The following is a 57,671-nucleotide window of genomic DNA, read 5'->3' as shown; positions in this document are numbered from 1 at the left end:
CAGGGGGTGTACGACGTGGCCGCGACCAGTCAGGACACGGCGGACAACCCGCCCGGGTCCGGCCGCAGTCCCCGGGCCTCCGGCGACGTGGTCCCCGATTCCAGCGTGCCCGCCGAACTGCGCCGCGAGGTCGGGCTCAAGCGCGGCGTGGCACTGCTCCAGTACACCCAGATCGTGCGCGAGGGCCAGCACGGCGACGGCTCGGCCGAGACCACCCGCGAGGCGGGCCTGGTGGTCGGCGCGCAACTGGAGGACCCGGACGGCGGGTCCTACCAGCTCTACTACTTCTTCTCCTTCGCCCCGGAGGAGAAGACCCTGGGCCTGGTGCGCAGCACCCTGGCCACCGCCGGGGTCTTCCTGGTGCTGCTCCTGGTGGCGATCGCGGCGCTGGTGACCCGATGGGTGGTCACCCCGGTCCGGATGGCGGCGCGGATCGCCGAGCGGCTGGCCGCCGGTCGCCTGGAGGAGCGCATGCGTGTGGTCGGCGCGGACGACCTGGCCCGATTGGGCTCCTCGTTCAACAAGATGGCCTCCAACCTGCAGAACCAGATCCGGCAACTGGAGGAGCTCTCGCGGGTGCAGCGCCGGTTCGTCTCGGACGTCTCGCACGAGCTGCGCACCCCGCTGACCACCGTGCGGATGGCCGCCGACGTGCTGCACGAGGCCCGCGAGGACTTCGACCCGGCCACCCGGCGCTCGGCCGAGCTGCTGCAGAACCAGCTGGACCGGTTCGAGGCGTTGTTGTCTGACCTGTTGGAGATCAGCCGCTTCGACGCGGGCGCGGCCGTGCTGGACGCCGAGCCGGTGGACCTGCGCGACCTGGTGCGCCGGGTGGTCGAGGGCGCGGAGCCGCTGGCCGAGCGGCGCGGCAGCCGGCTGGTGGTGCGCGCGCCGGACAAGCCGTGCGTGGCCGAGGTGGACCCGCGCCGGATCGACCGGGTGCTGCGCAACCTGGTGGTCAACGCGGTCGAGCACGGTGAGGGCCTCGACGTGGTGGTCACCGTGGCGGGCGGCGAGGACTCGGTCGCGGTGGCCGTGCGGGACTACGGCGTGGGCCTCAAGCCCGGCGAGTCCTCGCTGGTGTTCGCCCGCTTCTGGCGGGCCGACCCGGCCCGGGCCCGGACCACCGGCGGCACCGGGCTGGGCCTGTCGATCGCGTTGGAGGACGCGCACCTGCACGGCGGCTGGCTCCAGGCGTGGGGCGAGCCGGGCGGCGGCTCGCAGTTCCGGCTGAGCCTGCCCAAGACCGCGGGCGGCGAGCTGGTGCGCTCGCCGCTGCCGTTGGAACCCGAGGACTCGCGGGCCAATCGGGGCCTGGGCCCGGCGGGCTCGCCGTATCGGCGCACCGTGCGCGCGGCCGGCCCCGCGGGAGGCAATCGATGAGGCGGATCGGCTCGTTCCTGGCCCTGGTGTGCGTGTTGTGCACGCTCGGCGCGTGCGCGTCCATGCCGCACAGCGGCAGCGTGCGCGAGGCCACCAAGGGCGGCAGCAAGGACCAGGGGCCCGAGCAACAGGTGCGGGTCTTCGCCGTGCCGCCCAAGCCCGGCGAGCAGCCGCACGGGATGGTCGCCGGCTTCCTGGAGGCGGTCACCAGCGACGAGCCGGACTACGTGACGGCGCGCGCCTACCTGACCCCGGAGGCCGGGTCCAAGTGGGCGCCCGACCGCGAGATCGTGGTGCTCGAGAGGATCGCCCGGATCGAACTGGTCCCCGGCGCCGACGAGCGGACCTACCAGGCGGAGGTGTCCGGCACCCGGGTGGGCACGGTCGACAACCGCCACGCCTACCAGCCCGAGCAGCAGCCGAACGCGCAGTACCGGGCGACCCTGGAATTGCGCCTGGGCACCGACAACCAGTGGCGGATCGCCGACCTGCCGGACGGGCTGATCCTGTCCCGGGCCGAGTTCCACCGGATCTACCGGTCGGTGAACACCTACTGGTTCGCCACCGCGATGCCGGTGGGCAAGGAAATCCTCGTGCCCGACCCGGTCTACCTGCGCAGCCGCGTCGGGCTGACCTCGGCACTGGTGCGCCAACTGGTGGGGGGCCCGACCGACTGGCTGCGGCCCGTGGTGGAGAGCGCGTTCCCGGCAGGCACCGAACCCGCCGACCGGGTCGTCTCGATCGAGGACAACCGGACCGCCCGGGTGCAACTGAACCGGCAGGCCAGGCTCGCCCAGACCAAGGGCTGCGAGCGGATGGCCGCCCAGCTGCTCTACACGCTGCGCCAGGTCTCCGGCGTGGACTCCGTCTCGATCACCGGTGGCGGCGAGCCGATGTGCTCGCTCTCCGACGACGACGCCGCCCAGTACGATCCCGGGCGGGCCGCCAGGACGTCCGCGCCCACCGGCTACTTCATCGCCAAGGGCAACGTGGTCAACGTGGTGCCCGGCCCCAACGGCAATCCGCCGGTGTTGCCCGGACCGTTCGGCGACGGCACCTACAAGGTCGACCAGATCGCCGTCTCGCGGGACCCGTTCCGCCGGCGGATCGCGGGCATCGACACCAACGGTCGCCGATTGATGGTCGGCGACGTGGACGGCCACGGCGAGGTCCAGGAGTGGCTGACCACCGGCCCGGCGTCGCTGTTCAGCCCGACCTGGGACGGTCGCGGCGTGCTGTGGGTGCTGGATCGCAGCAAGGACGCCGAACGGGTACTCGCGCTGTACGAGGACGAGCGCAAGCAGATCACCCGGGTCTCGGTCGACGTGCAGGGCATCACCGCCGCGCGGATCACCGGCCTGCGCCTGTCCCCGGACGGCACCCGGGCCGCGCTGATCGTGGACAACGGCAAGGTGCTGATCGGCCGGGTGGAGCGGCGGGTGAGCAACGGCACGGTGGCCATGACCATCGCCGCACCGCGCTCGGTGATCCCCTCGCTGGTCGAGGTCAAGGCGATCTCCTGGAACGGCCCGGACCGGCTCGTGGTGCTGGGCAAGGAGGGCCAGGGCGCGCTGGCGCCGCAGATCGTCGACATCGACGGCGGCCTGTCGGTGTCGGTGGCCTCGGTCAACGGCATGCTGCACATCGCGGCACCGGACGGCTCGGACCAGCCCCTGCTCGCGGACTCCGGCGAGGACAACATCTACCAGTTGTCCCAGGGCAACAACTGGACCAAGGTGCACAGCGGCATGTACCCGGTCTATCCCGGTTAGGACGTGTCCGCCGGAGTCCGAGGGCTCCCGGCGGCCTCTGCGAGGTCCGGCGGGCCGACTCGGGCGGCCCGGGTCCGCCGCGGGCGGCCCGGCCGCGGGTGCCGCCGGCCGATCCGTTCCGGTCGGATCGGGTCGGGTCGGGACCGGTTCGATCGTCCGCCACGGCGCGCCATGACCGGATCGGGTGGTTCCGGGTGCCGCGGATCCGTTTTCGGGCCGGGCGTGCGAGCTTGGGGGCATGGAACGGCGTCGGGTGCTCGCGGCATGGGCCGACCTGGTGCTGCCCGTGTCCTGCACGGGCTGCGCCGAGCCCGGTGCGCTGCTGTGCGGGCGATGCCGCGCGGTGTTCGCTCCGGAGCCCGTGCCCGTGCGACCGACGTCCGCGCCGGAGGGCCTGCCGCCGGTGCACGCGATCACCGCGTACGCGGGACCGGTGCGCTCGGTGCTGGCCGCGTACAAGGAGCACGGCGCACGCCGGTTGGCGCGCCCCCTCGGCGACGCGCTCGCGCGGGCCGCGGCGGCCGGGCTGCCCGAACCGGCCGGGCCCACCCTGCTGGTCCCGGTGCCCTCGACCCGGGCCGCGGTACGCCGCCGGGGGCGGGACGCCACCCGCGAACTGGCCCTGCGGGCGGCCGGTCGACTGCGGGCCGCCGGGGTGCCCACCCGGGTGCTGCCGGCGCTGCGACATACCCGTCGTGTACGGGACCAATCCGGCCTTTCCGCGCATGAACGACGGATGAACGTCCGCCGAGCAATGATCGTTTCGGACAGGTTGGCGCCCTTGTTTACGGGCATTAGTGTGGTGATCGTCGTCGATGATGTTTGCACCACCGGCGCAACTCTCGCGGAGGCGACCCGTGCGGTCCGAGCCGCGGGAGGGCGAGTCGAGGCGGCGGCTGTGGTGGCCGCGACCGCCCGGCGGCGCACGACGGAGCAGGACCATCGACGGCTTGGTCGGCCGGATGGGTGCCCACCCCTCCGGCATGGCGCAATGGATGGAGTTCTGCGTGGACATTGTCGTCAAGGGCCGCAAGACCGAGGTACCCGAGCGTTTTCGCAGGCACTGTGTCGAGAAGCTGGAGAAGATCCGCAAGCTCGACGACAAGGTGATCAGCGTTGACGTGGAGGTCTCCAAGGAGCGGAACCCGCGGCTGGCGGAGCGTTCGGACCGGGTGGAGATCACGTTGAACACGCGTGGTCCCGTCATCCGGGGCGAAGCCGCCGCGTCCGACCCATACGCCGCACTCGACATGGCGTGCGCGAGACTCGAAGCGCAGTTGCGCAAGGCCGCCGACCGGCGGCGCGTGCACCATGGTCACCGCTCCCCCGTATCGGTGGGCGCGGCCACTGCGGAGATCAATCACGCCGATCGGCTCAATGGGGCCGTGGTGGCGTCCGCGGAAGACATCGAGGCTGTGAAGAACGGCGAATTGAGGCCCCAGCCGCACATGGCGGGCCCGATCGAGGTAGACGGCGAAGGCCCCCTCGTGGTTCGCGAGAAGGTACACGCCGGGCGTCCGATGGCGCTCGACCAGGCGCTGTACGAGATGGAGTTGGTAGGCCACGACTTCTATCTGTTCATCGATTCGAGCACCAAGTGGCCGAGCGTGGTGTACCGCCGGCACGGCTACGACTACGGTGTGATCCACCTCAAGCCCGAGGACCGCGAGGACGGCGGACCGCAGTAGCAGCGGTCGGGCCGTCCCGTCGCGCCCTCCGGCGGTCATCCGACGCCGAAACCCTTCGGGGTTTCGGCGTCGGTTGCGTCCTCGACCCTGGCGTTCCCTGGCGAAAGTTCCGCTTCGCAAGTACGTTCCGCACATAACACCCATCAGGGCCTGGCGTCGTGGCGATCACGTGGGATCATGTCCTGGACACGGATCGTGCCGACCCAGGGGGGAAACACGGTGGGTGAACAGTCTGTTCCGACCCGCGTGGACCACGGCTCAGCGGGCGAACCGATTCGCGTGCTGGTGGTCGACGACCACGATCTGTTTCGCCGGGGTCTGGACATCGTGCTCGCGCCCGAACCGGACATCACGGTGGTGGGCGAGGCGGGGGACGGCGCCGAGGCGCTGGAAGCCGCGCAGGATCTGCTGCCCGACATCATCCTGATGGACGTCCGGATGCCCAGACGCGGCGGCATCGAGGCGTGTACGGCGATCAAGGAAGTCGCGCCCAGCACGCAGATCATCATGCTGACGATGAGTGAGGAAGAGGCCGACCTCTACGACGCGATCAAGGCCGGCGCGACCGGCTACCTGCTCAAGGAGATCTCGCACGGCGAAGTGGCCTCGGCGATTCGCGCGGTGGCCGACGGGCAGTCGCAGATCAGCCCGTCGATGGCGGTCAAGCTGCTGACCGAGTTCAAGTCGATGAGCCGGCGCGACGACGAACGGCGCCTGGTGCCGGCGCCCCGGCTGACCGATCGCGAGATCGAGGTGCTGCGTCTGGTGGCCACCGGGCGCAACAACCGCGACATCGCCAAGCAGTTGTTCATCAGCGAGAACACGGTCAAGAACCACGTGCGCAACATCCTGGAGAAGCTCCAGCTGCACTCGCGCATGGAGGCCGTGGTCTACGCGATGCGGGAGAAGATCCTGGAGATCGGCGACTGATCCCGCGCCCGGGCCACCCGGTCGGCCTCGGGCGCCGGCCGGGCCGTCGGACGGCCCGGCCGGCCGGTGGGATCGGGGCGGTGTCGAGTCAGCCGGCGAGCAGGGCGTTCAGGGGTGCGCGGGTGGTTTCGTGGTCGAGGTGCTCGATTCGGACGTCCTCGCAGCCCACCCAGCGTGCGGCCTCGCGCAGCGCGTCGGCCGCGGCCGCCAGCGTGCGCTCGCCGACCCCGGCGCCGGCCTCGAAGGACAACCGCCGGGCCACCAGGGTGCGTCCCTCGCGCGCCGGGTCCACCCGGCCGACCAGGCGTCCGCCCGCGAGCAGCGGCATCACGAAGTAGCCGTGCACCCGCTTGGCGGCCGGCACGTACGCCTCCAGGCGGTGCTCGAAGCCGCCGAACACCCTTGCCGTGCGCGGCCGATCCCACACCAGCGCGTCGAACGGCGACAGCAGCGTGGTGCGGTGGCGACCGCGTACGGGAGCGGCCAGCGCGTCGGGATCGGCCCAGGTGCCCTCGCGCGCGGCCCGCTCGCCCCAGCCCGCGACGGTGACCGGGACCAGGCCGCTGTCCGGGAGCGCGGCGTCGACCTGGGCCCGGGTCAGTCGGTACTGGTCCATCAGGTCGGCCCGGGTGGCCACGCCCAGTTGCCGGCCGGCCAGGGCGACCAGGCGGCGCACACACTCGGCGTCGTCGGGCTCCTCGGTGAGCAGGGCCGGCGGGATCACCCGCTCCGGCAGGTCGTACACCCGCTTCCAGCTCTCCCGGCGCACGCAGACCACGTCACCGAAGGCGAGCGCGCGTTCGGCCGCGATCTTGGTCTCGCTCCAGTCCCACCACTCGCCCTTGTTCTTGGCGCCGCCCAGGCCGGTGGCGGTCAGCGGGCCCTCGGCGCGCAGCCGTTCCAGGATGGTCTTGTAGGCGTCCTCGGTGACCTGATGGCCCCACAGCCCACCGCGCCCGCGGTAGTGCCGACGGCGGAAGGCGAAGTCCGGCCAGGTGGACATCGGCAGCACACAGGCCGCGTGCGACCAGTACTCGAACGCCGTCGTGCCGTTCCAGTAGGCGCTCTCGACGGCCGGTCGGCCGACCGGGCCCAGGCGGGCGTACGGCACCAGTTCGTGCGAGCGGGCCAGGGTCGAGATGGTGTCGAGCTGCACCGCGCCGAGCGAGTGCAGCACGCCGAGTACGCCCGCGCGGCGGTCGGGCGCGCCCAGGAGACCCTGGGCGGCCAGCACGATCCGGCGGGCCTCGTCGGCGGTCAACTCGATGCTCGGTGCGATGGTCGGCGAAGAGGTCATGCCCGCCACCTTAGAACGTGTGTTCGCATCAGGTGTCCGTGGTGAGCCGGGCGTGCAGGTGCACGTCGGTGAAGGGCTCGGCGGCGCCGATGACGCAGTCCCGGAGTACTCCTTCGAGTGCATATCCGGCCGTGTTCGCGACCGCGCACGAGGCGGCGTTGCCCACCGCGTGCCGCAGTTCCACCCGGTGCAGGTCCAGCGCGCCGAACGCCCACCGGGTCACCGCGCCCACCCCGTGCCGGGCCACGCCACGACCGCGTGCGCTCTCGAGCGTCCAGTAGCCGATCTCGCCCGTGCGCCACCTCGGGACGATGTTCTTGAGTGCCACATGGCCGTGGACCTCGCCCGTCACGGCGTCCATCACCGCGAACGAGGCGCTCTCCCCGGTTGCCCACCGCTTTGTGCGGGCGGCCAGCCACGCGTGTGGATCACCGTCCGTCGGCGTCGCCATCCAGCGGGTGATCCCGGGATCGGCGAGGGCCTTGCCGACCACCTCGACGTCGTGTTCGTTCCAGGGCCGGAGCTGAAAGCGCCCCGCCGCGATCTCCACAGGTTCCATGCCGGTCACTGTGCCGGCCCGCGAGGCTCGATCCCGGCTTGCCTCCTCGCATACGATGGCCGTATCGGCGGGACGGGCCCCGCCGTGCCGTCACGTCCGAAAGGCGGGCGGGCGCCGTCGGGCAAGGAGCTCATCCAGCGTGTCTATCTTCGACAAGGTCCTGCGCGCCGGCGAGGGCAAAATCCTGCGCAAGCTCAACCGCATCGCAGATCAGATCGAGTCGATCGAAGATGACTTCAAGGACCTCTCCGATGCCGAGCTTCGGGCACTGACGGACGAGTACAAGCAGCGCTACGCCGACGGGGAGACCCTCGACGACCTGCTTCCGGAAGCCTTCGCCACCGTTCGCGAGGCCGCCCGCCGCACCCTGGGCCAGCGGCACTACAAGGTGCAGCTGATGGGTGGTGCCGCACTGCACCTGGGCAACATCGCCGAGATGCGCACCGGCGAGGGCAAGACCCTCGTCTCCACGCTGCCCGCCTACCTGAACGCGATCGCCGGCGAGGGCGTGCACGTGGTCACGGTCAACGACTACCTCGCCGAGCGCGACTCGGAGTGGATGGGACGCGTCCACCGCTTCCTGGGCCTGACCGTCGGTTGCATCCTGGCCAACATGCCGCCGCACGAGCGCCGCAAGGCCTACGGCTACGACATCACCTACGGCACCAACAACGAGTTCGGCTTCGACTACCTGCGCGACAACATGGCGTGGTCGTCCGAAGAGCTGGTGCAGCGCGGCCACTTCTTCGCCGTGGTCGACGAGGTCGACTCGATCCTGGTCGACGAGGCCCGCACGCCGCTGATCATCTCCGGCCCGGCCGACCAGGCCACGAAGTGGTACGCCGACTTCGCCAAGATGGTCAAGCGGCTCAAGCGCGGCGAGGCGGCGAACCCGCTCAAGGGCATCGAGGAGACCGGCGACTACGACGTCGACGAGAAGAAGCGCACCGTCGCGATCCACGAGTCCGGCGTCAGTCGGGTCGAGGACTACCTGGGCATCGACAACCTCTACGAGGCGGTCAACACCCCGCTGGTCGGCTACCTGAACAACGCCATCAAGGCGAAGGAGCTGTACAAGCGGGACAAGGAATACGTGGTCGTGGACGGCGAGGTGCTCATCGTCGACGAGCACACCGGCCGCATCCTGGCCGGTCGCCGCTACAACGAGGGCATGCACCAGGCGATCGAGGCCAAGGAGGGGGTGGACATCAAGGACGAGAACCAGACCCTGGCCACCGTCACCCTCCAGAACTTCTTCCGCCTGTACAAGAAGCTCGGCGGCATGACCGGTACGGCGATGACCGAGGCCGCCGAGTTCCACCAGATCTACAAGCTCGGCGTGGTGCCCATCCCCACCCACCGCTCGGTGCAGCGCGTGGACCAGTCCGACCTCGTGTACAAGACCGAGGAGGCCAAGTTCAACGCGGTCGTGGACGACATCACGCAAAAGCACGAGAAGGGCCAGCCGGTCCTGGTCGGCACCACCAGCGTGGAGAAGTCCGAATACCTCTCCGCCCAGTTGCGCAAGCGCGGCGTGCCGCACGAGGTGCTCAACGCCAAGCACCACGAGCGCGAGGCGCAGATCGTCGCGCAGGCGGGCCGCAAGGGCGCGGTCACGGTGGCCACCAACATGGCCGGCCGAGGCACCGACATCATGCTCGGCGGCAACCCCGACCACCTCGCCGCGGCCGAGCTCGCCCAGCGCGGGCTCACCCCGACCGAGACGCCGGAGGAGTACGAGGCCGCCTGGCCGGACGCGCTGGAGAAGGCCAAGAAGGCGGTCAAGGCCGAGCACGAGGAGGTCTCCGACCTCGGTGGCCTGTACGTGCTGGGCACCGAGCGGCACGAGTCCCGCCGGATCGACAACCAGCTGCGCGGTCGTTCCGGCCGTCAGGGCGACCCCGGCGAGTCGCGCTTCTATCTCTCCCTCGGCGACGACCTGATGCGCCTGTTCAAGGCCAACATCGTCGAGCGCGTGCTGACCCTGGCCAACGTGCCGGAGGACCAGCCGATCGAATCGAAGATGGTCTCCAACGCGATCAAGTCCGCGCAGACCCAGGTCGAGCAGCAGAACTTCGAGATCCGCAAGAACGTGCTCAAGTACGACGAGGTGCTGAACCGCCAGCGCGAGGTGATCTACGGCGAGCGCCGCCGCGTGCTCGCGGGCGAGAACCTGCAGGAGCAGATCGGCCACTTCATCGACGACACCGTCGAGGCGTACGTGCACGGCGCGACCGAGGGTTTCGCCGAGGAGTGGGACCTGGAGAAGTTGTGGGCCAACCTCAAGCGCCTCTACCCGGTCAGCATCACGATCGAGGAGGTCGAGGAGGAGTTCGGCGACCGCTCCGACCTGGACACCGAGCAGCTCGTCGAACTGCTTCGGGCGGACGCCCAGGCCGCCTACGCACTGCGTGAGGAGAAGCTCGGCGAGGAGGTCATGCGCGAGCTGGAGCGCCGGGTCATCCTCTCGGTGCTCGACCGCCGCTGGCGTGAGCACCTCTACGAGATGGACTACCTCCAGGAGGGCATCGGCCTGCGGGCGATGGCGCAGCGCGACCCGCTGGTGGAGTACCAGCGCGAGGGCTTCGACATGTTCAACGCCATGATGGAGGGCATCAAGGAGGAGTCGGTCGGCTACCTCTTCAACGTCGAGGTCGAGATCGAGCAGGTGCCCGAGGCGCCGAGCATCTCGATCGACAAGGCCGCGCCGCTGCCGGAGATCCACGCGAAGGGCCTGGACGCCCCGCAGCGGCCGGCGCACCTGCAGTACAGCGCGCCGACGATCGACGGCGAGGGTGGTGTGATCACCTCCGAGGAGAACTTCGACGAGGACGACGTCGAGGTCGACGAGGGTGCGACCCGCGCGGAGCGCAGGCGCGCGCAGCGCGCGAAGCGCAAGAAGAAGTAGGCGCTCCCGGTTCGACCGGCGAGGTGGGTCGACGACGGGCAGGCCTGCGGCCCGCCTGTCGTCGAACACCGGACTCGCCGGTGTGAGGGGCAGGCCGGTGGTCGGCGGCTTGCCCGATGGGATGGCCGACCCGAGGGTCCGGATCGCGGTTGCGGTCCGGACCCTCGGGCGTTCGGGGTCGGGTCGGGGTCAGGTCAGGTTGTCGTGTTCCAGGGCCGTGCACAGCCAGGTGTCGGTGGGGTGGCGGGTGGGCGCGTCGCGTTCGAGGCGGAAGGCCAGGGTGAGGACCCAGGAGGCGGCCCGCAGGCGGGCGTAGCCCTCGGCGACGCCGTCGGCCGGGGTGCGACCGCCGCATGATTCCACGCTCAGCCGGCCGACCCGGCGGGCGGCGAGTCGGCGGACCAGGTGTTGCGTGGTGGCATAGACGGCGGTGGAGGCGTACGGGCGCAACTGGCCCACCGCGCGCAGGCCGGAGCCGATCTCGGCCAGCGCGTGGGCCAGCCGTCGGGCGCGCAGGCGGGCCTCGGTCGGGTCCGGCTCGGCCGGCGTGTGGATGAGCCGCAACGCGGGCCGCGACACCGGTCGGGCGACGAAGCCGGGGTCGGGCGCGAGCGCGAGTGAGCCGTACACCCGTGCGGACCGGTGCGCGGGCGCGGCCGGCGGGAGCGGGTCGCGCCCGGGCCGGCCGGCAGGCGCCGGGTCGAAGGGGCTTTCGCCGGCGGGCGCGCGCACCACGTACAGGTGCGGTGGCGAAGTGGTGCGGGCGGTGTTCGTGTGGACCATGGGTCCTCCCCGAGAAGTGCCGAACATGAGGTACCCGACGCCGACGTGCCGGGTATGGGTGTGCCGCACTCGTTCCGCTCGTTCCCCCGACCGGGACGTGTGCAGGCACTTCCTAGCCGGCCCGCGACGCACGGTCAACCATTCGTTCGGCCGGCCCGGGGATTACGCTGACGCGTCGACTCACGCAATGTGGCGGTAGGTCGACCGTCGCCCCGGCTCCCGACGAACACGAAGGGATGTCGGGATTTCACTCGATTGGAGTCGCCCGATGCGTGTGTTCATCCCCACCACCCCCGCGGGTCTGGCCTCGGTGCACGCCGACGGCGGGATCGTCTCGGCGCCGTCGGTCGCGTACGCGGTCACCGACGCGTTTCGCGCCTGGTACGACAGCGGGGACGAGGAGGAGCTGGAGTACGGCGCGCTGACCCGGGCCGCCGAGGCCTCGTTGCGGCTGCTCGCGGCCGAGCCGGGGGCGTCGCGTCGGGTCGTGCTGGCGGCGGATGTGCCGGACGCGCTGGTGAGCGTGCGGGAGCAGGACGGGCCGGGCGCCGTCCTGGTGGACGCGACGGTGCCGCGCAAGCGGATCGCGGCGGTGCACATGGACACCGCCGACGCCGAGGGCGCGATCGCCGCGGCGCTGGCCGGCGGGCTCACCGACGAGCTGATCGAGGCGACCGAGGAGCACGAGCTGTTGTGGTTCGCGACACAGGAGCTTGCCGATCTGCTGTGAGCGCACCCACGGCACAATGAAGGTCCATGAAGAGTCGACCTCCGCACCTGGTCTGGGACTGGAACAGCACGCTGTTCCACGACATGGATGCGATCATCGCGGCCACCAACGCCTCGTTCGCACTGCTCGGGCTGCCGCCGATGACGCTGGAGCGCTATCGCGAGCTCTATTGCGTGCCCGTACCGAAGTTCTACGAGAAGGTCACCGGCCGGGTCCCCGATCCGGCCGAGTGGGACCTGCTCGACGACGCCTTCCAGGAGGTCTACGCCGCGCACAGCGCGCTGTGCGAGCTCGCCCGAGGTGCGGACGAGCTGCTGCACACCTGGCAGCGCGAGGGCGGTACGCAGTCGTTGTTGTCGTTGACCGCGCACGAGGCGCTGATGCCGTTCGTGCGCCGGTTCGGGATCGAGGAACGCTTCGTCCGGGTGGACGGGCGGGTGGGTCCGCCCGGTGGGGGCAAGGCCGAGCACCTGGTGCGGCACCTGGCCGCGCTGCGCCGGGATCCGGCCGAGGTGGTGCTCATCGGCGACGCCGCGGACGACGCGGCGGCCGCGCTGCACGTGGGCGCGCGGGCGGTGCTGTACGCGGGCGGTTCGCACGCGCGGGCCAGTCTGGAGCAGGTCGGCGTGCCGGTGGTGGACTCGCTCGCGGACGCGGTGGAGCTGGCGCGCACGTACTCGGGTTGACTCGCGCGGGCGGGGTGGGGCGCATCGATTGTCCGGTTCGTGGGCACTGCGCATCCATGGATGCTGTGACCCGGGTGCCCCGGCCGAGCAACGAACCCGTCCACGGCTACGCGCCGGGCTCTCCCGAACGGGAGCGCCTGACCGCGGCGCTGGCCGAGATGTCCGCCGAGCCGGTGGACCTGCCGCACACGATCGGCGGCGAGCATCGCATGGGTGCGGGCAAGCGCGTGCAGATCGTGCAGCCGCATCGGCGGGCGGGCGAACTCGGCACGCTGGCCAACGCGACCCACGACGACGCGCGGGCGGCGCTGGTCGCGGCGCGCGAGGCCGCGCCCGGTTGGCGTGCGCTGGACTTCGACGACCGCGCGGCGATCCTGCTCAAGGCCGCCGACCTGCTGGCCGGGCCGTGGCGCGAGACGATCGCCGCCGCGACCATGCTGGGTCAGGGCAAGACGGTGCAGCAGGCGGAGATCGACGCGCCGTGCGAACTGATCGACTTCTGGCGGTTCAACGTGCACTTCGCCCGGCGGATCATGGCCGAGCAGCCGATCAACTCGCCCGGGGTGTGGAATCGGCTGGATCACCGGCCGCTGGAAGGCTTCGTGTACGCGGTCACGCCGTTCAACTTCACCGCCATCGCGGGCAACCTGCCCACCGCGCCCGCGCTGATGGGCAACGTGGTGCTGTGGAAGCCCTCACCCACCCAGGCCTTGGCCGCGCATCACCTGATGCGGCTCCTGGAGGCCGCCGGGCTGCCGCCGGGAGTGATCAACCTGCTGCACGGCGACGGCATCGCGGTCTCCGACGTCGCGCTGGCCGACCCGGACTTCGCCGGGCTGCACTTCACCGGGTCGGCCGCGACGTTCAAGCACCTGTGGCGCACCGTGGGCACGAACCTGGACACCTACCGCGGCTATCCGCGGATCGTCGGCGAGACCGGCGGCAAGGATTTCGTGGTCGCGCACCCCAGCGCCGACCACGACGTGCTGCGGACGGCGCTGGTGCGCGGCGCGTTCGAGTACCAGGGGCAGAAGTGCTCGGCCGCCTCGCGCGCCTACATCCCGCGCTCGATCTGGGAGAGCGGCTTCCGGGACGCGTTCCTGGCCGAGGTGGACGGCCTGTCGATGGGCGACGTGACCGATCTGCGGCACTTCATGGGTGCGGTGATCGACGAGCGCGCGTTCGCCAGGCTCAAGACGGCCATCGACCGGGCACACGCCGACGACGGCCTGCTGGTCCTGGCGGGCGGGACCTACGACGACTCGGTCGGCTGGTTCGTCCGGCCCACCGTGGTGCTTGCCGAGGACCCGTGGGACGAGGTGTTCACCACCGAGTACTTCGGGCCGCTCCTGGGCGTGCACGTGTACGAGGATCGCGACTGGGACGCGATGTTGCGGCAGATGGAGTCGGCCGCCCCGTACGCGCTCACCGGTTCGGTGATCGCCCGCGATCGGCGCGCGTTGGCCGAGGCCTCGGGCCTCCTGCGGTTCGCGGCCGGCAACTTCTACCTCAACGACAAGCCCACCGGCGCGGTGGTGGGCCAACAGCCGTTCGGCGGTGCCCGGGCGTCCGGAACCAACGACAAGGCGGGCGCGATGCAGAACCTGATGCGGTGGACCAGCACCCGCACGATCAAGGAGACCTTCGACCCGCCGACCGACTACCGCTACCCGCACATGGACTGAGCGCTGCGCGTCCGGGCCGACCTCAGGCCGGCGCCTTGGCCCGCAGAACCTGGACGAACTCGCGCATCCAGGCCGGGTGGTCGACCCAGCTGCGGGCGGAGACCAGGGTGCCGTCGACGACCGCCTCGCCGTCCACCCAGGTGCCGCCCGCGGCTCTGACGTCCGGTGCGATCGCCGGGTAGGCGGCGGTCCGGCGCCCGGCCAACATGCCCGCGGCGGCGGCGATCAGCGGGCCGTGACAGATCTGCGCGATCGGCTTGTCCGCCTCGAAGAAGTGCCGCACCAGGCGCTGCACGACCGGGTTGTTGCGCAGGTACTCCGGAGCCCGACCACCCGGCAGCACCAGGGCGACGTAGTTCTCCGGCCGCACCTCCACGAACGCGAAGTCGGCCGGCCAGGTGTAGCCGGGCCGCTCGGTGAAGGTGTCGAAGCCCTCGACGAAGTCGTGCACGACGAAGCCGAGCTTCTTGCGCGAGGGTCCGGCCACGTGCACGTCGTACCCCTCCTCGCGCAGGCGCTGGTACGGATAGAGCACCTCCAGCGACTCCGCCGCGTCGCCGGTGATCAGCAGCACCTTCTTGGCCATGACGATCGTCTCCCCACCGAGTTCGTCCCGCCGTGCGTCGCGTCCGCGCCAGGGCCGGAGCCCAGCCTCCACGGTGCCCCGGGTGCCGCCTCGGGGGCAATGGGTACGAGGTGTCCGGAGCGACCCGGAAATTGCTTACAGCCTGATCCAAGGTCCCCTCTCGGCGCTCGGGAGGCACGCGAGTAGCCTGACGATGCGGCGACGCCGCGCGACCTCGGGCCGGGACGACGGAGTCCCGGAACCACCGCGGGTCGGACGACGTCGCCTGAAACAGGTACTCGCGACAAAGCGGGTACCGGCAGTACACAGCCGGGCACGCCCGGGGACGGCAATGGTCACGCAACGGCGCGCGACAGGAGCGGCAGCATCATGCAGAGCAAGCTGGACGAGGCGAAGGCGGAGCTTCTCGCCCGAGCGGCGGAAGCGGCACGAGCGGCATCGTCACAGCACGGAGGCGGCGGGCCCGAGGGCCCGAACCGGGTGGACCTCGATGTCCTCCTGTCCCGCTATTACCGGCACACCGCACCCGACGACCTGATCGATCGCGATCCGGTCGACGTGTACGGGGCGGCGATCTCGCACTGTCGACTCGCGGCGGAGCGCCCCCAGGGCACCGCGCGGGTCCGGGCGTACACGCCCACGGTGGAGGAGAACGGCTGGGCCTCGGGGCACACCGTGGTCGAGGTGGTCACCGACGACATGCCCTTCCTGGTGGACTCGGTCACCAACGAACTCTCCCGCCAGGAACGCAGCATCCACGTGGTGATCCATCCGCAGCTCATCGTGCGGCGCACGATCGCCGGCGAGCTGCTGGAGATCGTGGACACCACGGACGCGCACGGTGTGCCCGAGGATGCGGTCCTCGAGTCCTGGATGCACATCGAAATCGACCGGGAGAGCGACCGCGAGGACCTGCGCTCGGTCGAGCTGGGTCTGCAGCGCATCATCAGCGACGTGCGCGAGGTGGTCGAGGACTGGGCCAAGATGCGCGACACCTCGCTGCGGTTGGCCGACGAGCTCGCCAACGACCCGCCGGCGACGCTGCCGGAGGAGGAGATCGGCGAGGCGTGGGAGCTGCTGCGCTGGCTCTCCGAGGACCACTTCACCTTCCTCGGGTACCGCGAGTACGACCTGGTGTGCGAGGACGACGAGGACGTGCTGCGGGCGGTGCCCGGTACCGGTCTCGGTATCCTGCGCGCCGACCAGGACCTGTCCGCGTCCTTCAGCCGGCTCTCCACCCGGGCGCGCGCGAAGGCCCGGGAAAAACAGCTGCTGATCCTGACCAAGGCCAACTCGCGGGCGACCGTGCACCGCTCGGCCTACCTCGACTACATCGGCGTGAAGAAGTTCGACGCGGCCGGCAACGTGATCGGCGAGCGTCGTTTCCTGGGGCTGTTCAGCTCCGCCGCGTACACCGACAGCGTCCAGCGCATCCCGGTGGTGCGCCGCAAGGTGCACGCGGTGCTGGACAAGGCCGGCTTCCCCCCGGTCAGCCACGACGGCCGGGACCTGCTGCAGATCCTGGAGACGTACCCGCGCGACGACCTGTTCCAGATCGCCGTGGACGAGCTGCACGACATCGTGATCAGTGTGCTCTACCTCCAGGAGCGCCGCCGGTTGCGGCTGTTCCTGCGCAAGGACGAGTACGGCCGGTTCTACTCGGCCCTGGTCTACCTGCCGCGCGACCGGTACACCACCGAGGTCCGGCTCAAGATGCAGGACATCCTGCTCGCCGAGCTGGCCGGTTCGGTGGTCGACTACACCGCGCGCAACACCGAGTCCGTGCTCGCGCGCCTGCACTTCACCGTGCGCGTGCCCACCGGCGCCGAACTCGGCGACCCGGACGTGGACTACATCGAACGACTGCTGTCCGAGGCCACCCGCTCGTGGATCGACGACTTCGGCGAGGCCCTCGTCGCCGAATGCGGCGAGGAGAGCGCGGCCGAACTGTCCCGCCGCTACGCGCACGCGTTCAGCGAGGGCTACAAGTCCGACTTCCCGCCCCGGACCGCGGTGGCCGACCTCAAGCGGATCGAGGAACTGACCCCCGAGGCGGACTTCAAGCTGCACCTGTACGAGCCGATAGGAGCACTGCCGGGCGAGCGGCGGTTCAAGATCTACCGCTCCGGTGGGCACGTGTCGCTCTCCGAGGTGTTGCCGATCCTGCAGCGCATGGGCCTGGAGGTGGTCGACGAGCGGCCCTACGAGCTGCGCCGCGCCGACGGGACCGTGGCGTGGGTGTACGACTTCGGCCTGCGCTACGACGCGTCGGCGATGTACGGGCAGCCCGAGGACGTCAAGGAGCTGTTCCAGGACGCGTTCTCGGCGACCTGGACCGGGCGCGCGGAGAACGACGGGTTCAACGCACTGGTCTTCCGAGCCGGGCTGACCTGGCGCCAGGCGATGGTGCTGCGCGCGTACGCCAAGTACCAGCGGCAGGCCGGGACCACCTTCGGGCAGGAGTACATCGAGGGCGTCCTGGTCTCCAACCCGCACACCACACGGCTGCTGGTGAACCTGTTCGAGGCCCGCTTCTCGCCGGGCCACCAGCAGGCCGGCACCGAGCTGGTGGACGGCATCGTCGAGGCCATCGAGGGCGCGCTCGACCAGGTGGCCAGCCTGGACGAGGACCGCATCCTGCGCTCGTTCCTGGCGATGGTCAAGGCGACCCTGCGGACCAACTTCTTCCAACACCGCGAGGACGGCGAGGCGCACGACTACCTCTCGCTCAAGTTCGACCCGCAGGAGATCCCCGACCTGCCCGCGCCGCGGCCCAGGTTCGAGATCTTCGTCTACTCGCCCCGGGTCGAGGGCGTGCACCTGCGCTTCGGCGCGGTCGCGCGCGGCGGGCTGCGCTGGTCGGATCGGCGCGAGGACTTCCGCACCGAGATCCTTGGCTTGGTCAAGGCACAGATGGTGAAGAACACCGTGATCGTGCCGGTCGGTGCCAAGGGCGGCTTCTTCTGCAAGCAGCTGCCCGACCCCACGGACCGCGAGGCCTGGCTGGCCGAGGGCATCGCCTGCTACCGCACCTTCATCGGCGCGCTGCTCGACATCACCGACAACCTCGTCGACGGCGCGGTCGTGCCGCCGGCGGACGTGGTGCGCCACGACGCGGACGACACCTACCTGGTGGTGGCCGCGGACAAGGGCACCGCGACGTTCTCCGACATCGCCAACGAGGTGGCGCAGGCGTACGGCTTCTGGCTCGGCGACGCGTTCGCCTCCGGCGGCTCGGCGGGCTACGACCACAAGGGCATGGGCATCACCGCGCGCGGTGCGTGGGAGTCGGTCAAGCGGCACTTCCGCGAACTGGGTCACGACACCCAGACCGAGGACTTCACCGTGGTCGGCATCGGGGACATGTCCGGTGACGTGTTCGGCAACGGCATGCTGCTGTCCGAGCACATCCGGCTGCTCGCCGCCTTCGACCACCGGCACATCTTCCTGGACCCGAACCCGGACGCGGCGACCTCCTTCGCCGAGCGGCGCCGGTTGTTCGACCTGCCGCGCAGCTCCTGGGCGGACTACGACAAGGAGCTGATCTCGGCGGGCGGCGGCGTGTACCCGCGCACCGCCAAGTCGGTGCCGATCAACGCCCAGGTGCGCCAGGCGCTGGGACTGCCGGACGGGCTGATCCGGCTCACTCCGGCCGAGCTGATGAAGGCGATCCTGCAGAGCCCCGCGGACCTGTTCTGGAACGGCGGGATCGGCACCTACATCAAGTCGAGCGGCGAATCGCACGCCGACGTCGGCGACAAGGCCAACGACGCGATCCGGGTCAACGGCGCCGACCTGCGGGTCAAGGTCGTCGGCGAAGGCGGCAACCTGGGCTGCACCCAGCTGGGCCGGGTCGAGTTCGCGCTCGCGGGCGGGCGGATCAACACCGACGCGATCGACAACTCGGCGGGCGTGGACACCTCGGACCACGAGGTGAACATCAAGATCCTGCTCAACCAGGTCACCGCCGCCGGCGACATGACGCTCAAGCAGCGCAACGAGCTGCTCGCCGCCATGACGGACGAGGTCGGGCACCTGGTGCTGGCCGCCAACTACGGCCAGAACTGCGCGCTGGCCAACGCGGTCTCCCAGGCCGGCAGCCTGCTGCACGTGCACATGCGGTACATGCGCCGGCTGGTGCGGGACGGACACCTCAACCGGGAGATCGAGTTCCTGCCGACCGATCGGCAACTGCGCGAGCGGCAGCAGAACGGGCAGGCGCTGACCCAGCCCGAGCTGGCCGTGCTGCTGGCATACACCAAGATCGTGATGGCGCAGGACCTGGTCGCCTCGGACCTGCCGGACGACCCGTTCCTGGCCCGGCAGTTGTACCGGTACTTCCCCAGCGCGCTGCGGGCGAGGTTCGTCGAGCAGATGGACCGGCACCCGCTGCGCCGGGACATCATCACCACCGTGGTGGTGAACGAGGTGGTCAACCTGGCCGGCCTCTCGTTCATGTTCCGCATGCGCGAGGAGACCGGCGCGTCGGCGGAGGAGGTCGCGCGGGCGCACATCACCGCGCGGGAGATCTTCGGCATCGACCGGATCATGGGCGCGATCGCGGCGCTGGACAACCAGGTCCCGGCCGAGACGCAGACCACGCTGCGGTTGCACAGCCGGCGGCTGATCGAGCGGGCCACCCGTTGGTTCCTGGGCAGCCGGCGCGAGATCGACATCGCCGCGCAGGTGGAGTTCTTCCGCGACGGTGTGGCCGAGGTGATCGCCCGCCTGCCCAAGCTGCTCCGCGGCTCGGACCTGGCCTGGATGGACGGGCTGTACGACCAGTTCACCGAGGCCGGCGTGCCGACCGAACTGGCCACCGCGGTGGCCGGGATGTCCTCGGCGTACGCGGCACTGGACATCGTCGAGGTGGCGGGCGAGTCCGAGCGTGCGGTGCTCGACGTCGCGCAGGTGTACTTCGACATCGCCGACCGGTTGCCGATCGCGCACCTGCTCGACCGGATCATCGAACTGCCGCGCAGCGACCGGTGGAAGTCGATGGCGCGGGCCTCGCTGCGGGAGGATCTGTACGCCGCGCAGGCCGGGCTCACCGCGGAGGTGCTCGGCTCCGGCGAGCCGGAGGACACCCCCGAGCTGCGGTTCAAGGCGTGGGAGCACAAGAACGCGCCGGTGCTCACCCGGGCGCGGTCCACGTTGGACGAGTTGCAGGAGGCGGAGAACTACGACCTCGCGACGCTCTCGGTCGCGATGCGAACGATCCGTACGCTGCTGCGGACCGGCAGCAAGAGCTGATCGCTGCACCGTGCCGTGCCCGGCAACCCGGCCGGGCACGGCACGTGTGCCGCCGGCCCGGAACCCGAGTGGGTTCCGGGCCGGCGGCCTGTGCGGCGGCAACTACGGTTCGAGCATCAGCAGTTCGTGGTGGCTGCGTTCGCGCACGGCCCACCAGCACGGCAGGTAGATCAGCGCCGGCAGGCCGGCCACCAGGATCGACCAGGTCGGGCAGGCCATCAGTGCCGCCACCAGCGCGACGAACACGTGGATCAGGCCCACCGCGGCCGCACGCGCCAGTGCCCCGGTGCCGCGCCGCATCGCGTCGCGCACACCGGCGACGCCCATGCCGCAGACCACCGCGATGCCCGCGCACAACACCGATGCGATCAGCAGCAGGTCGCCGAGCCCTTCCAGGCTCTTGCGGTCGTCGCGAACCGCGAACGACATGATCGCGAGCGTGATCGCGGTCGCGCTCATCAGCACCGTTTCGATGACCAGTGCGATCAGCAGGGTTCGCAGAAAACCGATTCGACGATTTCCCCTCATTGTTCCCCCGAAATGACGTTTGCCCCCCGTTCGGTGCACCCCCGAGCCGGTTCCGAAGCGGCGGGGAGCACCCTACGCCTTCGGACGATGTCACACGGAATCCCGTTCCCGAAGTCGGATCCGTAACGATGGCGGTACGAAACGCGGTACGAAACGCGGCACGAAACACAAAGGCCGCGGGGCGTCGTCCGGATGTTGCCGGACGGCCACGCGGCCGTTGCCCACGACGCCACTTCGGCGTCGATCGTGTGCTCGATCGGCTCGACTACTTCACGGCGCCCGCCATCACGCCCTGGACGAAGTAGCGCTGGAAGCTGAAGAAGACGATCACTGGGACGATCAGCGACAGGAAGGCGCCGGGCGCCAGCACGTCGATGTTGGCGCCGAACGCCCGGGATTGGGACTGCAACGCGACGGTCAGCGGCGCCGATTCGGTGTCCGCGTAGATCAACGCGATCAGCATGTCATTCCACACCCACAGGAACTGGAAGATGCCCAGCGACGCGATCGCCGGCAGACCCAGCGGCAGGATGACCCGGAAGAAGATGGTCAGGTCGGTGCCGCCGTCCATCCGGGCGGCCTCCAGCAGGTCGCGGGGGATGCCTGCGAAGTAGTTGCGCAGCAGGAACACCGCGAACGGTAGGCCGAAGGCGACGTGGAACAACACCACGCCCAGGATGGTGCCGAACAGGCCGGTGTTGCCGTACAGCTTCGAGATCGGGATCAGCGCGACCTGTACCGGCACCACCAGCAGACCGACCACGATCAGGAACAGCCAGTCCCGACCGGGGAATTCCAGCCACGCGAAGGCGTAGGCCGCGAGCGAGCCGATCAGGATCACCAACAGCGTGCTGGGCACGGTGATCCAGATCGTGTTGAAGAACGCCCGGGTCATGTCCTTGTTGTCGAGCAGTTTGTCGTAGTTCGAGAAGGTCAGGTCGCTCGGCTTGCCCAGCACCTTCCACCAGCCGGACTTGCTCATCTCCTGCGGGTCGCGCAGCGAGGAGACCAGCAGGCCGAACGTGGGCATCAGCCAGAACAGCGCGATCAGCACGAGCGCGATCGCCGCCAGGCCGCCGCCGGTGCGGCCCACGATCCGCGAGGCGAGACCGCGCTTGATGCCTCCCTCCCGGCCCGCCGGCGGTTGTCCGGGCTTCGTCAGGTCGGGGGCTGCGGACGCGCTCACCGGTTCTCCCTTCGGAAGCGGCGGATGTTGAACAACATCGCCGGCAGCACCAGCAGGAAGAGCAGGATGCCGATGGCACTGCCCAGCCCCTGGTTGTTGCCGCCGCCGAAGGAGGCGATGTACATCTGCAGGGCCAGGACGTTGGCCTCCTTCTGCGACGAGCCCAGCGAGATGATGAACACCAGGTCGAAGATCTTGAGCACGTTGATCACCAGGGTGACCATCACCACCACCAGCACCGGGGCCAGCAGCGGGATGGTGACCCGGCGGAAGACCTGCCACTCGGTCGCACCGTCCACCCGCGCGGCCTCCAGCGCGTCCCGCGGGATCGCGGCCAGGCCCGCCGCGATCAGCACCATCGCGAAGCCCGCCCACATCCAGATGTAGGCGCCGATGATCGCGGCGGTGATCAGGTTCGGCCCGAGCCAGTCGTAGCCGCCGAAGGACTTGGCGAAGTTGGCCTCGGTCAGCCGCATCTGCACCGGCCCCCCGCGGGCGGCGGAGGCGGGCATCGTGAACGAGCCGTCCTTGCCGGTGGTCGCGCTCGCGACGGTCCTCCCGCCGCGGACCGCCTCCACCTTTACCCCGGGCAGCCCCTTCTCGCCGGGATCGACCACGCCGGGCTTGCCCGCGTTGCCCTTGGTGAAGTCGACCCACACCACGCCGCCGAGTCCGCCGGCGGGCGGCACGCCGGGCTTGGCTTCCCGCGCGTCGCCGGGAATCTTCTCCGGGGGCAGCGAGACCAGCGGCAGCAGCGCCGTACCGCCGGGCTCGGTGCCGGCCCTGGTGACGAAGCCGCCCGCCTGCGGCGTGAGCACGGTGTCGTTGCGCGGACGGGCCCCCGGATACGGCGCGCCCTCGCTGAAGATGTCGTGCACGCTCGTGACCACCGCGTTGGCCACGCCCTGGTCGGGCTCGCGGTCGTAGACGAGCCGGAAGGTGATGCCCGCGGCCAACATGGACACGGCCATCGGCATGAAGACGATCAGTTTGAACGCCGTGGCGAACCTGACCCGCTCGGTCAGCACCGCGAAGATCAGACCGAGCGAGGTGACCGCGGCCGGCACCACCAGGACCCAGATCAGGTTGTTCTTGAGCGCGGTGAAGGTGTCGTCGTCGGTGAACAGTTCCTTGTAGTTGTCGATCCCCACGAAGTCCGACCAGCCGTCCGCGCCGAACAGGCTGCGCAGCAGCGACCACACGATCGGATAGGCGACCAGGACGGCGAGCATGACGATGGCCGGCAGCAGGAACAGCCAGCCCAACAGGGCGCCCGAACCGAGCCCGCGCGACTCGCGCGCGGGCATCGGCTTCGTCTTCTCGGGCACCGCGACCGGTACGGGTGCCTTGTCACTCATGGCAGCGGATCACCCGCCCGCGTATGCCTTGGCGGCGTCCGCTTCGAGCTTGCTCTGCGCCCCGGCCACGTCCGAGGGGTTGCGCAGGAAGTCCTGGAGATCGCGCCACTCGCCCTCGCCCTTGGTGCCGCCGAAGGCGGCGGGTGCCTGGTCGGAGAGGTCGAAGCGGAAGTCGTCGCCCGCGGTGATCAGGTTCTCGGCGATCCTGCGCGTGGCGTTGTCGCGGTAGTACGCCATGCCCAGGTTCTTGTTCGGCGAGAGGTAACCACCCTGCTCCGCCCACACCTTGGCCGCCTCCGGCGAGGCCAGGTACTTCAGCAGCGCCTGTGCGCCGGGGGAGTCCTTCATCGCCACGGCCACGTCGCCGCCGGTGACCACCGGCGCCTTGCCGGTGCCGACCGCGGGGAACCCGAAGAACTTCGCCTCGGTGCCGATCTTGGCCTTGGTGTCCTTGAGGATGTTGGTGCCGATGAAGTCGCCGCCCGCGATCATCCCGGCCTTCGGCGGGTCGCCGAACACCTGCGGTACGGACGCGGGGAACTCGGTCTGGAGCACGCCGCCGCTGCCGCCGGGGAACCAGTCGCTCTTGCCGAAGACCTGGGCCAGGGTCTCCAGGGCGGTCTTGACCGAGGGATCGGTCCACGGGATCTGGTGCTTGGCCAACTGGTCGTACTTCTCCGGGCCGGCCTGGCTCAGGTAGATGTTCTCGAACCAGTCGGTGAGCACCCACCCGTCGGCGCCGCCGATGGCGAACGGCGCGGTGCCCGAGTCGGAGATCAGGCCCGCGTTCTTGAGCAGGTCGTCCCAGCTCTTGGCCTCGGTCGCGCCCGCGTTCTCGTAGACCTTGGCGTTGTACCAGACCAGCGACTTGTTGGCGCCCTTGTAGTAGACGCCGTAGAGCTTGTCCTGGTACGAGCCGAGCTTTTGCCACTGGGACGAGAAGTTGGCCTGCACGGCCTGCTGCACGTCGGCCGCGAGTGGCTTGATCCAGCCCTTCTGGGCGAACTGCTGGAGTACGCCCGGCTGGGCCAGGAACGCGACGTCCGGCGGCGCGTTGCCCTCGACCCGCTGGCCCAGGAACGTGGAGGCGCTGTCGCCGGTGGGAATGAACTCGGTCTTGGCCCCGGTGCGCTTCTCGAAATCGGCGAGCACCTTCTTGAACGCCGCCTGCTCGTCGCCGGTCCACACCGCGGCGACGCTCACCGTGGTGCCGTCGAGCCGGGGTACGGCCGGCGCGCCGCTCCCGCCGGGCGTCGGGTCGTTCTTCTTGCCCTTGTCGTCACCGTCGTCGCTACAGGCCGCGAGACCCATGGCGAGCATCGAGGCGACCGCCAAGGCGCCCACGAACCGCTTCACGCATCCTCCGTTATGGACAGACCCGTCTCCGGGTCGAAGAAGTGCAGCCGGTCGGTTGCCACCCGCATCACCACGTCGGTGCCCTCGCGGGCCCGGGTACGCGGCCCGAAGCGGGCCACGAGCTCGGAATGCGCCGCGTCGGCGTCCGGCACCGTGTCCTCCGCGCCCACGTCGCGCGCCAGTTCCTGGACGTCCTCGGTGACCGCCGGGGGCGCGTCCACGCGCACGTGTACGAGCACCTCCGAGCCCATCGCCTCGACCAGGTCGGCCTCGGCGCGCAGGACCGTGCCCTCGGCGGGCTCGGTGCCCTCAAGGGCGGTGTCGTACAGGTCCTCCGGGCGGATGCCGACGATCAGCGGGCGGGCGTGGTAGCCGGCCAGTGCCGGGCGCGCGGCGAGCACGTCGGGGTGCACGGTCAACCGTTGGCTGCCGATGTGCACCGTGGTGCCGCCCGCGTCGTCGCGCTTCAGGGTGCCGGTCATCAGGTTCATCGCGGGCGAGCCGATGAAACCGGCCACGAACAGATTGACCGGGTGGTCGTACAACTCCTGCGGCGGGGCGACCTGTTGAAGGACCCCCTTCTTCATCACCGCGACCCGATCGCCGAGGGTCATCGCCTCGGTCTGATCGTGTGTCACATACAGCGTGGTGACCCCCAGTTCGCGGGTCAGTCGGGCGATCTGGGCGCGCATCTGCACGCGTAGCTTCGCGTCGAGATTGGACAGCGGTTCGTCCATCAGGAACGCCTGCGGCTCACGCACGATCGCCCGGCCCATCGCCACCCGTTGCCGCTGGCCGCCGGAGAGTTGCCGCGGTTTTCGGCCGAGGTGCTCCTCCAGGCCCAGGGTCCGGGCCGCCCTGTCGACGCGTTCGCGAATCTCGTTCTTGGGCAACTTCCGCAATCGAAGCCCGAATCCGATGTTGTCCCGCACGTTCAGATGCGGATAGAGCGCGTAGCTCTGGAACACCATCGCCACGTCCCGATCGCGCGAGGGAATGCGATTGACGACCCGGTCGCCGATGCTGATCGTGCCCTCGCTGATCTCCTCCAGGCCGGCGACCATCCGTAACGCGGTGGTCTTGCCGCATCCCGACGGGCCTACCAGAACCAGGAACTCACCATCCTCGACGGCCAGATCGAGCGAGGTGACCGCTCGAGTGCCGTCCGTATACAGCTTTCCGACTCCATCCAGAACCACTTCCGCCACGAAATCCCCCGAGGATGGACAGATGCCGCCTTGTGATGTCCTGTGGTACGCCTGGTGTGGCGCTCGCCACAAGCCTTGCCCCGTGCAACGAGCTCTATTCGTGACTTTTGATCATCACTGCGTGATGAGCCGGCGGGTGCCGGTCGCGCTCCGTATGCTGAGCGGGCCGCGACTGGCGTAAGCGTGGGATCGACCACGAGGAAGCGGCGGTTCCACCGACGAGGTGTCGTCCGCCTGGGCACCCGGATCACATTCCCTGTGAACCGAGCCGGAGAACTCATGGACACGCACGGGCACATGACCGACCGCCACCACGAACTGGGGCGCACCGACCCGGAGATCGCCTCGCTGGTGCACGCCGAGGAACGACTCCAGCAGGACACGCTGCGGCTGATCCCGAGCGAGAACTACGTCTCCGCCGCGGTATTGGCGGCGACCGGGACGGTGCTCACCAACAAGTACTCGGAAGGCTATCCGGGCCGTCGGTACTACGAGGGCCAGCAGAACATCGACCCGATCGAGATCATCGCCCGCGAACGGGCGCAGGCGTTGTTCGGCGTGGATCACGCCAACGTGCAGCCGTATTCGGGCTCGCCGGCCAATCTCGCGGTCTACCTCGCCTTCGCCCGGCCCGGCGACACGGTGCTGGGCATGGCGCTGCCGATGGGCGGCCACCTCACCCACGGGTGGGGCGTGTCCGCGACCGGGACCTGGTTCCGCGGGGTTCGCTACGGCGTGCGTGCCGACACCGGGCGCACCGACCTGGACGAGGTGCGCGATCTCGCGCTGCGCGAGCGGCCGCGGATCATCTTCTGCGGCGGTACGGCGGTGCCGCGCACGGTGGACTTCGCCGGGTTCGCGGCGATCGCCCGCGAGGTGGACGCGATCCTGGTCGCGGATGTGGCGCACATCGCCGGGCTGATCGTGGGTGGGGTGCACCCCTCGCCGGTCGAGCACGTGGACGTGGTCTCCACGACCACGCACAAGACGCTGCGGGGGCCGCGCGGGGCGATGCTGATGTGCCGCGCCGAACATGCCAAGGCGATCGACAAGGCGGTCTTCCCGGGCCTTCAGGGCGGGCCGCACAACAACACCACGGCGGCCATCGCGGTGGCGCTGCGCGAGGCCGGTACGGACGAATTCCGGGCCTATGCGCGGCAGGTGGTCGCGAACGCGAAGCGGTTGGGCGAAGAACTCGCGGCGCGCGGCTTCGAGTTGGTGTCGGGCGGGACGGACAACCATCTGCTCCTGGTGGATCTGACCCGGCGAGGGGTGGCCGGGAAGGTCGCGGCGAAGGCGCTGGATCGGGCGGGGATCGTGGTGAACCACAACACGGTGCCGTTCGACACCCGCTCGCCGTTCGACCCCTCCGGGATTCGGATCGGGACACCCGCGCTCACGTCGCGAGGGCTCTCCGAGGAGCACATGCCGTTGATCGCGCGATGGATGGATCGGATCGTGACGAGGGCGGCGGTGGGGTCGGAGGACGAGATCGCCGCGGTGCGGTCCGAAGTGCGGGAGCTCCTGGGTGGGTTTCCGGCGCCGGGGTTGCCTGTGTAGTCGGTTGCGTCGGGAGGGATTTGCCCGCCCGCCCACCCGTTGCCCCGGGTGTACCGGACCGCGGATTGTTCGGCGGCGGCGCGCCCGACGGCGGCCGGCGGTCCGGGTGGGGTCCCGGGCGGCTTCGGGGTGGGTGGGGTCATCGGGCCTTGCGGGCCAGGTGTTCCAGCGGGGCAGCGGGCCACAGCGGGGCCTGGAGCGGGGTGCCGAGTTGTTCGGCCGCCCGGCGGACCGCGCCGGTGAGCAGAGCCAGGTCGGTGGGGCCCTTGCCGCCGCCCACGGGCGTGGGGCGGCGGGCCAGGCGGTTGCCCATCTCCTGCCACTCCTGGCGCACCACGGTGGGGCGCAGGGTGGCCGTGCGCGGCATCCGGCCGGTCACCCGTCCGCCCTGGAACGGGACGACGGCGCCGTCCCGCCCGCGCACGAAGCCGCGGCCGGGATAGTCCTCGTCCACACCCGCCGCGTCCTCGACGTCGATCAGCACCCGCGAGGCCTGCGGGTCGTCCACCCGCAGGGCGATCCGCAGTTCGGCGCCCGCGGCGGCCTCGATCTCCGGCGTCCGGGCGGGCCGGCCGGTGGTCACCAGCAGGTGCACGCCGTGCGCGCCGCCGCGATGGGCCACGTCGGCGAGGCCCTTGACGAAGCCGGGGTACGCCTCGGCCAGCAGGTCTATGTCGTCCACCGCCACCACGAGCCGGGGCAGCGGCCGACCCGGGCCCGGTCGGTACGTCTCGAACGAGGCGCCCCGCAGCAGCCCCTCGCGGCGGTCCAGTTCATCCCGCACGGCCGCGATCGCATCACCGGTGGCCGGGATCTCCGCGTCGGCGAGATAGCCCACCACGTGGGGCAGTTCGGAGAGCCCCTGGGGCCCCCGGACCAGCGCGATGGCGAGTTCGTCCGGCCGATTGGCCACCGCGAGCGAGCACAATACGGACGCCAGCAACTCGGAGCGGCCGGAGCCCGCGGCCCCGCCGATCACCACGTGCGGCCCCTCGGTGGACAGGTCCACGGTGACCGCGCCGCGGGCGTCCGAGCCGAGCACCGCGCGCGGCGAGCGGCCCGCCTCGCGCCAGCCGGCGAGCAGTTTGGCGGGGGTGAGCAGGTCCAGGTTGAGCAGGTCGAGCAGCCGGACCGACTCCGGCAGCGGCGAGGTGACCCGGCGGGTGGCCTCGCGCAACGGCGCCAGGGCACGGGCGAAGCGGTCCGCCCACGCGGACGACACCGCGTCCGCGACCACGTCCTCCACCCGTCGGGTGCCCGGCCCGATCACGTCGATCCGGGTGCCCACCTCGCCGGTGACGTGCGCGACCGCCGAGCACTGCACGGGCAACTCCTCGGCCCGCTCGTCCAGACACAGCGCATGTACGCCGGCCGCCGGTCCCTCGACCAGGAGTCGGACGATCTCCGGGCGGGCGGCCAGCCGGCCCGCGCCGTCCAGGACCACCACCGTGCGCCGGACCGGGACCCGCTCGGCGGTGTCGATGCGATCGAGCAACTCGCCCGCGCGCGCCTGCACCTGATCCGGTCCCAGGCCGACCAGGAGTCGGCAGTCCTGGCCCTCGCCCGGCCGCAGATGCGGCAGCCAGCGGGCCCAGGACCAGTCGGCGGCGGTGCCGGGGTCCGCGCACAGCACCACCAGCTCCACGTCCTGCGGTCCGTGCAGTCCGGCGATCTGGGCCACCACCGAGCGGGCCAGGCCCAGCAGCCGGGGCCGGTGTCCGGCCAGGCCGAGCACGGTGTCCTTGAGCGAGACGGTGACCGGGACCGAGAACGCGGTCAGCCTGCGCTCCTCGCCGTCGGTGCCCGCGACGGTCGAGGGCTCCACCAGGGTCACCCGCGAGGGCAGGTCGCCCACCCCCAGGCGCACGCCGAGCGCCTCCGGGTGGCCGGCCCCACGTTCCCACAACCGACCCGCCGGACCCGGCTCGCCGGTGGACAGCGCGTCCAGCAACAGCGTCGCCGGGTCGGGCGACTGGTCGCGGCGCCAACGGACCTCGTCCAGCAGCGCCGAGCGGGCCGCCGCCTCGATCGTCTCGCGCTCGGTCCCGGCGGCCCGGCGGCGCAGCGCGAACGGGCGGCGCCGGCCCGCGCTCTCCTCGGGCAGTTCGAAGCGGGCCCGGGCGGGCACCGGCAGTTGGGCGCGGGCGGTGCGGCGCACCTCGATGTGTCCGGTGCCGTCGGCCCGGGCGCAGGCGCCGGAGGAGTCCTCGGGGGAGCCGTACGGCAGGGGCAGGAAGGTCTGCAGGGTGGATTCGCCGACCCGCAGCAGCGAGCCCGGCGGCAGGTCGACCGGTTCGCGGCCGATCGGCATCCCGTCGACGGTGGTGCCGTTGGTCGAGCCGAGGTCGGCGATCCGGATCCGGCCGGGCTCTATCCACAATTCGGCGTGCAGCCGGGACAGGTCGGGGTCGCCCAGGCGCACCTCGGCCTCGGGCGCGCGGCCGATCCGCACCCCGCCCTGGTGCAGCAGGTGCACGCCGCCCGCGTCCGGGCCGCCGACCACGCGCAACTGTGGGGAGCCGGCCGAGGGGGAGGGCGAGCCGAGCGCGTCGACGGTGATCAGCGCGCCGTCCACCAGCGGCGGCCGACCCACGGGGGTGTCGTCGCGCAGCCGGATGTCGCCCACCCAAAAGCGTTGGCCGTCGGTCCCGGAGGCGGTCCGCAGCGCGCCCGCGATCCCCGCGAACGTCGTCCCGGACGGCGCGGTGACGAGCACGTCGGCGCCCGGTCCGGTCCGCTGCGGGCCGTGCACGGTGAGCCGGATCTGCATGCGCGCCTCCCTCCTCCGAGCAGAAAACAAGAGGCATCCTCGCACCCGCGACCGTCATGTCGCCTACGGCCGGACAGACGACGGATCTTGTCCGAATTTCGACCGTAAGCGACCGAGTCGCCGGCGAATCGCCCGAACGTGATGCGGACACCCCGGACAGGCCCCGCCGCCCGTATCGCCGAGTATCGGTCCGACAACATCTAAGGGCAGGACCCGAACCGTACCTGGGGTCGATGCGTCCTCGGCCGTGTAGCACCTAGGGTGGAAGGCAACCCGGCACCACCGCCCAGGTGGCGGACAGGACAGTGGGGAGCGTCGTGGACCGGCCGGTCGGCAGCAAATATCTGCTTCAGGAAACCCTGGGGCGCGGAGCCAGTGGCACCGTCTGGCGCGCGAGCGTGCGCGATTCCGGCGAGATCGTCGCGGTCAAGGTGTTGCGCGAGGAGTTGAGCACCGACCCGGACGTGGTCACCCGCTTCCTGCGCGAACGCTCGCTGCTGCTGAATCTGCGCCACCCCAACCTCGTGCACGTGCGCGACCTGGTCGTCGAGGGCGAGACGCTCGCCCTGGTGATGGACCTGATCGACGGGCCCGACCTGCGCACCTACCTCCGCGAGAACGGCCCGCTGCCGCCGGCCCCGGCCGCCTTGACGATGGCTCAGATCTGCGACGCGCTCAGTGTGACGCACGCGGACGGGGTGATCCACCGGGATCTGAAGCCCGCCAACATCATGCTCGCCCGCAACGGCGACTCGCTCTACCCGATGCTGACCGACTTCGGCATCGCCCGCCTGGCCGACTCGCCCGCGCTCACCCGCACCCACGAACTCGTCGGCACACCCAGCTACGTGGCGCCCGAGACCGCCGAGGGCCGCCCGCTGACCCCGGCCGTGGACGTCTACGCCGCGGGCGTGGTGCTCTACGAACTGGTGGCCGGGCACCCGCCGTTCCGGGACACCAACCCGATTGCGCTGCTGCACCACCACCTGACCGAGGTGCCCACCCGCCCGGCCGGCATGCCCGACGCCTACTGGCTGATCACCGAGCGCTGCCTGGCCAAGCGGCCCGAGAGCCGCCCGGACGCGGCCGGCCTGGGCCGGGCACTGCGGCTGGCCGCCGACATCGTCGCCGGCGCCCGGCCCGACGACGGTTCGCTCGCGCAGGTGCTGGCCGCGAGCGCGTTCGGCGCGCAGGCCGCCGCCGACCCCACCCGCGCCCTTCCGCAGACGCAGGTCGGGTATCCGACACCGCCGACCACACCGCCGCCCGTGTCGCCGAGCCCACCCAATGCGACCCGGGTGATGAGCACCCAGCCGCCGGGCTACCCGCAACCGCCGCAGCACTACCCGCCGCAGCCGGCCTACGCCGAGCCGGTGCAGCAGCATGCCCGGCCGGCCGGCACACCGCCGCCCGCCGACCCCGGACCTCCTCCGCCACCGCCGCCGCGCTACCGCCGCGAGGAGGCACCCGAGCGCGAGCCGCGGCGCCGCGAACGCGTCGTCCGCGAACCGCGCGAACCCAGGGAGCGCGAGCCCCGCGAACGCGAGCCACGCCGGCGGCGCGGCTTCCGGCTCACCAGCATCCCGGGCGTGGGCTGCACCATCGGCTGCCTGCTGCGGCTGGTGATCATGGCCGCGATCCTGTTCGCCGTCTACTGGTTCAGCCCGCTGCGCGACTGGGTGAACTCCGCTATCGACGGGTTCGATACCGTTCGAGGCTGGTACGACACCGTCAAGGACTTCGTCACCGGCGGCGACAGCGGCGGCGACAAGAAGAATTGACGCATAGTCATCCCCCATCGCCCGTGTCGAGGACGACCTCGTACACGCCGTCCTACCCGACGGTCCCCGTTTCCGGGAGCCGGCCGCGTAGGGTGCGGTCGGGGAAGTCCGCTGTGAGCACCACGCTCGCTGGGTCCACGGAGCTGCTTTGGCACGCAAGATCGGTAGCCGATACGTCGCCCTGAAGGTGCTCGGGCGCGGCGCCAGCGGGACCGTCTGGCAGGGCGAGGGCCCCGAGGGACCCGTCGCGATCAAGCTGCTGCGCGAAGACCTGGCGTCCGACCAGGTGTTGGTCGCCCGCTTCGTCCAGGAGCGCACCGCGCTGACCAGCCTGGACCACCCCAACATCGTGGGTGTGCACGACCTGGTCGTCGACGGCACCGACCTCGCGCTGGTGATGGACCTGGTGATCGGTCCCGATCTGCGCGCCCGGCTGGAGCGCGAACGCGTGCTCACGCCCCGGCTGGCCGCCGCGATCGTGGCCGACGTCGCGGACGGCCTGTCCGCCGCGCACGCCGAGGGCGTGATCCACCGCGACGTCAAACCCGAGAACATCCTGATCGACAACTCGGGCGGGGTCTCCCGGGCCCGACTCACCGACTTCGGCATCGCCCGTCTGGTCGACGCGCCGCGCCGGACCCGGGCCACCCGGATCATCGGCACGCCCGACTACCTGGCCCCCGAGATCATCGAGGGCCTGCAGCCGACCGCCGCCGTGGACGTGTACGCGCTGGCCACCGTGCTGTACGAACTGCTCACCGGATGGACCCCGTTCGGCGGCGGACACCCCGGCGCGGTGCTGCGCCGGCACGTGACCGAACCGGTGCCGGGCATTCCCGGGCTGCCCGACCCGCTCGCCGCCGTGCTCGCGTCCTGCCTGTCCAAGGCACCCGCGGCCCGGCTGACCGCCCGCGAGTTCGGCGAACGGCTGCGCTCCGCACTGCCCGCGCTGATCGGCCTGCCCGCGTTCGACGTGCCCGACCCCAACGGGAACGTCGGCCGCCAGGACACCCCCGTGCCACGGCCGGCCGGCGTGGTCCCCCTGGTCTCGGGCACCTCGGAGGCCGCCGACGGCAGCCGGGACACGCACACCAACCTGACCCGTCCGGTGTTCGACGGAGCTGCGCCGGTGCAGTCGCACCGGCGCAGTAAACCGGCCCGACGTCAGGGCGGTGCGCGCCGGCGGCTGATCCCGGTGATCTGCGGTGTGCTCGCCATCGCGGCGGTCGGTGCGGGCGCGGTGTGGTTCACCCGGGACGAGGGCACCCCGACCCGACCCGCCGGACAGACCTCCGGCGCCCCGCGGCCGATCCCGCCCGCGCCCGCCGGCTCCGCGGGGCCGGGCACGGGGCACGCGACGGGCGGTTACACGTGGGCCGCGTTCGCGCCGCTGCCCGCCGCGCCGGTGCTGCTCCAGGGCGGCCCGGCGGTGACCCGTGCCGACGCCGAGCACAGCTACGTGGTGCAACGCGACGGCGAGGGCGCCCTGTGGTACCTCGGCAGCGACGGGCCCCGCTGGGGCGAGTGGCGCCGACTGCCCGCCTTCCGCACCACCGACGATCCCGCCGTGGTCAGTGCCGCGCCCGGCCGGGTGGACGTGTTCGCGGTCGGGTCGACCGACAAGCTGCTCTACCGCACGACGCTGGCCGACGGCCGATTCGGCGACTGGACCAGGACGGACGCCAAGACCAAGCTCGGCGGCGCACCCGCCGCGGTCGCCACCGGCGATCGCATCGACATCGTCGCCCGCACCGGCACCGACGGCCTGGCCGCCGGATCGCTCACCGGGGCCGGCTGGAGCGGCTTCACCACCGTGCCCAGCGCCGGCCGGATCGAGGCCGCGCCCGCGCTCACCGCCGGCGCCCCCGGCATGCTGGACGCGTTCGTGGTGCGCGCCGGCGACCACGCGGTGCTGCACATCCCCTTCGTCGAGGGCGGTTGGCGCGAGCCCGAGCGGGTCGGCCTGGTCGCCTCCGCGCGCCCGGCCGCCGCCTACAGCCCGGGCCGGGGCCTGGTCGTGCTGGCCCGCGACGGCAACGGCCGACTGCTCGGCGCGGTGCCCGGCGACGGCGGCTGGCGGCCGGTCGACCCGAACACCGCCACCGCCGACGCCCCCGCCGCGGTGGCCGCGGGACCCGATCGGGTGGACGTGTACATCCGGGCCGACAACGGTCGGCTCCAGGCCGCATCGTCGAGTCCCGACGCGGGCTGAGTCCGAGTCCGGCCCGCCGTCCACTTAGGATGGTCGCGTGGCTGCCGTTGATCCTTCCGAAGAGCTCAAGTCCGTCGAGTCGACCATGACGTCGATCGAGGCCGTCCTCGACCTCGACAAGATGCGGGCCGATGTGGCCGCGCTCAACGAAAAGGCGGCTGCGCCGGACCTGTGGGACGACCCGGAAGCCGCCCAGAAGGTGACGAGCCGTCTCTCGTTCCTCCAAGGCGAGCTGCGCCGGGTCGAAGAGCTGCGCCGGCGCCTCGACGACATCAACGTCCTGTTCGAGCTGGCCGAGGCCGAGGACGACGCGGACACCCGCACCGAGGCCGAGAACGAACTCACCTCGGTGCACAAGGCGGTCGGCGAACTCGAGGTGCGCACGCTGCTCTCCGGCGAGTACGACTCGCGCGAGGCGCTGGTGACCATCCGCTCCGAGGCCGGTGGCGTGGACGCCGCCGACTTCGCCGAGATGCTCCTGCGGATGTACACCCGCTGGGCCGAGCGGCACGGCTACCCGACCGAGGTCTACGACACGTCCTACGCCGAGGAGGCCGGCATCAAGTCGGCCACCTTCGCGGTCAAGGTGCCGTACGCGTACGGCACCCTGTCCGTCGAGCAGGGCACGCACCGCCTGGTGCGGATCTCGCCGTTCGACAACCAGGGCCGTCGGCAGACCTCGTTCGCGGGCGTCGAGGTGTTGCCGGTGGTGGAGCAGAGCGACCGCGTCGACATCGACGAGTCCGAGCTGCGGGTGGACGTCTACCGTTCGTCCGGTCCCGGCGGACAGGGCGTCAACACCACCGACTCGGCGGTGCGCATCACGCACATCCCGACCGGCATCGTGGTCTCCTGCCAGAACGAGCGCTCGCAGATCCAGAACCGCGCGTCCGCCATGGCCGTGCTGTCCGCCAAGCTGCTGGAGCGGCAGCGCCAGGAGGAGCAGGCCCGGATGAACGCGCTCAAGGGCGAGGGGTCGTCCTGGGGCAACCAGATGCGTTCGTACGTCCTGCACCCGTACCAGATGGTCAAGGACCTGCGCACCGAATTCGAGGTGGGCAACCCGCAGTCGGTGCTCGACGGCGAAATCGACGGTTTCATCGAGGCCGGTATCCGCTGGCGCAAGCAGCAGCAGACCGCCGCCGCGTAGCGCATCGGCGGGCGGCGCCCGCGTCGACAACGACGGGGCGCAATAACCCGATTCGTGACCACGAGGGCCTCCGCGTATCCGCGGGGGCCCTCGTGGTATGCCGCGTTGCGCTTTCGTGCCGATTTTCTCGGCGAATCGGAATTACCCCCGCAACCCTCTCCGAATGCCCTTGACGCGGCATCCGCCCGGTTACCAGTCTGAACGGCGGCATTACCGCGACGCATCCGATCGGAGTCCGAGGCGCATCGACAGATGGCACGGACGCGCGCCGAGGTGATGCCCAACGGCGTTTGGGACCCCACCCGCGCCGGCGCGGACACGGGGATCTCATCCAACTGGGGGTTAATTGATGACAACCAAAATGCGCGTCCGGACGGCTCGGATAGCCGCCGCCGCGCTGTTCGCGGCGGGCGCGTCCTTCGCGGTCGCGGGCGTCGCGAGCGCGACGGACGGCGGTCCGGACGACGGGTGCGAGCAGACGCACACGTGCCCGCCGGGGACGTCCGAGGGCACCTCGACGGGTACGTCGACGGGCACCTCCACCGGTACCTCGACGGGCACCTCCACCGGTACCTCGGCGGGGACGTCCACCGGTACCTCGACGGGTACGTCGACGGGCACCTCGACCGGTACCTCGACGGGCACCTCCACGGGTACGTCGACGGGCACCTCCACCGGTACCTCGGCGGGGACGTCCACCGGTACCTCGACCGGTACCTCCACCGGAACCTCGGCGGGGACGTCCACGGGCACCTCGACGGGCACCTCCACCGGAACGTCCACCGGTACGTCGACGGGCACCTCGACGGGCACCTCCACGGGTACGTCGTCGGGCACCTCCTCGGGCACGTCGCAGGGCACCTCGACGGGCACGTCGGCGGGTACGTCGCAGGGCACCTCGACGGGTACGTCGACCGGCACCTCGACCGGTACCTCCTCGGGCACGTCCGCGGGCACCTCGACGGGTACCTCCACGGGCACGTCCTCGGGCAGCACCAAGGGCTCCTCGAACGGTTCGGGGAACACCTCGAAGGGCGGCTCGAACGGCAGCTCGAACGGCAGCACCGGTGGTGGCAACACGTGTGACGCCACGCACGCCTCGGGCGGGCTCGACCTGAACTGCGGCGGCGACGGGAACACCCGCACCACCAGCGGCAACGGCGACCAGCAGAACGCCCCCGTGCGCGACTTCGGTGGCGGCGACACCGCTCCGGCGGCGCAGCAGCCCGCCAACAAGGAACTGGCCTCGACCGGTTCCGGCGCCAACATGGCGTTCCTGATCGTCGGCGGTGCCGCGATGGCGGCCGGTGGCTTCACCTTCACCGTCCTGCCGGCGCGGCTCAAGCGCCGTCAGCAGGCCTCCGCGGCCTGAGTCGAAGACTTGTGCCCCGGCGCGGCGGTTCCGGGGCACTGAATCCGCCGTCCCGCCGTTCCGAGCCGGGCGCACCGCGTCATCGCGAGTGCGTCTGTGTAACGGTCGGCTCGGGACCACGGACGGTGGGCGGCACCGCGGTACGAGGCCGGGCCCTGGCCCGGCATCGAGAACGGGGCGCCCGCTCGGGTCGGTCCGTGTCGGACAGCTGCCGACAAGGCCCGATCCGGGTTCCGGAAGCTGCGGAGCGCCGCTGTACAGCGCGAAGGCCCTGGGGGCACCCAGGGCCTTCGTGTCGTCTACGGCACTTCGTGTCGTTCACAGGGGGCCGCGTGCGGGTCGATCGACCCGCGCCGTGCCCGATCAGGCCCGGCGGCTCGGCCGCGGCAGGCTCAGCCGCCCACGCGGGCCAACAGCAGCGCACATACCAGGACCAGCAGTGCGATCGCCGCGAGCATCGCGGGGTTGAGTCCGCCGGAGCGCTGGAGCCGTTCGCGGCTGGCCCGGCACGTCGGGCAGCGACCCTCCGCAACCAGGCCGGCGCAGTTCGCGCACACCAGGCGGTCCAAGGTCATCGCGACTCCTCCGCCTCGATTGCTCCGCTATCACGCATCGATACGCATAACGCTCACGACGCGGTGGGAAGTTCCCGTCGCCTTCCACTGTGCCGCTTACACTCACGGCATGGCCATGCCCGACGACCACTCTGTTCGAGCCTGGGCGCCCGGCTCCGGGCAGTGTGGTCCCTTGGCCACCTCTGTGCCCCCAGCCGTATGCCCTGCCCCCTACACTGGCGCACCGTGATGCAACCGTGATCCGATTCGACAACGTCAGCAAGACCTACCCGAAGCAGCCGCGCCCCGCGTTGCACGACGTCTCCCTCGAAGTGGAGAAGGGTGAGTTCGTCTTCCTCGTCGGGTCCTCGGGCTCGGGTAAGTCCACCTTCCTGCGGCTCGTCCTCAAAGAGGAGCGACCGTCGCTAGGCAACATCTTCGTGGCCGGCAAGGACCTCGGCCGGTTGTCCAACTGGAAGGTGCCGGCTCTGCGCCGCCAGGTGGGCACCGTCTTCCAGGACTTCCGACTGCTCCCCAACAAGACGGTCTACCAGAACGTCGCGTTCGCCCTCGAGGTGATCGGCAAGCCCCGAGGCACGATCCGCAAGGTGGTACCGGAGGTTCTGGACCTGGTGGGGCTGGGCGGCAAGGAAGACCGCATGCCCGGCGAGCTGTCCGGTGGTGAACAGCAGCGCGTGGCGATCGCCCGTGCCTTCGTGAACCGGCCGATGATCCTCATCGCCGACGAGCCCACCGGCAACCTCGACCCGCAGAACAGCGTCGGCATCATGAAGCTGCTCGACCGGATCAACCGGACGGGCACCACGATTCTGATGGCCACGCACGACCAGGCGATCGTGGACCAGATGCGCAAGCGCGTCATCGAGCTGGAGCAGGGCCGGCTGGTCCGCGACCAGTCTCGCGGCGTGTACGGCTACCAGCACTGATCCACCGGACCACCACGGCGCGGCAGTCCGGCCGCGCCCCTAGCGACTAGGACATCATGCGCGCCCAGTTCGTCCTCTCGGAGATCGGAGTCGGTCTCCGCCGGAACCTGACCATGACGATCGCGGTGATCGTCAGTGTCGCGCTGTCCCTCACGCTGGCCGGAGCGGGTCTGCTGCTGCGCGTTCAGGTGAACGAAATGAAGGACTTCTGGTACGACCGGGTCGAGGTCTCGATCTTCCTGTGCGGCAAGAGCGACAAGGACGCCGGATGTGCGGGCGGCGAGGTCTCCAACGAGCAGCGCGAGGCGATCAGGGCCGAGCTCAGCCGGATGCCGCTCGTGGAGAAGACCTACTACGAGACCAAGCAGGAAGCCTTCCAGCACTTCAAGGAACAGAACAAGGAATCCCCGCTCTCCGGCAGCGTGACCGCCGACCAGCTGCCGGAGTCCTTCCGGGTCAAGCTCAAGGACCCGACCAAGTACACGGTGGTGGCGAGCGCGTTCGCGGGCAGACCGGGTGTGCAGTCGGTACAGGACCAGCGCAAGATCCTGGAGCCGTTCTTCAAGCTGCTGAACAACGCGCAGTGGGCCGCCATCGGCGTGATGGGCTTCATGCTCCTGGTGGCGATTTTGCTGATCGTCAACACGGCCCGGGTGTCCGCGTTCAGCCGTAGGCGGGAAACCGGCATCATGCGGCTCGTCGGCGCGTCGAATCTCTACATCCAATTGCCGTTCATCATGGAATCCGCCATCGCCGGGCTGCTGGGCGGTGCGCTGGCCTCCGGTCTGTTGAGCACCGGGTTCTTCTTCGGCGTCAAGAAGGGCCTCGGCCAGCAGTTCAACGCCTTCGAGTTGATCGGGTGGGGTCCGGTTCTGGCGACCCTGCCGCTCCTGGTCGTGTTCGGCGTGCTGATGTCCGCGATCGCGTCGTTCTTCACGCTGCTCAAGTACCTCAAGGTCTGACCCCGGGATCCGGCCCGGATCCGCCTCGAAGGCCCTGTTCCGTGCGACGGACAGGGCCTTCGAACGTTTGTATGCGGCCGGATGGGTTCGTATTACTTCCATACCGGTGTGGGTCGTGGCAATTCGCGCCGATTACGCGTTTCTTGTGATCATGCGCAGAATTCGGACCAGGCGACTCGGATTGTCGGCGCTCGTGGTGATCACGGCCGCCGCGGTGGGCTTCGTGCCTGCGCACGCCGACGGCGACGCGCCCGCCCGCAAGCAGCGCGCCGACGTCGCGGCCAAGGACATGCGGGCGGATCTGGACGCGTCGCTGGCCCGACTCGCCCGCGCGGAGACCGCGTACGCCGAGGCCGTGGCGGCACAGCCGGGCGCGCAGGCCGCGCTGGACGCGGCGCGCGCGCAGGTGGCCCAGGCCCGGGCCCGGACCGCCGAGCTCGGGCACGGCGTGGACCTGGCCGAGGCCGCCGTGCGCACCGCGGAGGCCGAGCTGCACGACGTGGCCGCGTCGACCCAGGCGGTGCGCGACGACGTCACGCGGCTGGTGGGTCGGGCGTACCGCAACGGCGGGATGGCCCAGTTGTCGATGATCCTGCGCGCGCAGACCCCTGCCGAGCTGCTGAGCAGCCTCCAGGGCTACCGGCAGATGCTCCAGGCCGACCACGAGACGATCGCCCGGCTGGAGCGCACCCGCGACGCGATCGACGTGCGGCGGGCCGAGCTGGAGCGGCGCCGCGAGGAGGCCCGGGTCCGGCACGCGGAGGCCGGGCGGCATCTGGCCGAGCTGGTCGCGCTGGAGAAGACCGCGGCCGACGCGGCGGCGAAGGTGACCGCGCTGGCGGCGCAGCGCGAGGCCGCTCTGGCCACGGCGCGTGAGGAGAAGGCGGCCGACCAGCAGCGCTACGAGGCGACCCGGATCGAGCAGAAGCGGCTGACCGAGCTGGTGAACCGGCGCAATGCGCCGGCCCGGGCGGCCGGCCGCCCGGCGGCGTCCTCGAAACAGGGCGGCGCGCTGTCGTACCCGGTGCGCGGGCCGGTCAGCTCGGGCTTCGGGATGCGCTACCACCCGGTCCTGGAGTACACGAAGCTGCACACCGGCACCGACTTCGCGGTCCCGGAGGGCACCTCGGTGGGTGCCGCCCGCGCGGGCACGGTCGTGCAGACCGGCTACAACGCGGCGTACGGCTACCGCGTGGTGCTCTCGCACGGGCGCGTCGGCGGGGTCGCGCTGACCACGACCTACAACCACCTGTCCCGGATCACCGTGCGCGAGGGGCAGCGTCTCTCCCGCGGCGAGCAGGTCGGCCGATCGGGCAACACCGGCTGGTCCACCGGCGCACACCTGCATTTCGAAGTGCTCGTGGACGGCGACTTCGTCGATCCGGCGCTGTGGTTGTGAGACCGGGAAGTCGGCGGTCGTGAGACCGGGACGACGGCGGGGACGGAACCGGGGCGGAAAGACCACCCACCCGGACGGGTAATGAGCTTGCGGCCATGCGCGAGAATGCAGGGATCATGGCGAAAGAGACCGGGCGCAAGCTCATCGCGCAGAACAAGAAGGCGCGGCACGACTACCTCATCGAGGACACCCTCGAAGTCGGCCTCGTCCTGACCGGCACCGAGGTCAAGTCGTTGCGGGCCGGCAAGGCGTCCCTGGTGGACGGCTACGCGAGCATCGACGGCGGCGAGGTGTGGCTGCACAACGTGCACATCTCGGAGTACTCGCAGGGCACGTGGACGAATCACGCGGCGCGGCGCAAGCGCAAGCTGCTGCTGCACCGGCACGAGATCGACAAGCTGGTCCAGGCGACCCAGGAAACGGGTCACACCCTGGTGCCGCTCAGCCTGTACTTCAAGGACGGTCGGGCCAAACTCGAACTGGCGCTGGCCAAGGGCAAGAAGAACTACGACAAACGACAGACCCTGCGCGAACAGCAGGACAAGCGCGAGACGGACCGCGTGATGTCGAAGTACGTGCGCGGCCGCCGGCAGTGACCCACCGGGAATCGGCGGTGACCCATCGGGAATGAAGTGGACCGGTCCGACGTTGGACCGTACGATGTGCCTGGTTCGGGCCGAGCAAGTGTGGCGGGTCGGGCCGTCGAGCAGGACACCCGGGTTCCTCGGAGCCTCGGTGGTTGCTTGAAAATTCAATAGGGGGTGATCGGTTTCGACTGCGGCTGTCGAAGCAGAGGAAGCGAGCCGAGGAAGCGACAATGATCTCGTTAACCACCTGTCGCAAACAAATAATCGCCGATACCAAGCGCGATTCCTTCGCCCTCGCTGCCTAAGCGAGTATCCGAAGGTGTCAGACCGGGTGCGTCCCCGCCCCGGACCCTGGCATAATCTAGGGGACTCCACCGTACGACCCGGTTACGGGGTCATGCGGGACAAAAAACAGTAACTGGGCCCGTCGGTGTCTTGTCCACGTGAACACCGGGGCCGAGAAAATCGTTGTGGACTGCGCTCGGAGAAGCTCTGGTTCCGCACCGTAGGACGCGGGTTCAATTCCCGCCACCTCCACCCCTGTTGACGAGAAGGCCCGGTGTGCTCGCACACCGGGCCTTCTCGCGTGCCCGTTCGGGCGGCGGCACGGGTGCGACCCGTGCCCGGAAAACGACGAACCGGCGGCCCCTGGGGGGACGCCGGTTCGTGATGTCGAGGACACCGACCCGCCAATGCTCGCCTCTCGGCAAGTGGTCCCTCGTAGGGACTAATGGTTGGGCCCGGGGGCTTGGATCGAGCCGGTGTCGTTGAACAGCGTAACCGACCACTCGCCGGCGCCGGAATGATCGGCGAAGGACGAGGATCACAGTTTGCGAGGCCGCTTTCGACGGGTAAGGCGGGCCGCGCCGCGGCCCCCGGAACCGGCCGTGTCCACGAAGTGAGACCATCGAGGGCGATGCGACGCCGTGGGAAACGGGCGTCGCAGCGATCGGAGGAGAAAGAGTTCATGCCCGCAGCGCCCAGCGCCTCGTACTCGATCACGGCTCGACTGGAGGTCCCCGCAGGGGGCCCGTCGGTCAGTCGACTCACCAACACGGTCGAATCCGCCGGGGGGTCGATCACCGCGCTCGACGTCACGGCGTCCGGCCACGAGCGCCTGCGGATCGACGTCACGATCGCCGCGACCTCGACCGACCACGCCGACCGGCTCGTCGCGGCGATCCGGGAGATCGAGGGGGTCACCCTCGGCAAGGTCTCGGACCGGACCTTCCTGATGCACCTCGGCGGCAAGATCGAGATGCAGTCCAAGCATCCGATCCGCAACCGTGACGACCTCTCGATGATCTACACCCCGGGCGTGGCGCGGGTGTGTCTGGCCATCGCGGAGAACCCGGACGACGCGCGCCGGCTGACCATCAAGCGCAACACCGTCGCGGTGGTCACCGACGGCTCCGCGGTGCTGGGCCTGGGCAACATCGGCCCCAAGGCCGCGCTGCCGGTGATGGAGGGCAAGGCGGCCCTGTTCAAGCGGTTCGCCGGGATCGACGCCTGGCCGATCTGCCTGGACACCCAGGACCCGGACGAGATCGTCCGGGCCGTGCAGGTGATGGCGCCGGGCTTCGCCGGGATCAACCTGGAGGACATCTCCGCGCCGCGCTGCTTCGAGATCGAGCGCCGGCTGCGCGAGACGCTGGACATCCCGGTCTTCCACGACGACCAGCACGGCACCGCGATCGTGGTGCTGGCGGCGCTCACCAACGCGCTGCGGGTGGTCGGCAAGAAGATCGAGAATGTGCGCATTGTCATGTCCGGCGCGGGTGCGGCGGGCACGGCGATCCTCAAGCTGCTCCTGTCCGCGGGCGCGGGCCACGTGGTGGTCGCGGACGTGCACGGCGTGGTGCACACGGGCCGTACGGACCTCGGCGAGGACCTGCGCTGGGTCGCCGAGCACACCAACGAGCAGGCCCTCACCGGCACCCTCAAGGAGGCCGTGGTCGGTGCGGACGTGTTCATCGGCGTGTCGGCGCCGAACGTACTCGCCGGCTCCGACATCGCCGCGATGGCCCCGGACTCGATCGTGTTCGCACTGGCCAACCCGGATCCCGAGGTGGACCCGGCGGCGGCCCTGGAGCACGCCGCGGTGGTCGCCACCGGCCGCAGCGACTTCCCGAACCAGATCAACAACGTGCTCGTCTTCCCCGGTGTCTTCCGAGGCCTGGTGGACGCGCAGAGCAGGCACATCACCAACGACATGCTGCTCGCCGCCGCGCGGGCACTGGCGTCGGTGGTCTCCGACGACGAAGTGAACCCGAATTACATCATTCCGAGTGTTTTCCACCCGGAGGTGTCCGCCGTGGTGGCCGCGGCGGTGCGGGACGCGGTGTTGGCGGAGCGTCAGAACCCTGCGGGATGATCGTCGTACTGTCCGTACGGATCCCGGTTGCAGGGGCCCCCGAACGGCCCCGTAATCTGCCGGAACCGCGAAATCACGGGGCTTTCCCAGTGATTTCGCGTGTCCTTGATTAGCTTCCGGGCATGGATGAGTGCAGGATTCGTCCCCGGGGCAAGAACAGCGAGTTGGACTGAACCACGTTTGCGACCACGTTCGTGGTCGTCGGCGGAGGTCAGCAAGACACGGGAGTGACACATGAACCGCAGTGAGCTGGTGGCCGCCCTCGCGGAGCGCGCCGACGTGACCCGCAAGGACGCGGATGCCGTACTGAGCGCGCTCGCCGACGTCGTCGGCGAGATCGTCGCCAAGGGTGACGAGAAGGTCTCGATCCCGGGCTTCCTCACCTTCGAGCGCACCCACCGTGCCGCCCGCACCGCGCGGAACCCGCAGACCGGTGACCCGATCGACATCCCGGCCGGCTTCGGCGTCAAGGTTTCGGCGGGCTCGAAGCTCAAGGCCGCGGCCTCGGGCAAGTAGGTCCGTAGCGCCCCGGTGGAAAACCGGAAGGGCGGCTTCCCCTCGGGGAAGCCGCCCTTCCGGCGTTGTCGGGTCCACCGGGACCGTTTCCGGCCCTCCTCGGGCCCCTGTGGCCCCGGGAAGGGGCATCGGGGCCCGAGCGGCCGGGGGGAAATCGCTAGGCGACGCTCTCGGTGACCCGCATCGGCAGCTCCACGCGAGCGCCCAGCGCCTCCAGTTTGGCCTGGAAGTCCTCGTAGCCGCGCTCGATCAGGTCGATGCCGGTGACCCGCGAGGTGCCCTCCGCGGCGAGTGCGGCGATCAGGTACGAGAAGCCCGCGCGCAGGTCCGGGATGTCCAGGTCGGTCGCGTGCAGCTTGGCCGGCCCGGAGATGACCGCGGAGTGCTGGAAGTTGCGCTGGCCGAAGCGGCACGGCGTGCCGCCCAGGCACTCGCTGTACAGCTGGATCGTGGCACCCATCTGGTTGAGCGCGGACGTGAAGCCCAGCCGCCGCTCGTAGACCGTCTCGTGCACGATGGACAGCCCGGTGGCCTGGGTCAGCGCGACCACCAGCGGCTGCTGCCAGTCGGTCTGGAAACCGGGGTGCACGTCGGTCTCCAGCGCGATCGCGTTCAGCGGGCCGCCCGGGTGCCAGAAGCGGATGCCCTCGTCGTCGATCGAGAACGCGCCGCCGACCTGACGGAAGACGTTCAGGAAGGTCATCATGTCCAGCTGGCGGGCGCCGCGGACGTAGATGTCACCGTGCGTGGCGAGCGCCGCGCAGGCCCAGGAGGCGGCCTCCAGGCGGTCCGGGAGGGCACGGTGGTCGTAGCCGCCGAGCTTGGACACGCCGGTGATCCGGATCACCCGGTCCGTGGTCACCGAGATGATCGCGCCCATCTTCTGGAGCACGCAGATGAGGTCTATGATCTCCGGCTCCACCGCCGCGTTGGACAGCTCGGTGGTGCCCTCCGCGCGCACCGCGGCGAGCAGTACCTGCTCGGTGGCGCCCACGCTCGGGAACGGCAGGCTGACCTTGGTGCCCTCGAGGCCGTTGGGCGCCTCGATGTAGAGCCCCTCGGGACGCTTGGTGATCACCGCGCCGAACTCGCGCAGCACGCTGAGGTGGAAGTCGATCGGTCGGTCGCCGATCATGCAGCCGCCCAGGTCCGGGATGAACGCGCGACCCAGTCGGTGCAGCAGCGGTCCACAGAGCAGGATCGGGATCCGGCTCGAACCCGCGTGCGCGTCGATGTCCGCGACGTTGGCCTGTTCGACCTGGGTCGGGTCCATCAGCAGCTCGCCGGGCTCCTCGCCGTCGCGGACCGCCACGCCGTGCAGTTGCAACAGGCCCTTGACGATCCGCACGTCGCTGATCTCCGGGACGTTGCGCAGTCGGCTCGGCGCCTCGCCCAGGAGCGCGGCCACCATTGCCTTCGGCACCAGGTTCTTGGCGCCCTTGACGCGAACCTCGCCCTCAAGCGGGGAACCGCCGTGAACCAAGAGCACGTCGTCTTGCATGAATCCTCGCACTTCTGTGGGTACCGAAGCCGACAGGGGAGATGGGCCGACAGCGCTACACGGTAGTCGGATCCGCATTGCTCCCGTGCCGGCTCGTGGAGCCGAAGGGCCCGGAAAAAAGGGTCGTTCGGCCCGTGACCGAAGGGGTGGGATGGCCGGGAACAAGCTCGCGTACTGGGCATTCGCGGGAGCGGTGCTGGTGAATCTGGTCCTCCTGTTCAATCCGGGCAGTCCGGGGGACCCGACGCCGTTTGTTCCGCATCGTGACAAGATCGTGCATTTTCTCTCCTTCGCGGCCATTGCCTGGACCGGTCGGCGTGTCGGAATCGGTCCGCTCGTGCTGGGCGCGGCACTTGCGGCACACGCCGTGGAGAGTGAACTGATCCAGCACTTCCTGCTGCCGCACCGCAGCGGGGACCCGTGGGACGTGGCCGCGGATCTGCTCGGTACCACCGGCGCGCTCGCGTTCGCCGGCCGACTTCCTCGCGGGGTGGCGCACCGCGACGCGGCGGTTGCGGGATCATGACCCCATGACCGAGGTAACGCTCACCGGACGCCTGCTCGTGGCCACGCCCGCGCTGGCCGATCCCAACTTCGACCGGTGTGTGGTCTTCCTACTGGAGCACGACGAGGACGGCACCCTCGGCGTGGTGATCAACCGGCCCAGTCCGGTGGACGTCAACGACGTGCTCGTGCCGTGGTCCAAGATCGTCAGCGAGCCGCCCGTGGTCTTCCAGGGCGGCCCGGTCGCGATGGACTCGGCGCTGGCCATCGCGTCGGTGCCGGGCGGCGCCGAGCCGCTGGGCTGGCGTCGCGTGCACGGCGGCCTGGGGCTGGTCGACCTGGACGTACCGCCGGAACTGGTCGCCGCCGACTTCGGCTCGATGCGGGTCTTCGCCGGCTATGCGGGTTGGGGGCCCGGGCAGTTGGAGACCGAGCTCAAGTCCGGCGCGTGGTACGTGGTCGACTCCGAGCCCGGCGACGCGTTCACGCCCACGCCGGACCGGCTCTGGCGGGCGGTACTGCGGCGGCAGGTGGGCGAGTTGGCCATGGTCGCCACGTACCCGGAGGATCCGACGCTGAACTGACGTCGGACCGGGATGGATCGGGGCTGCGATCGGGTTGTGGTCGAGGCCGCGATCGGGGCTGTGATCGGGGTGTGCGCCGGCCGGGGCGGGTCGGGACGCGCGCGTGATCCAACGCGCCGTTGGGTGCCGCCGGCGTCTGGCTATCCTGGTGGGTATGACCACTCCCCAGAGCTTCCCGGAGCCGGAGCACGGGACGGGCACCGGCACGCTGATCGAGGAGACGCCGAAGCTCTCCCACGGCGACGGTGACCACGAGCGCTTCGCGCACTACGTCCAGCGCGACAAGATCATGGAAAGCGCGATGTCCGGGAGCCCGGTCATCGCTCTTTGCGGCAAGGTCTGGGTGCCGGGTCGCGACCCGAAGAAGTACCCGGTGTGCCCGATGTGCAAGGAGATCTACGAGACGATGCCGGCCGGCGGGGCCGGTGGCGACAAGGACAAGAGCGGTGGCAAGAGCGGCGGCAAGCAGTAGCCGCCGAGGTACACGCAGGTCGCTGAGGCGTCGGCCGTTCCGGCCGACGCCTCTTGCGTGGGTGGAGGTGTGGGCGGGTCGAGTTTTCGGCGGGCCGCACGGCGACCGGCTCGCGCCGCCGACCGACCGGCCCGGCGGCGGCTCGACGGCCTGCCGCCCGACGCTTGCTCGCCCGCCGACCGGTTTCGCCCGTCGGCCGTTTGTTGGTCCGCCGGCTCGCCTGCCCGCTCGCTCGCCTGCTTGTCGGCCGTCCGCCTGCCCGCCGGGTCGCCGGTCCCGCCCGCGCCGGCCTGTCCGCTCGCCTGCCGGTTTGCTCGCTCGCCTCCAGCCCGCCCGCCGGTTCACTCGCCTGCCGGCCACCGGCTACCGGCGGCCTGTCCGCTCGTGCGCCGGCTCGCTCAACGGATTGCTTGCCTGCCCGGCTGCGGCTCGGCCCGCCTCGGTGCGCGCCCGCCCGCTTGTTGCCTGCTCGTTCGGCGGCTCGCCCTCTGGCCCGCCTGTTTGCCGGCCCGTCCGTCCGCTGGTTCACTCGCCCGGCGACCGCCGGCTACGGCCGGCCTGTCCGCTCGTGCGCCGGTTTGCTCGCCGGCTTGGTCGCTGCCCGGCTGCGGCTCGGCCCGCCTCGGTGTGCGCGCCTGCCCGCTTGCTCGCCCGCTCGTCCGCCGACTCGCCCCCGGGCCCATCTGCCGGCACGCCGGTCCGTTCGCTCGTCAGCCCCCGACCCGCCCGCGCTCGCCTGCCCGCTCGCCCGCCTGCCTGTCGGCCCGTCCGCTTGCCGGCAAGTCCGTCTGTCCGCAAGCCTGTCCGCCCTCCGGCCCGCTTTCGCCCTCGGCCCGCCTGCCGGGCCGGCCGCTCGTCGGTCCGGACCCGCCTGGCCTCGCCTGTTCCGCCCGTTCACCGGCTCGGCCGCCTGCCGTTCGGTTGCTCGGTTGTCCGGAAGCCCGCGCTCGCCCGGCTGCCCGCCGGCCCGCTCGCTCGTCCGCTCCGCTCGCCGGCCTCTTCGTCGGCCGGCCCGTGCGCCGCTCGGTTCGGTGTTTCGTTTTGGTGGAGGGTTGGGGTTTGCGGCTTCGGGGTGGGTCTGTGGGGGACTGGTCGAGTGCGGGGGTGGTGTGGTTTCGGGTTGGTTCAAATCTCGGTGGGGACGGCCCGTTGGAGGGTGCGTGGCAATAGGGTGGGCGGCGCTGTGGACGCGACGATCTTGATGCCGCTGTCGCTCGACGAGGCCGTGGATGCCCTCGCGCGCGACCCCCGGGCTCTGCCGGTGGCCGGGGGGACCGACCTCATGCCCCGCGTCAACGCCGGAACGGTGCGACCGCCGGCCCTGGTGGGCCTGGCGAAGGTCGCCGACCTGCGGCGGTGGGGTTACGAGGGCGACTTCGTCATGCTCGGCGCCGGGCTCACCTGGGCTCGGCTCGCGGATGCCGACCTGGCCTCGCTCGTCCCCGCCTTGGCCGCCGCCGCCAACGAGGTGGGCACCGCGCAGGTGCGCGCGATGGGCACCCTCGGCGGCAACATCCTCGCGAGCGGCCGAGCCGCCGACTCGCTGCCCGTACTCGCGGCCCTGGAGGCCACCGTGTCGTGCCGTTCGCCGGGCGGAGTGCGCGAGGTCGCCCCGCACCTGCTCGCGCCCAAGTCGGGTGCGATCGCCGAACAGCTTTTGCGCCCGGGGGAGTTGATCACCGGAGTACGAGTGCCGCTGCTGCGCGGCGTGCAGGAGTTCGTCAAGGCGCCGGTGGGCGGCGGGCGACACCTGACCCTGGCGCTGGTGGCCGGCCCCGTGGTCGGCGACGTGCGCTGCGCGGTCGGCGGGGCGCATCCCGGTCCGGTACGCGCGTTCGAGGCCGAACAGTGGCTGGCGGGACGGATGGACCCGCACACGGGCCGGCTCGCGGACCCGCGCGACGCTGCCGACTTCGGCCGGTTGGTCGCGGACGAGGTCCGGCCCGACGCGGAACAGCGGGCCGCCCGGGCACACCTGCGACACGTGGTCGCGGTGTGCGCGCGGCGCGCGGTACAACGGGCGTTCGGCGGATGAGCGGCCCCGGGTTCGACTTCGACGCGGTCCCCACGACGTCGTACATCCTGCGCGTCAACGGCGAGGCGCGGCTGATCGAGAACGCCTGGATCGGCGAGAACCTGCTGTACGTCCTGCGCGAGCGGCTCGGCCTGCCCGGCGCCAAGGACGGCTGTGGACAGGGCGTGTGCGGGACCTGCACCGTGCACCTGGACGGGGTCGCGGTGTCCGCGTGTCTGGTAGCGGCGGCCACCCTCGGCGACCGCGAGGTGCGCACCATCGAGGACCTGGACAAGGACCCGGAGACCGCCGAGGTGCAGCGTGCGCTGGTGGAGTCCGGCGCGGTCCAGTGCGGATACTGCGTGCCCGGAGTGGTCGCGTCCGCGTGCGCGCTGCTGGCCCGCGGGTCGGAGCCGGGCGAGGTGGAGATCCGGCGCGCGCTGGACGGGCACCCCTGCCGGTGCGCCGGGCCGCATCCGATGGTGGACGCCGTGCGCACCGCGGCACGCCGACGCGCACCGAGCGAGACCCACTCGACGATGATGTTCAACGTGATCGCGCCGCCGGCGGCCGGCGGCACCGAGTGATCGGCGAGACCAAGTGATCGGCACGAACCGGTGATCGGCGAGTCCGCACCGCGCCCCGACGGGGACGCCAAGGCACGGGGACGGTTCTCCTATACCGGCGACCTGTGGGCGCCGGGCCTGCTGTGGTGCGTACTGGTGCGCTCGCCGCACCGACACGCGCGGATCCTGGGCGTGGACGCGGCCCCGGCCTACGCGGTGCCGGGCGTACGCGGCGTGGTCACCGCGGCGGATCTGCCGCCGGGCGCATGCCACGGCGTGATCGTGGCGGACCGGCCGGTGCTCGCGGACGGCGTGGTGCGCTTCGCCGGGGAGGCGGTTGCCGCCGTCGCCGCGGAGACCCTGCACGCGGCGCGGGCCGGCGCCGCGGCGGTGTTGGTGTCGTACCAGCCGTTGGAGGCCGCCTCGGACCCCGAACACGCCTTCGCCGGACCGCCGTTGCATCCGGACGGCAATGTGCTGCGGCACATCGCGCTGCGCCATGGCCGGCCGGTCAAGCTGCGTCGGGACGGCACGCCGGTGGACGAGGTGGTGGTCGAGGGGCTGTACGAGGTGCCCGCGCAGTACCAGGCCAACCCGGCCACCGACGCCGCGCTCGCGTTGCCCTCGCCGGACGGCGGCGTCGAACTGCACGTGGCCTCGCCGTACCCGCACGCGGACCGGGACCAGGTCGCGGAGTGTCTGGGGCTGCCCGCCGGGATGGTCCGACTGATGCCCACCGGCGTGGGCGGCTCCTCGGGCACGCGCGAGGACGTCGGGCTGACCACCGTGGTCGGGCTGCTGGCGCTGCGCACCGGACGGCCGGTCAAGGCGGTGCTGGAGCGGGACGAGTCGTTGCGGCTGGGCGGGCATCGGCACGCGGCGCGGATGAAGTACACCCATCGGGCGGACCGGGACGGCCGGCTGCTCGGCGTGGAGGCGCAGATCATCCTGGACGGCGGCGCGTACGCGGGCGTCTCGGCGGAGGTGATCGGGCGGCTGATCGGCTGTGCGGCGGGGCCGTACATGGTGCCGTACGCGGTGGTCGACGCGTGGGCGGTGCGGACCAACAATCCGCCGGCGGGGGCGATGCGCGGGCCCGGCGCGGTGCAGGTGTGCTTCGCACACGAGGCGCAGATGGACAAGCTCGCGGACGCGCTCGGGATGGACCCGGTGGAGTTGCGGCTGCGCAACGCGCTCAGCTCCGGAACGATGTTGACGACGGGTCAGGTGCTGGACGGGCCGGTGCCGGTGGGCGCCGCGCTGCGGGCGGTGGCGGAGGCCGCGCCGCCGGCCGCGCCGCCGGCGCCGGGGACGTTGCGCGGGACGGGGTACGCGGTCGGGCTGATGCCGCTGCTGGGGATCGAGGGGGCGGACGAGTCCTCGACGGCGACCGTGCGGCTCGACGGCGGCGTGGTGACGGTGACGTGCGCGGCGGTCGAGGTCGGGCAGGGCTTCGTGACGCTGGCGCGGCAGATAGTGGACGAGGTGCTGGGGGTGCCGGACGCGATCGTGCTCCAGGCCGGCATCGCGCTGCCTACGGCGGGGGCGCCGGGGGTGGGGCGGCATACCTGGCTGACGGCGGGCGCGGTGGAGCAGGCGGCACGGGAGATCCGCGAGCGGCTGTTGGCGCCGGTGGCGGCGCGCTACGGGATGACGGCGCGGTTGTTGGACGTGCGGGACGGGCGGATCAGGTCCTACGACGGGCTGATCGACCTGTCGGTGGACGCGATGTACGAGGACACCGCGACGGTGACCACGGCGGGCGCGTGCCGGGCGCCGAGCACCGAGCCGCTGGACGACGCCGGGCAGGGCAACGCCTATCCGGCGGTGGCCTTCTCGGCCTGTCGCGTCGTGGTCGACCTGGACCCGGAACTGGGCACGATCCGGGTGGTGGACGTGACCGGCGCCTACGACGCGGGGCGGGTGCTGGATCCCGCGCAGGCCCGGGTGCGGGTGGAGAGTTCGGTGGCGATGGGGCTCGGGCTGGCGCTGACGGAGGACATCGAGTTCGCGTGGTCGCCGCCGGGGACGTGGGACGTGCCGCCGGTGCGGGTGGCCGCGTGGATCGAGGAGCCGCAACCGGGCGCACCGTTCGGCGCGAAGGGCCTGGGCGACGCGGCCATCGTGCCGGTGCCGGCGGCGGTCGCGGCGGCGGTGCGGGATGCGACGGGGTTGGAACTGCCGCGGTTGCCGCTGCGGCCTCGGGACGTGGTGGTGGATTAGGGGGTGTGGGAACGGGGACGGGGGCGGGTCGCGGGGGCTCGTGCGGGTCGGGGTGGTTGACAGGCTGCGCCGATTGCATTGATAAGTAGGTTGAAATGGCAGGGTCTAGGCTGTCTCGGTGACAGCCGTAGGGGAGTCGAAGTCCGCGCGACGGAGCGCCGAGAAGTCCGACCGGGAACCCGGTGTACTGACCCGGCCCTATCTTCAACTCACGCTCGGGATCGTGTCGGTCGTCCTGCTGATCGCCTTCGAGGCGATGGCCGTGGGCACCGCGATGCCGGTGGCGGTCAAGGAACTCGACGGCGTGCCGCTGTACGCCCTGGCCTTCTCCGCGTTCTTCACCACGAGCCTGCTCGCCATGGTGGTCTCCGGCGAATGGTGTGACGCGCGTGGACCGAGGCTGCCACTGTTCGGCGGGATCGGGGCGTTCGCGGCCGGACTCGTGCTGGCCGGCACCGCGCAGTCGATGTGGCCGTTCATCGTGGGCCGGGCCGTGCAGGGCCTCGGCGGCGGGCTCGTGATCGTGTCGCTGTACGTGGTGGTCGGCAAGGCGTACCCGTCCGCGCTGCGCCCGCGGGTGTTCTCTGCGTTCTCCGCGGCGTGGGTGCTGCCCTCGATCGTCGGGCCGCCGGTGTCCGGGCTGGTCACCGACCACCTGGGGTGGCGCTGGGTGTTCCTGGCCATCCCGGTGCTCGTGGTGTTGCCGATCGTGATGATGCTGCCGCAACTGCAGCGGATGGCGGGCGAGTCGGACCCGGACGCGCGGATGAACCGGCGCCGGATCGGCGCGGCGATCGGCGCCTCGGTGGGCGCGGGCATGTTGCAGTACGGCGGGCAACACCTGAACGTGGTGGGCGTACTGCTGCTCGTCGCCGGCCTGGCGCTGATGGCGGTGACGGTGCCTCGGCTGCTGCCGGTGGGCACGCTGCGCGCGGTGCGCGGGCTGCCGGCGGTGATCCTGTCCCGGGGCGTGCTCGCGGGGGCGTTCTTCGCGGTCGAGTCCTTCGTACCGCTGATGCTGGTCAGCGAGCACGGCCTGTCGCCGACCGAGGCGGGGCTGACCCTGACCGTGGGCGCGCTGTCCTGGGCGTTGGGGTCCTGGTACCAGGGCCGCTCGCCGCACGAGCGTCGGCCGCGCCTGATCCAGGTGGGCTTCCTCTTCGTGGCGATCGCGATCGGCGGGGCGCTGCTCGCGCTGGTCCCCGGGGTCTCCCCGTACGCGGTCACCGTCGGCTGGTTCTTCGGCGGCGCCGGCATGGGCATGGCCGTCTCGTCGGTGAGCGTGCTCACCCTCGACCTGTCCACGCCGGAGGAGTCCGGCACCAACTCCTCCTCCCTCCAGGTCGCCGACTCGCTCGGCACGATCGTCATGGTCGGCCTGGCCGGCGCCATCTTCGCCGCCCTGCACGAGGGCACCGGCAAGGACGCCGGCGTCTTCACCCTGATCTTCGCCATCATGCTGGGCGTGTCCCTCCTCGGCGCCCTCCTGGCCCCGAGAATCCGCCGCCCCGACCCGCAGCCCTGACCCCACCCGCCCGCCGGCACCATCGCGCACCGCCCGCCGGCACCTCCGCGTACCGCCCGCCGGCCGAAGCAATTCCACTACACCCACGCAATCCCCCGACTACCCTGAGTCCCGACCGCCTGCTCCGACGCGGGCTTCGGGGATCGGGGACCTCATGCCTTTACAGCCACGATTTCGTCGATCCGCAGGTTCCCAGCGCCGGTTCGTCGACCGGGAAGAGGCCATGGCGGCCTTCGAGGACGCCTGGGCGGGCGGTGGGGACGGCCTGCGGGTCGTGAACGTGACGGGCGTCGGCGGGATCGGGAAATCGCGATTCCTGCGTGAATGCCAACTGCGGCTGGAGTCCGAGGCCCGTACCGTGCTGCTGGACCTCCAGATTCCGGCCCTGCGCGAACAGGACGCCGCACTCGCGGTATTGCGTTCCCGCCTCGGTGCCCAGGGCGCCCAGTTTCCGCGCTACGACATTGCCTACCTTGCGCTGTGGCAGCGTCTGCACCCCCACCTGCAGATTTCGCTCGCCGATGTGGCCGCCCGGCAGCAGAGTGCGGTGTTGACCGATCTCGCGGACGCGGCGGGTGGGCTGCCGGTCTTTCGGACCGTCGGCGGACTGCTTCAGCTTGCCGGTCGTTCGTCCGCGAGGTTCAAACGGTGGCGTTGGCTCAAGAACGACGAGACCCTGCATCGGCTCGACGAACTCGACCCCGCCGAACTCGCCGATGCCGCCACGTTCCTGTTCGCCGAGGATCTGCGCCGGGCCAGTGTGGAGCAGCGATACCTCGTCTGTATCGACGCGTACGAGGCATTGGTGGGCGGCAGCACCCGGGCGGGCCGTACCGCCGGGCTGGACGCGTGGCTGCGGGATCTCGTGTCGCAGTTGGACCGAGGCCTGGTACTGATCGCGAGCCGAGAGCCACTGGGTTGGGAGACGTACGACAGCCAATGGACCGCGCACTTGATCCAGGTGCCCCTGGACGGTCTGCCGATGACCGCGCGGGTCGAACTGCTCGAAGCGCACGGGGTGTCCGATGTCCGCGCTCGCACCGCCCTGGCCCGGGCCAGCTCCGGCGTGCCCTTCTACCTCAATCTGGCCCTCGACGCGGATTCCGGTGCGGATCAGGGTGACAGCGCGCTGACCCCCGCTGTCTCGGGGGAGGAGATCCTCGAACGTTTTCTCCAGCATGTGGATCCGCAAGAGGTCCGACTGCTCGAAGTCCTCGCCGTGGCTCGCACGATCGACTACGACATCTTTCGCACCGTCGCGGACGCGTTCGGGTTGTCGGCGGATCGGCGGACCTGGGAGACGTTGACCGCCTATTCCTTCGTCCAGCCGGCGGGCGCCGAGCGATTCCAACTGCACCAACTGATGGCGACCGAACTGAGGGCGCGTCAGACGGCGGAAATGCGGCAGGCCGTGCACCGCGTGCTGCGGACCCTGTGGCGGGAACGAGCCGATCGGGTGGTGGGCCTCGCGAGCACTCGCCGGACGATCGGCGCACAACTGCGCGAGGTCGCCTTCCACAGCATGTATGCCGGGGAGTTCGCCCCGCGTGATCTGCTCGCCCTCACCGCGGAGATCGCCGCGAGCGGCGGCATCCGTTCCCTGGGCGGTGTCGTCGAGGACGTGCGGCGCTTCTGTGCGGCGGACGACCACCCCCGTGCCGACCTGGAGATGGCTGCCCGCTGTGTGGAGGCCGAGACCGCGGTCCTGGTCGGGGACGTCGAGCACGCCGAGGCATTGACCCGTGGCCTGGCGGCTGTCGATGGCGACAGTTCGGCTCAGGTACGTCTGGCGCTCGCCGGCGCGGACGCGTTGCGCGTGCTCGGTCGGACCTCGGAGGCGCTCGGCCGGTACTCGTCGTTGTGGCAGTCGGCCACGGTCCCGGAGGGCCGAAGTGCGGCGCTGTGGGCAGCGGACCTCTACATGGCGGGCGGACGCTTTCGCGACGCGGAGAACCTGGTCAACGGCCTCACCGGCACGCTTCGTCGGGACGAACACATGCTGCGCGGGGACACCGCGAGGCTGATCCACCTGGGTCGGCGGTTCGCCTTCGATTTTCCGGCCGCCCGCAGCAGTCTGGACCAGGCGCAACTGCACTATCTGGAGGCCGGATCCGCGGTCCGACTCGCGAATCTGGTGGTCAATCGAGCCGAGTTCCTGGCCTGGACGGAACCCGAGCATGCCGGTGACGTGGCGGACGAGGCGATCGCGCTACAGCGGGACATCGGTGCCCTCCACGAGCTCGGCAAGGCGTACACGGCCAAGGCGCTGGCCCTGCTCCGGTGCGGGCGCATCGCCGAGGCAGAGGCCTCCTTGGAGACCGCTCTGGAAGTGTTGGGGCGCGCTCGCTACCGCTCCGGAACGGCCCGAGCCCAACTGGTGCGGTCGCTCATCCTGCTCCGCCGCGGTGAACCCGAGAACGCCAGGGGCACCGCCGAGTGGGCGATTCGTGAGTTCGAGGGAGCGGAGGTATACCCGACGCTCGTCCTTGCGGCACTGCACATGCTGCGCAGCACCGGGTCGGCACAACCGGCGCACACAGCATCCCTTGCCCGGGCCCGTGCAGCGATCCGCCCGGTCGACTCCCTTGAGGCGCTCGAGGCGAGAGTCGACGCGTGGGTCGCGACCATTCTGGGGGAATGAGCATGCAACCGGATCCGCTGACGCTCTATCGCACGGCACGCGAGTCCGGAATCAGTGCGTCCGGGTTCTACAACGACAACGTGCGCTCCGAGACCGACGACGGGCCGGTGATCGTCCGGATCCCGATCCACGGTGCGGACGGCATGGATCTGCGCATGTGGCCCGAGCACGAAGTGATCCGGGCGGTGGCGCCGTCCGTCTCGGTGATCCCCGCCGTGTTGCACGTATCGCACGATCCGGCCTTCCAGATCCACCGCTTCATTCCGGGCGACGTGTTGGACACGATCGCGCCGCGCGGCGAATCGGTGCCCGCGCACGTGGCAGGGGATGTGGTGCGCTTCTTCCGGAACATGTCGCGGGTGCCGCTCGACGCACTCCCCGCTCTGCCCGCGGATTGGCCGAAGGACGGGGACACTGCCGGGTTCGGGACGCTGCTCTCTGCCGTGACCGCCGACGTTTGGCGGCGCTTCCGGGAGCCGTACGCGTCGCTCTATGCGGCATTGGGGGTCCCGGCGGATCCGCTCGGCCGAGTGGAGGCGGACTGGGCCACGATGACGAGACGGCCGTTTCGTGCGCTGCACTGTGACATCCACCGCAAGAACCTCATCGTGGCGTCCGGCCGGACCTACTTCCTCGACTGGGAACTCGCCCTGTGGGGAGACCCGCTGTACGACCTGGCCGTGCACCTGCACAAGATGGACTACTTCCCGGACGAAGCCGAGGCGGTCTGCGACGGGTGGTTGGCGGCGATGCCCGCCGACATGCGGTCGGAGGCGCTTGCGGACCTGCCGGCGTACATCCGGCACGAACGGGTCAAGTCCGCTCTCGTCGACACGGTTCGGTACTCCAAGTTGATCCCGGTGGCGATCGATGCCGGGGTCGAGGAGCGCCTGGTGGGGTCGTTGACGACGAAGATCAATCGGGCTCGGGCGGTTTGGGGCGTGGGGGGTTCGTTGGCGGGCGCGGAGGTTCGGCGGATCGTGAGTGCATACGGGTCGACCGCCGAGTGACGACGGATCGGGGCGGCCGAAGGTGATCGTGCGCCGCTCCGCGTGGTGTGGTGTTCGAGGCGCTGCGGGGGGTTTGTCGGGACGCGCCCGGGACGGGTGGGTGGGTTGTGGGGGCGGGGAGGTTGGGGGTTGCTCGGGTAGCCTGAGCGCTTGCCCTCGATCGCCCTCTCGGCTTGGAGCAGACCCGTCGCAGTGAGTACCGCAGCCGCGTCCCATCTGTCCCCGGCCTTCCCGAATCGTGCCCCCTGGGGTACCGCGAACAAGCTGCGTGCGTGGCAGCAGGGGGCTCTCGACACCTATCTCGCACGGCAGCCGCGCGACTTCCTCGCGGTGGCCACGCCGGGTGCCGGCAAGACCACGTTCGCGCTGCGGATCGCGTCGGAGTTGTTGGACGCGCATGTGATCCACCAGATCACCATCGTCGCGCCGACGGAGCATCTGAAGAAGCAGTGGGCCGAGGCCGCCGCGCGGATAGGTCTGCGGATCGACCCGAATTATTCGAGTTCTTCGGGCCCGGTGTCCCGCGAGTATCACGGCATCGCGGTCACCTA

The 57,671-nt window shown here is 70.8% G+C and carries 44 protein-coding genes, 1 other RNA gene and 1 riboswitch (2 of these 46 cut by a window edge); of the genes, 32 read left to right on the top strand and 13 right to left on the bottom strand.

What is annotated here, in order from left to right; genetic code table 11:
- From mtrB to ACFZBU_RS41865, 5 genes are all read left to right on the top strand, one after another.
- A protein-coding gene (mtrB, locus tag ACFZBU_RS41885) for an MtrAB system histidine kinase MtrB (protein WP_391589040.1) crosses the window boundary here: on the top strand, window positions 1-1,383 show its 3' portion. 321 nt of this gene lie to the left of the window's left edge; 1,383 of the gene's 1,704 nt are visible here — the last part of the coding sequence; its start codon lies off the left edge, out of view; it ends in the stop codon at window positions 1,381-1,383.
- A complete protein-coding gene (locus ACFZBU_RS41880; protein WP_391589030.1) occupies window positions 1,380-3,155 on the top strand; it encodes an LpqB family beta-propeller domain-containing protein in 1,776 nt (591 codons plus the stop codon). Before mtrB ends, ACFZBU_RS41880 begins: the two co-directional genes overlap by 4 nt.
- Window positions 3,156-3,393: 238 nt before the next feature.
- Window positions 3,394-4,275, top strand: coding sequence for a ComF family protein (locus ACFZBU_RS41875; protein ID WP_391589029.1), 882 nt, complete (start codon window positions 3,394-3,396; stop codon window positions 4,273-4,275).
- Window positions 4,163-4,843, top strand: a complete 681-nt coding sequence (gene hpf / locus ACFZBU_RS41870) for a ribosome hibernation-promoting factor, HPF/YfiA family (protein ID WP_355539874.1) — start codon at window positions 4,163-4,165, stop codon at window positions 4,841-4,843. The genes ACFZBU_RS41875 and hpf overlap by 113 nt, the downstream gene beginning before the upstream one ends.
- A 219-nt stretch (window positions 4,844-5,062) precedes the next feature.
- Window positions 5,063-5,773, top strand: coding sequence for a response regulator transcription factor (locus tag ACFZBU_RS41865; protein ID WP_052174179.1), 711 nt, complete (start codon window positions 5,063-5,065; stop codon window positions 5,771-5,773).
- 88 nt (window positions 5,774-5,861) lie between these two features.
- Here ACFZBU_RS41865 and ACFZBU_RS41860 read toward each other — a convergent pair whose 3' ends face one another.
- Both ACFZBU_RS41860 and ACFZBU_RS41855 read right to left on the bottom strand, forming a co-directional pair.
- Window positions 5,862-7,070: a winged helix-turn-helix domain-containing protein gene (locus tag ACFZBU_RS41860; RefSeq protein ID WP_391589028.1), complete on the bottom strand. Its 1,209-nt coding sequence runs from the start codon at window positions 7,068-7,070 to the stop codon at window positions 5,862-5,864.
- A gap of 28 nt (window positions 7,071-7,098) precedes the next feature.
- The gene (locus ACFZBU_RS41855; RefSeq protein ID WP_391589027.1) at window positions 7,099-7,629 is read right to left on the bottom strand and encodes a GNAT family N-acetyltransferase; all 531 of its coding nucleotides are present in this window, start codon (window positions 7,627-7,629) and stop codon (window positions 7,099-7,101) included.
- Window positions 7,630-7,768: 139 nt separating this feature from the next.
- Here ACFZBU_RS41855 and secA point away from each other — a divergent pair, with 139 nt between their 5' ends.
- A complete protein-coding gene (gene secA, locus ACFZBU_RS41850) occupies window positions 7,769-10,537 on the top strand; it encodes a preprotein translocase subunit SecA (protein ID WP_391589026.1) in 2,769 nt (922 codons plus the stop codon).
- Between the two features lie 189 nt (window positions 10,538-10,726).
- Here the strand turns inward: secA and ACFZBU_RS41845 are convergent, their stop codons facing one another.
- A complete protein-coding gene (locus tag ACFZBU_RS41845; RefSeq protein ID WP_391589025.1) occupies window positions 10,727-11,320 on the bottom strand; it encodes an Rv3235 family protein in 594 nt (197 codons plus the stop codon).
- A 268-nt stretch (window positions 11,321-11,588) separates the two neighbouring features.
- Here ACFZBU_RS41845 and ACFZBU_RS41840 point away from each other — a divergent pair, with 268 nt between their 5' ends.
- From ACFZBU_RS41840 to pruA, 3 genes are read left to right on the top strand one after another with little or no spacing between them, the layout of a single operon-like run.
- Window positions 11,589-12,050 carry a DUF6912 family protein gene (locus ACFZBU_RS41840; RefSeq protein WP_391589024.1) on the top strand — a complete coding sequence of 154 codons (462 nt, stop codon included), beginning with the start codon at window positions 11,589-11,591 and terminating at the stop codon, window positions 12,048-12,050.
- Between the two features lie 26 nt (window positions 12,051-12,076).
- Window positions 12,077-12,736, top strand: coding sequence for an HAD family hydrolase (locus tag ACFZBU_RS41835; protein ID WP_391589023.1), 660 nt, complete (start codon window positions 12,077-12,079; stop codon window positions 12,734-12,736).
- A 56-nt stretch (window positions 12,737-12,792) separates the two neighbouring features.
- Window positions 12,793-14,421 (top strand): L-glutamate gamma-semialdehyde dehydrogenase, encoded by a 1,629-nt coding sequence (gene pruA / locus ACFZBU_RS41830; protein ID WP_391589022.1) that lies wholly within the window; start codon window positions 12,793-12,795, stop codon window positions 14,419-14,421.
- 22 nt (window positions 14,422-14,443) lie between these two features.
- Here pruA and ACFZBU_RS41825 read toward each other — a convergent pair whose 3' ends face one another.
- Window positions 14,444-15,007, bottom strand: coding sequence for a DJ-1/PfpI family protein (locus ACFZBU_RS41825; RefSeq protein ID WP_391589021.1), 564 nt, complete (start codon window positions 15,005-15,007; stop codon window positions 14,444-14,446).
- 369 nt (window positions 15,008-15,376) lie between these two features.
- Between ACFZBU_RS41825 and ACFZBU_RS41820 the strand changes: the two genes are divergently transcribed.
- On the top strand, window positions 15,377-20,260 hold the full coding sequence (locus tag ACFZBU_RS41820; RefSeq protein WP_391589020.1) for an NAD-glutamate dehydrogenase: 4,884 nt from the start codon (window positions 15,377-15,379) through the stop codon (window positions 20,258-20,260).
- Window positions 20,261-20,362: 102 nt separating this feature from the next.
- Here the strand turns inward: ACFZBU_RS41820 and ACFZBU_RS41815 are convergent, their stop codons facing one another.
- From ACFZBU_RS41815 to ACFZBU_RS41795, 5 genes are all read right to left on the bottom strand, one after another.
- Window positions 20,363-20,788, bottom strand: coding sequence for a hypothetical protein (locus tag ACFZBU_RS41815; protein ID WP_391589019.1), 426 nt, complete (start codon window positions 20,786-20,788; stop codon window positions 20,363-20,365).
- A gap of 265 nt (window positions 20,789-21,053) precedes the next feature.
- Window positions 21,054-21,950, bottom strand: coding sequence for a carbohydrate ABC transporter permease (locus ACFZBU_RS41810; RefSeq protein ID WP_391589039.1), 897 nt, complete (start codon window positions 21,948-21,950; stop codon window positions 21,054-21,056).
- 20 nt (window positions 21,951-21,970) lie between these two features.
- Window positions 21,971-23,332 carry an ABC transporter permease subunit gene (locus tag ACFZBU_RS41805; RefSeq protein ID WP_391589018.1) on the bottom strand — a complete coding sequence of 454 codons (1,362 nt, stop codon included), beginning with the start codon at window positions 23,330-23,332 and terminating at the stop codon, window positions 21,971-21,973.
- A gap of 9 nt (window positions 23,333-23,341) precedes the next feature.
- Window positions 23,342-24,688, bottom strand: coding sequence for an ABC transporter substrate-binding protein (locus ACFZBU_RS41800; protein ID WP_391589017.1), 1,347 nt, complete (start codon window positions 24,686-24,688; stop codon window positions 23,342-23,344).
- Complete coding sequence (locus ACFZBU_RS41795) at window positions 24,685-25,896, bottom strand: ABC transporter ATP-binding protein (protein ID WP_391589016.1); 1,212 nt, start codon at window positions 25,894-25,896, stop codon at window positions 24,685-24,687. The genes ACFZBU_RS41800 and ACFZBU_RS41795 overlap by 4 nt, the downstream gene beginning before the upstream one ends.
- Window positions 25,897-26,054: 158 nt before the next feature.
- Window positions 26,055-26,143: riboswitch (ZMP/ZTP riboswitch) on the top strand.
- 32 nt (window positions 26,144-26,175) lie between these two features.
- On the opposite strand from ACFZBU_RS41795, the gene glyA reads away from it, so the two are divergent.
- Window positions 26,176-27,456: a serine hydroxymethyltransferase gene (glyA, locus tag ACFZBU_RS41790; RefSeq protein WP_391589015.1), complete on the top strand. Its 1,281-nt coding sequence runs from the start codon at window positions 26,176-26,178 to the stop codon at window positions 27,454-27,456.
- A gap of 139 nt (window positions 27,457-27,595) precedes the next feature.
- Here glyA and ACFZBU_RS41785 read toward each other — a convergent pair whose 3' ends face one another.
- A complete protein-coding gene (locus tag ACFZBU_RS41785) occupies window positions 27,596-30,226 on the bottom strand; it encodes an FHA domain-containing protein (protein WP_391589014.1) in 2,631 nt (876 codons plus the stop codon).
- A 290-nt stretch (window positions 30,227-30,516) separates the two neighbouring features.
- On the opposite strand from ACFZBU_RS41785, the gene ACFZBU_RS41780 reads away from it, so the two are divergent.
- The 3 genes from ACFZBU_RS41780 to prfB all read left to right on the top strand — a co-directional run bounded on the left by ACFZBU_RS41780 (window position 30,517) and on the right by prfB (window position 35,369).
- Window positions 30,517-32,007, top strand: a complete 1,491-nt coding sequence (locus ACFZBU_RS41780) for a serine/threonine-protein kinase (RefSeq protein ID WP_391589013.1) — start codon at window positions 30,517-30,519, stop codon at window positions 32,005-32,007.
- Between the two features lie 148 nt (window positions 32,008-32,155).
- Window positions 32,156-34,219 (top strand): protein kinase, encoded by a 2,064-nt coding sequence (locus ACFZBU_RS41775; RefSeq protein WP_391589012.1) that lies wholly within the window; start codon window positions 32,156-32,158, stop codon window positions 34,217-34,219.
- A 37-nt stretch (window positions 34,220-34,256) separates the two neighbouring features.
- Entirely contained in the window at window positions 34,257-35,369 is a 1,113-nt protein-coding gene (gene prfB, locus ACFZBU_RS41770) for a peptide chain release factor 2 (protein ID WP_391589011.1), read from the top strand.
- A gap of 342 nt (window positions 35,370-35,711) precedes the next feature.
- On the opposite strand, the gene ACFZBU_RS41765 is transcribed toward prfB, so the two are convergent.
- Complete coding sequence (locus tag ACFZBU_RS41765; RefSeq protein ID WP_391589010.1) at window positions 35,712-36,461, bottom strand: hypothetical protein; 750 nt, start codon at window positions 36,459-36,461, stop codon at window positions 35,712-35,714.
- Window positions 36,462-36,549: 88 nt separating this feature from the next.
- Between ACFZBU_RS41765 and ACFZBU_RS41760 the strand changes: the two genes are divergently transcribed.
- On the top strand, window positions 36,550-36,741 hold the full coding sequence (locus ACFZBU_RS41760; RefSeq protein WP_360307270.1) for an LPXTG cell wall anchor domain-containing protein: 192 nt from the start codon (window positions 36,550-36,552) through the stop codon (window positions 36,739-36,741).
- Between the two features lie 392 nt (window positions 36,742-37,133).
- Here the strand turns inward: ACFZBU_RS41760 and ACFZBU_RS41755 are convergent, their stop codons facing one another.
- Entirely contained in the window at window positions 37,134-37,316 is a 183-nt protein-coding gene (locus tag ACFZBU_RS41755) for a hypothetical protein (RefSeq protein WP_020553325.1), read from the bottom strand.
- A 236-nt stretch (window positions 37,317-37,552) separates the two neighbouring features.
- Here ACFZBU_RS41755 and ftsE point away from each other — a divergent pair, with 236 nt between their 5' ends.
- The 7 genes from ftsE (at window position 37,553) to ACFZBU_RS41720 (ending at window position 44,080) form a co-directional block, all read left to right on the top strand.
- Window positions 37,553-38,242, top strand: coding sequence for a cell division ATP-binding protein FtsE (gene ftsE, locus ACFZBU_RS41750; RefSeq protein WP_020553326.1), 690 nt, complete (start codon window positions 37,553-37,555; stop codon window positions 38,240-38,242).
- A gap of 56 nt (window positions 38,243-38,298) precedes the next feature.
- Entirely contained in the window at window positions 38,299-39,204 is a 906-nt protein-coding gene (ftsX, locus tag ACFZBU_RS41745) for a permease-like cell division protein FtsX (protein WP_391589009.1), read from the top strand.
- A gap of 151 nt (window positions 39,205-39,355) precedes the next feature.
- On the top strand, window positions 39,356-40,603 hold the full coding sequence (locus ACFZBU_RS41740; protein WP_391589008.1) for a M23 family metallopeptidase: 1,248 nt from the start codon (window positions 39,356-39,358) through the stop codon (window positions 40,601-40,603).
- A gap of 116 nt (window positions 40,604-40,719) precedes the next feature.
- Entirely contained in the window at window positions 40,720-41,199 is a 480-nt protein-coding gene (gene smpB / locus ACFZBU_RS41735) for an SsrA-binding protein SmpB (RefSeq protein WP_026218821.1), read from the top strand.
- 161 nt (window positions 41,200-41,360) lie between these two features.
- Window positions 41,361-41,730, top strand: a transfer-messenger RNA (tmRNA) gene (gene ssrA / locus ACFZBU_RS41730).
- 427 nt (window positions 41,731-42,157) lie between these two features.
- A complete protein-coding gene (locus ACFZBU_RS41725; RefSeq protein WP_391589007.1) occupies window positions 42,158-43,564 on the top strand; it encodes an NAD-dependent malic enzyme in 1,407 nt (468 codons plus the stop codon).
- 234 nt (window positions 43,565-43,798) lie between these two features.
- Complete coding sequence (locus ACFZBU_RS41720; protein ID WP_355539945.1) at window positions 43,799-44,080, top strand: HU family DNA-binding protein; 282 nt, start codon at window positions 43,799-43,801, stop codon at window positions 44,078-44,080.
- 157 nt (window positions 44,081-44,237) lie between these two features.
- On the opposite strand, the gene murA is transcribed toward ACFZBU_RS41720, so the two are convergent.
- Window positions 44,238-45,581, bottom strand: a complete 1,344-nt coding sequence (gene murA / locus ACFZBU_RS41715; protein ID WP_391589006.1) for a UDP-N-acetylglucosamine 1-carboxyvinyltransferase — start codon at window positions 45,579-45,581, stop codon at window positions 44,238-44,240.
- Window positions 45,582-45,732: 151 nt separating this feature from the next.
- Between murA and ACFZBU_RS41710 the strand changes: the two genes are divergently transcribed.
- From ACFZBU_RS41710 to ACFZBU_RS41665, 10 genes are all read left to right on the top strand, one after another.
- A complete protein-coding gene (locus ACFZBU_RS41710; RefSeq protein WP_391589005.1) occupies window positions 45,733-46,107 on the top strand; it encodes a hypothetical protein in 375 nt (124 codons plus the stop codon).
- A 4-nt stretch (window positions 46,108-46,111) separates the two neighbouring features.
- Complete coding sequence (locus tag ACFZBU_RS41705) at window positions 46,112-46,669, top strand: YqgE/AlgH family protein (RefSeq protein ID WP_391589004.1); 558 nt, start codon at window positions 46,112-46,114, stop codon at window positions 46,667-46,669.
- A 154-nt stretch (window positions 46,670-46,823) separates the two neighbouring features.
- Window positions 46,824-47,141 (top strand): DUF3039 domain-containing protein, encoded by a 318-nt coding sequence (locus ACFZBU_RS41700; protein ID WP_355546342.1) that lies wholly within the window; start codon window positions 46,824-46,826, stop codon window positions 47,139-47,141.
- A gap of 1,201 nt (window positions 47,142-48,342) precedes the next feature.
- Window positions 48,343-49,176 (top strand): FAD binding domain-containing protein, encoded by an 834-nt coding sequence (locus tag ACFZBU_RS41695; protein ID WP_391589038.1) that lies wholly within the window; start codon window positions 48,343-48,345, stop codon window positions 49,174-49,176.
- The gene (locus ACFZBU_RS41690) at window positions 49,173-49,742 is read left to right on the top strand and encodes a (2Fe-2S)-binding protein (RefSeq protein ID WP_391589003.1); all 570 of its coding nucleotides are present in this window, start codon (window positions 49,173-49,175) and stop codon (window positions 49,740-49,742) included. The genes ACFZBU_RS41695 and ACFZBU_RS41690 overlap by 4 nt, the downstream gene beginning before the upstream one ends.
- A 30-nt stretch (window positions 49,743-49,772) precedes the next feature.
- Window positions 49,773-51,944, top strand: a complete 2,172-nt coding sequence (locus ACFZBU_RS41685) for a xanthine dehydrogenase family protein molybdopterin-binding subunit (protein WP_391589002.1) — start codon at window positions 49,773-49,775, stop codon at window positions 51,942-51,944.
- Between the two features lie 118 nt (window positions 51,945-52,062).
- Entirely contained in the window at window positions 52,063-53,469 is a 1,407-nt protein-coding gene (locus ACFZBU_RS41680) for an MFS transporter (RefSeq protein ID WP_391589001.1), read from the top strand.
- Window positions 53,470-53,692: 223 nt separating this feature from the next.
- Window positions 53,693-56,110: a hypothetical protein gene (locus ACFZBU_RS41675; protein ID WP_391589000.1), complete on the top strand. Its 2,418-nt coding sequence runs from the start codon at window positions 53,693-53,695 to the stop codon at window positions 56,108-56,110.
- Window positions 56,107-57,120 (top strand): aminoglycoside phosphotransferase family protein, encoded by a 1,014-nt coding sequence (locus ACFZBU_RS41670; protein WP_391588999.1) that lies wholly within the window; start codon window positions 56,107-56,109, stop codon window positions 57,118-57,120. The genes ACFZBU_RS41675 and ACFZBU_RS41670 overlap by 4 nt, the downstream gene beginning before the upstream one ends.
- A gap of 192 nt (window positions 57,121-57,312) precedes the next feature.
- Window positions 57,313-57,671 carry the 5' end (the start) of a DEAD/DEAH box helicase gene (locus tag ACFZBU_RS41665; protein ID WP_391588998.1) on the top strand. It continues 1,423 nt past the right edge of the window, so only the first 359 of its 1,782 coding nucleotides appear in the window; the start codon lies at window positions 57,313-57,315; its stop codon lies off the right edge, out of view.

It is taken from the genome of Embleya sp. NPDC008237 (genome assembly GCF_042956465.1).
GTDB lineage: Bacteria > Actinomycetota > Actinomycetes > Streptomycetales > Streptomycetaceae > Embleya.
The sequence above is the reverse complement of the archived record's forward strand: the minus strand, read 5'-3'. Positions and strand labels throughout refer to the sequence as shown.

Bases quoted from the DNA above. Each gene is read 5' to 3' on its own strand.
- ACFZBU_RS41880 (WP_391589030.1), top strand. From the start codon at position 1,380: ATGAGGCGGATCGGCTCGTTCCTGGCCCTGGTGTGCGTGTTGTGCACG.
- ACFZBU_RS41875 (WP_391589029.1), top strand. From the start codon at position 3,394: ATGGAACGGCGTCGGGTGCTCGCGGCATGGGCCGACCTGGTGCTGCCC.
- ACFZBU_RS41860 (WP_391589028.1), bottom strand. From the start codon at position 7,070: ATGACCTCTTCGCCGACCATCGCACCGAGCATCGAGTTGACCGCCGAC.
- ACFZBU_RS41855 (WP_391589027.1), bottom strand. From the start codon at position 7,629: ATGGAACCTGTGGAGATCGCGGCGGGGCGCTTTCAGCTCCGGCCCTGG.
- ACFZBU_RS41845 (WP_391589025.1), bottom strand. From the start codon at position 11,320: ATGGTCCACACGAACACCGCCCGCACCACTTCGCCACCGCACCTGTAC.
- ACFZBU_RS41840 (WP_391589024.1), top strand. From the start codon at position 11,589: ATGCGTGTGTTCATCCCCACCACCCCCGCGGGTCTGGCCTCGGTGCAC.
- ACFZBU_RS41835 (WP_391589023.1), top strand. From the start codon at position 12,077: ATGAAGAGTCGACCTCCGCACCTGGTCTGGGACTGGAACAGCACGCTG.
- pruA (WP_391589022.1), top strand. From the start codon at position 12,793: ATGGATGCTGTGACCCGGGTGCCCCGGCCGAGCAACGAACCCGTCCAC.
- ACFZBU_RS41825 (WP_391589021.1), bottom strand. From the start codon at position 15,007: ATGGCCAAGAAGGTGCTGCTGATCACCGGCGACGCGGCGGAGTCGCTG.
- ACFZBU_RS41820 (WP_391589020.1), top strand. From the start codon at position 15,377: ATGCAGAGCAAGCTGGACGAGGCGAAGGCGGAGCTTCTCGCCCGAGCG.
- ACFZBU_RS41815 (WP_391589019.1), bottom strand. From the start codon at position 20,788: ATGAGGGGAAATCGTCGAATCGGTTTTCTGCGAACCCTGCTGATCGCA.
- ACFZBU_RS41805 (WP_391589018.1), bottom strand. From the start codon at position 23,332: ATGAGTGACAAGGCACCCGTACCGGTCGCGGTGCCCGAGAAGACGAAG.
- glyA (WP_391589015.1), top strand. From the start codon at position 26,176: ATGGACACGCACGGGCACATGACCGACCGCCACCACGAACTGGGGCGC.
- ACFZBU_RS41785 (WP_391589014.1), bottom strand. From the start codon at position 30,226: ATGCAGATCCGGCTCACCGTGCACGGCCCGCAGCGGACCGGACCGGGC.
- ACFZBU_RS41755 (WP_020553325.1), bottom strand. From the start codon at position 37,316: ATGACCTTGGACCGCCTGGTGTGCGCGAACTGCGCCGGCCTGGTTGCG.
- ftsX (WP_391589009.1), top strand. From the start codon at position 38,299: ATGCGCGCCCAGTTCGTCCTCTCGGAGATCGGAGTCGGTCTCCGCCGG.
- ACFZBU_RS41740 (WP_391589008.1), top strand. From the start codon at position 39,356: ATGCGCAGAATTCGGACCAGGCGACTCGGATTGTCGGCGCTCGTGGTG.
- smpB (WP_026218821.1), top strand. From the start codon at position 40,720: ATGGCGAAAGAGACCGGGCGCAAGCTCATCGCGCAGAACAAGAAGGCG.
- ACFZBU_RS41725 (WP_391589007.1), top strand. From the start codon at position 42,158: ATGCCCGCAGCGCCCAGCGCCTCGTACTCGATCACGGCTCGACTGGAG.
- ACFZBU_RS41720 (WP_355539945.1), top strand. From the start codon at position 43,799: ATGAACCGCAGTGAGCTGGTGGCCGCCCTCGCGGAGCGCGCCGACGTG.
- murA (WP_391589006.1), bottom strand. From the start codon at position 45,581: ATGCAAGACGACGTGCTCTTGGTTCACGGCGGTTCCCCGCTTGAGGGC.
- ACFZBU_RS41710 (WP_391589005.1), top strand. From the start codon at position 45,733: ATGGCCGGGAACAAGCTCGCGTACTGGGCATTCGCGGGAGCGGTGCTG.
- ACFZBU_RS41705 (WP_391589004.1), top strand. From the start codon at position 46,112: ATGACCGAGGTAACGCTCACCGGACGCCTGCTCGTGGCCACGCCCGCG.
- ACFZBU_RS41700 (WP_355546342.1), top strand. From the start codon at position 46,824: ATGACCACTCCCCAGAGCTTCCCGGAGCCGGAGCACGGGACGGGCACC.
- ACFZBU_RS41695 (WP_391589038.1), top strand. From the start codon at position 48,343: ATGCCGCTGTCGCTCGACGAGGCCGTGGATGCCCTCGCGCGCGACCCC.
- ACFZBU_RS41690 (WP_391589003.1), top strand. From the start codon at position 49,173: ATGAGCGGCCCCGGGTTCGACTTCGACGCGGTCCCCACGACGTCGTAC.
- ACFZBU_RS41675 (WP_391589000.1), top strand. From the start codon at position 53,693: ATGGCGGCCTTCGAGGACGCCTGGGCGGGCGGTGGGGACGGCCTGCGG.
- ACFZBU_RS41670 (WP_391588999.1), top strand. From the start codon at position 56,107: ATGAGCATGCAACCGGATCCGCTGACGCTCTATCGCACGGCACGCGAG.